This window comes from Planococcus donghaensis MPA1U2 (assembly GCF_000189395.1).
GTDB classification, from domain to species: domain Bacteria; phylum Bacillota; class Bacilli; order Bacillales_A; family Planococcaceae; genus Planococcus; species Planococcus donghaensis_B.
In genome coordinates, this window is sequence record NZ_AEPB01000065.1 from 1 (window position 1) to 51,750 (window position 51,750).

The following is a 51,750-nucleotide window of genomic DNA, read 5'->3' on the forward strand; positions in this document are numbered from 1 at the left end:
GTTTGAGGAAATTAATAAAAAAGAACAATGCAGACTGGTGGTTTCGAAACCACGATTGCTACACGGAATTGTTATAATAGAGTCAATTAATCAATGTGAGGATGAAAGTTTATGACGCAACGCCGTCCGATTGTAGATGCTTTAATTCAATTTCAAAAAAAACAGCCGATTTCTTTTCATGTACCCGGACATAAGCATGGAATTTTGTCGGGGTTACCAAAAGAGATACACCCTGCTCTGTCATATGATTTAACGGAATTAACAGGACTAGATGACCTTCATTATCCAGAAGGTGCGATTCAAGAAGCCCAGCTTTTATTAGCAGAGGCTTATGGGGCCAAAGAGAGTTTTTTACTAGTCAATGGTTCAACTGTAGGGAATTTGGCGATGATTCATGCAGCATGTAAAGAAGGCGATGTGGTGATTGTTCAACGCAATTCTCATAAGTCGATTTTTCATGCATTAGAGCTTGCCCACGTACGTCCTGTATATGTCGCGCCCGAGTGGGACGAATACTCCATGACAGCTGCTGCAGTGTCTTTAAAAGCAATTAAAGAGGCAATTGATACATATCCTGAGGCAAAGGCGGTCGTGCTCACCTACCCGAATTATTATGGGGTTGTTTCAGATGAACTTTCTGAAATTATTTCCTTATGCCACGAAAAAAATATTGCGGTTTTGGTAGATGAAGCACACGGTGCTCATTTTCAAGCGGGTGCTCCGTTTCCAATTTCAGCACTCGAGTTGGGGGCAGACGTTGTTGTGCAATCAGCCCATAAAACCTTGCCAGCTATGACTATGGGGTCATTTTTACATAGAGGCAGCAATCGTGTAAGTGGGAAAAGGATTCAAAAGTATTTGCGAATGTTTCAATCGAGCAGTCCATCGTATTTGATTTTAGCTTCTTTAGATGATGCACGGGCTTATCTTCAAAGTTATTCGCCACCGGATATTCGGTCATTTAATGAAAAGCGTGAGCGTTTTCTAAGTAGTTTACGGATGATTCCGCAGTTACTCGTAGTTGAATCAGATGATCCGTTAAAAATTATGTTACGCGTTGCTCACCATAGTGGTTACCAGCTAAAAGAAAAACTAGAGCAAGTTGGTGTTGAAGTAGAATTAGCAGATTCTTTTCAAGTATTGCTGATTTTGCCTTTATTAAAACAGCGGCATGCGTATCCATTTGCGGAAATTCGTAGTCGTTTAAAAGAAGCGGTAGCTATGCTTGAAAGAGAAGATAGGAAAGAAACAACATTAAAAGTTAAAAAGATAGATGATGTGACAGTGCCAGAGTTATCTTTTGAAGAAATTGATTTATCCGACCAAGAATGGGTGTCTTACACACAAATTATCGGTCGCATTGCTGCGGGGATGTTGACACCTTATCCACCGGGTATTCCATTAATTGTGGCGGGTGAAAAATGGACCACGTTTAAAGTAGAAGAATTGATGAATTATCTTGCTTCAGATGCACAAATTCAAGGTGAACATCGTTTAGCTTCTAAGCAATTGCCCGTTCTTATGCAAGACGTTCAAGTAGTAAGCCAAGGATAAAAGGGTATACTAAAGCATCAACTAGGATGAGGAGGGTTTTCATGGAGCAAGAAAAGTATGCAATCATTGATATTGGTTCGAATACCATTCGACTTGTTATTTATACACGGGACAAAAGTGGGCGCTTTACTGAAAGCGAGAACGTAAAAGCAGTGGCTCGACTTCGAAGTTATTTAAATGAAGAAAATGTTCTAGAACAAGAAGGTGTCGATATATTAGTGAAGACCTTGAAAAGCTTTCAGGAAGTGACTCGCCATCATCAATTAAAATCAATTAAATGTGTTGCTACTGCTGCAGTACGCCAAGCAGAAAATCAAGCAGCTATTTTATCAACTGTAGAGAATGAAACCGATTTTTCTATCCGTATTTTATCCGAATATGAAGAAGCGCATTATGGATATCTAGCAGTAGTCAATTCAACCCCGTTTACCAGCGGTATCACCGTGGATATAGGGGGAGGGAGTACTGAAATTACGTATTTTAAAGATCGCCAGCTCCTTTACTTTTATAGTTTTCCATTTGGGGTGTTGTCTTTAAAAGAACAGTTTATCCAAGAGGAGACGCCAAAAAAAGGAGAAATCCGTGAATTACGGAGCTTCTTAAAAGAACAATTTGATCAGCTAGAATGGTTAGGGGATAAACGCTTGCCGTTAATTGGTATCGGAGGTAGTGCGCGAAATATGGCTCAAGTTCATCAAGAGCATATTGACTATCCTTTTTCCGGTGTGCATCAATATATGATGAATAAAGATGATGTAGAAGAAGTTTACGATTTGTTGAATTCTCAAGATTTTTCAGAGCTTCAACGATTAGAAGGTTTATCAAAAGACCGAGCGGATATCATTATCCCCGCAGTTGAAGTGTTTCGTTATTTAATGGAACTGATTGATACAAAGCAATTTGCGCTCAGTCGAAAAGGTTTACGAGACGGAGTTTTTTATGAAGAGATGACAAAAAGCTTTGATTTGACTGTGTTTCCTAATGTTATAGAAGAAAGTTTTCATGAGTTAGCGATTGATTATGATATTAATTTAACTCATGCATTTCATGTTACAAATAGTGCGTTGCTCATTTCAAAAGCTTTAGAAGCCGTTGATTTGTTATCTTTAGAAGAACAAGATTATAAACGTTTAAAGCTGAGTAGCGCTCTTTATAATTTAGGGAGTTACATCGATTCGGAGTCTAGTCATCAACATACGTTTTATTTATTGAGCAACCGAACGATAGATGGGTTGCTGCATAAAGAACGTGTCATTATTGCATTGATGGGTTCGTTTAAAAACAAAGGAGTCTTTAAACGTAATGTTGCACTTTATGAAAAGTGGTTTACGAAAGATGAGCTAGCAAAATACACCTTGCTCGGAGCAATCATAAAAATGGCTTATAGTTTAAATGCAACAAAGCGAGATATAGTCGAAAAGATTGAGCTCGAGCAACATGAAGAGGTGTTGGTTTTCTCTGTTCAATGCCGCGAAGACTGGAAGCCTGAGCAATACCAAGTGGAAAAACAGAAAAAACATTTGGAAAAACAACTGAAACAAACGGTAGAGTTTCGGTTTTATAAATAATCAATCGCTAACGACAGAGTAAAAGGTGGTGTGGGCAGTGGACTCAGGGAAAAAGAAGAACGTGGAACTCAGAAATCCGGCTTATTATAATAACCGCGAATTGAGCTGGCTCGCTTTTAATGAACGTGTTTTGCAAGAAGCACTTGATAAAAAAAACCCTTTACTGGAACGATTAAAGTTCTTGGCGATTTTCAGTTCGAATTTAGACGAATTTTTTATGGTACGTGTAGCTGGGCTCCAGGATCAAGTAAAAGTTGGATTTACTAAACCTGAAAACAAAGCAGGAATGACCCCAAAGCAACAATTAAATGAAATCGCGATGAAAACCCATCAGCTGGTGGATATACAGTACGAAACATTGCGAAATACGTTGTTGCCAAAAATCCAAAAAGAACATGTAGAATTTGTGAAAATGAAAGATTTGGATGATAAACAGATAAAAGTACTGGAAGAGTATTTTGAAGACTATATTTTTCCGGTACTGACGCCTATGGCTATTGATGCATATCGAACTTTTCCAATGTTGCTCAATAAAAGTATCAACTTAGCCGTGAAATTGGAAGCGGAAAAAAAACAAGACGAAGAAGTGCAGAAAATCGCTATTGTTCAAGTACCTGCTGTGTTGGAACGATTTGTCCGAATTGAGCCAGAGAAAAATAATCATAAACTGGTGTTATTAGAAGATGTTATTGGCTTCTTTATTCATAAGCTATTTCATGGTTTTCAAGTTACTTCGGTTTCTGTATTCCGCATTACACGCAATGCTGACATGACCATTCACGAAGAAGGCGCCCGCGATTTGCTAAAAGAAATTGAAGAAGAGCTTCGCAAACGAAAATGGGGAGCTGCAGTCCGTTTGGAAATTCAACAGCCCGGATTTGATTTGGATATTTTGGATTATTTGACGGACGAACTGGAAGTTCATAAAAAAGATGTTTATGTAATTGAGGGGTTTTTGGATTTAACGGCATTTTTCAATTTTTATAAAAAAATGGCACCTGTATGGGAACACTTAGTGTTTGAAGGAAAGGTGTCTCAATTACCTGCAGGTATGGAGACAGGCAAGCAAATCTTTCAAAAAGTCAGTGAGCAAGATGTCTTTTTGCATCATCCATATGAATCGTTCGAGCCTGTTGTCCAATTTATATCAGAAGCTGCAGATGATCGCGATGTACTCGCGATAAAGCAAACCTTATACCGCGTGAGTGGAGATTCTCCCGTTATTAAAGCATTGAAAAGAGCAGCAGAAAACGGTAAGCAAGTAACGGTACTCGTGGAGTTAAAAGCTCGCTTTGATGAAGAAAACAATGTTCACTGGGCAAAAGAGTTAGAGAAAGCAGGCTGCCATGTTATTTATGGTATGACGCATTTGAAAACTCATAGTAAAATTACGCTTGTTGTCCGTAAAAAAGAAGATAAAATCGAACGATTTGTTCATTTAGGCACCGGTAATTACAATGATCAAACCGCGAAAATTTATACCGATATGAGTTTATTTACATCAAAACGGCAATTTGGAATCGATGCCACTAATTTTTTTAATTACTTGAGTGGTTATACGGAAAAGCCTGAATTCCATTACTTATCGGTCGCGCCATTTATGCTTCGGATCGACATTATTGAATTGATCGATACCGAAATCCGTTATCAGAAAAAAAACGGCAATGGCCGGATTGTTGCAAAAATGAACTCTTTAACCGATAAGGTCATAATAATGAAATTGTACGAAGCTTCTAATGCAGGGGTAAAAGTAGAATTAATCGTTAGAGGGATTTGTTGTTTACGGCCGGGCATACCAGGAGTAAGTGAAAACATTCGAGTGCGAAGCATTGTTGGTAGTCTCTTAGAGCATAGCCGCGTCTATTTTTTCAATCAGAACGGCAAAGAAAAAGTGTTTTTATCATCCGCAGATATGATGACCCGGAATTTAAACAATCGGATTGAAATTTTATTTCCAATTATTGATGAAAAAATAAAAGACCAAGTCCAAACTATTTTGGAGTTAGGACTTATGGATAATGTTAAAGCTAGAGAACAAGATGCAGCTGGAGTTTATGATTATGTCCTCCGTAAAGATGAAGAGCCTGCTTTAGACAGTCAAATGGAATTGTTTCGTCGAGCTTACCGAGTGGCAGAAGATGAAGAGTAATGATAGCGCTGCAGGTTTGGAAGGCACTGTAAAACGAACACCGTTTCGTGTATAGTATAAAGAGTTTGAAACAGATTAATTTCATGAAATAAGGTGATCAGTAAAATGGGGTATTTAATCAATCTTGAAGGTGGAGAAGGATCCGGTAAATCGACGGTTCTGAAAATGCTGGCAGAGGCATTAACAGAAAAAGGGTTTTCGGTTGTTTGTACGAGAGAACCGGGTGGCATCGACATTGCCGAACAAATTCGTGAAGTCATTTTAAACCGGGAAAATACAGCAATGGATGCACGAACAGAAGCGTTGTTATATGCGGCTGCAAGAAGGCAGCATTTAGTAGAGAAGATTATTCCTGCACTTGAAACGGGCAGTATTGTTTTATGTGATCGCTATATTGATTCGAGTCTTGCGTATCAAGGGTATGCAAGAGGACTTGGGATGGAAGAGATTTTCGCCATCAATAAATTCGCTATCGATGAATACATGCCAGACTTAACTTTGTATTTTGATGTTAATCCTAAAGTCGGCTTAGCACGGATTGAAAAAGATGCAGGTCGCGAAGTAAACCGGTTAGATGTAGAATCGATGAAATTTCACTATAAAGTAAGAGAAGGGTATCTTTTGTTATTAAGTAAAAATCCGGAGCGAATTCGTTTAGTAAATGCAGAAAACGAACTTCCAATTGTTTTTACAGATGCATTGGAAACAGCTGTACGTTTTATAGAAGAGCGACAATCGGCAGTAGATCCCACGTAAGTCTTTTCGGAGTCCCTGTTTTTTGATTAAATGACTGGAAAGATATGCAGTGCTTACCTTTGTTCATGTTATACTTATATAGAAGAAAGATAAAAAGGAGTGGGTGCTGATGAAACTCGTAGTAGCAGTTGTACAGGACCAAGACAGTAACCGATTATCCAATGCGTTAACAAAAAATGATTTCCGGGCTACAAAGCTTGCCAGTACAGGAGGGTTTTTACGCTCAGGGAACACTACCTTCTTAATCGGTGTTGAAAATGATCTCATCCCGAAACTGATGGACTTGATTCGTGAAAATTGCCGTTCTCGTGAACAAATGGTCGCGCCAGTTTCACCAATGGGTGGCAACGCAGACTCATATATTCCTTATCCAGTGGAAGTTGAAGTAGGCGGAGCAACAATTTTTGTCTTGCCAATTGAACAATTCCATCACTTTTAATCAATAGGGACAAGTAAGTTTCCTGTGATGAGGGGCAATGTCTCGAGTAACATAAACAATACCCGTGCTCCAATCGGAACACGGGATTTTTTACAAAGTCTGAAGGTGAAGTTGATGCAAAAAACAACCGATGAATTTTTGGAGATGCAACCGGTAGTGATGAAGCGTCTGCAAGGAGCTTATGGAAAAGAGCGTCTAGCGCATGCTTACCTATTTGAAGGTCCTGCAGGATCTGGAAAAAAAGAGATTACTCATTTTTTTGTAAAGCTTCTTCTATGCGAATCACCTATTGAAAATGTTCCATGTGAAACATGTCGGAACTGTCAATTGTATAATTCTGGTAATCATACGAATGTTATATTCATCGAACCGGATGGTCAAAACATTAAAATCGACCAAATCCGTGAGTTGATTTTCAAGTTGAATAAAACGGGCTTGAATACAGGCCGTAAAATATACGTAATCGAGCAGGCAGACCGGATGAATAACTCTTCTGCTAATGCGTTGTTGAAATTTTTAGAAGAGCCAGAGTTTAATGTAACGGCTATCTTGTTAACAGAACGTCTAAATGCGATAATGAGCACAATCCGTTCTCGTTGCCAACTGGTGTCATTTCGCCCTTTATCCCGTCCAAAGTTAATGGAAAAGTTAATAGCGAATGGCATGACCGAATCCATGGCAGCAACCGTGAGTATGTTGACACAAAGTGAAGAAGAAGCCGTTGCATTAAGTCAGGATGAACAATTTTCACAAGCAAGAAAAACTGTTTTAAAACTAGTGGAAGTGGCTAGTAGCAATGTTCATGAAGCGCTTTTAATGCTTCAAGCCGAATGGTTACCGTTATTTAAAGAAAAAGAAGATGCCGAAAGAGGCCTAGACATGTTATTATTTGCATATCGGGACATCGCTTCGGTAAAAGCAGGTCTTGAGACTGCACGAACATATCCAGACATGGAAGAAACATGGAAGCAGATGGCTCTCCAACGCTCCTTTACGGTATTGTCCAAGCAGTTGCAGGCTATATTACAAGCCAAACAACAATTGCCGCGCAATATGAACCGGACGCTGTTGATGGAGCAGTTAATGCTGAATCTGCAGGAGGGGTAGCAATTGTATAATGTGATAGGTGTCCGCTTTAAAAAAGCGGGTAAAATATATTATTTCGATCCAGCTGAATTAGGAATCGAAAAAGACGATTACGTCATTGTGGAAACAGCAAGAGGCGTAGAGTATGGGAAAGTAGTCGTGCCAACAAAAACAGTTGGAGAAAACGATGTTGTTTTGCCTTTAAAACAAGTGGTGCGTATAGCAACTGAACGCGATCGCCAACAAGTAGAGGAAAACCGATTAGAAGCAAGTCGTGCTTTTGAAATGGGCACTGAAAAAATTGAAGAACATCAATTGGATATGAAGCTAGTTGATGTTGAATACACGTTTGATCGCAACAAAGTGATTTTTTACTTTACAGCAGAAGGTCGTGTGGATTTTCGGAACTTGGTCAAAGACTTGGCTTCCATTTTCCGTACACGCATCGAACTTCGCCAAATCGGTGTTCGCGATGAAGCAAAAATGCTCGGTGGCATAGGACCTTGTGGTCGTATGTTGTGCTGTTCAACGTTTTTAGGTGATTTTGAACCCGTATCCATTAAAATGGCGAAAGATCAAAATTTATCGTTAAATCCTTCAAAGATCTCAGGCTTATGTGGTCGATTAATGTGCTGCTTAAAATATGAGAACGATGAATATGAAACAGCGAAAAAAGAAATGCCTGATGTTGGCACACGGGTAACGACGCCAGATGGCGATGGTCGTGTTGTTGGCATGAACATTTTGGAGCGAGTGTTAAAAATTCGTTTATCTGAGCAAGAACAAACACTTGAATATACATTAGATGAAATAATGGGCCAAGGAACGAGAGCGTGAGGTGGTTTAAGTGAAGGAAAAAAACTTTTTAGATACAGTCATGGAATTTGAACAGCAACTCCAATCGATGCAAGAGCAATTCAGCGAGTTAAAAGCGGTTGTGGCTCGGACGATGGAGGAACATCATGCGTTGCAGCTGGAAAATCATCATTTACGTTCACGATTAGATGAATTTCATAAAGCGGTGCCAGAAGTGGCAGCAGTAGATCCAGTAAAATTAAAAAAAGCTGTTATGGATATTGGTGAAGGCTACGATAACTTAGCGCGCTTATATCATGAAGGTTATCATGTCTGCAACGTCCATTTCGGCAGTTCTCGAAAAGGCGATGATTGTCTGTTTTGTTTGTCATTCCTGAATAAACAAAACTAAAAAGTAAAGATGAAGTTTGATAAAGAGAAAGGCTTCCGACACTTCGTGTGGCGGCAGCCTTTTGTTATGCTAGGAGTTGAACAAATGTTAGTGGATGACGAAAGATTAGATTATTTATTAGCGGAAGATTTGCGGATTATTCAAAGTCCATCGGTGTTTTCGTTTTCTTTAGATGCAGTATTGCTAGCACGTTTTGCATATGTCCCTTTAAAAAGGGGGACGATTGTAGATTTATGTACAGGCAATGGAGCAATTCCGTTATTTCTAAGTGCACGAACAGAATCTCGCATTATTGGCGTAGAGCTGCAAGAAAGACTCGCCCACATGGCACGACGCAGCATAGCTTACAATGAACTCGAAAAACAAATTGAAATTATCGAAGGCGATGTTAAAGACATGCCAAAACAATTAGGGTTTGAAAAATACGATGTTGTAACGTGTAACCCTCCTTACTTCCCAGCACATGAGATGAGCGACAAAAACATTAGTGAACATATGGCGATTGCAAGACATGAATTGCATTTAACATTAGACGAAGCCGTACAAGCAGCAAGTCAATTGCTCAAACAAGGAGGCAAAGCGGCATTTGTCCATCGTGCAGGTCGATTGATTGATTTGATGGCGGCAATGCGTGCAAACCGCTTAGAACCTAAACGGATTCGTCTCGTTTATCCAAAAGCCGGAAAAGAAGCGAATACTTTATTGATCGAAGGCATTAAAGACGGCAAGCCGGATTTGAGAATATTGCCCCCGCTGGTTGTTTACGGAGAAGATGGGGAATATACAGAAGAAGTACGCGAGTTACTATATGGAGATAACTAATCATTATTTTTATGTATTGGAATGCGCCGACCGGTCTTATTATGCAGGATACACTAACGACCTTGAAAAGCGGCTAGCTGCACATAATGCAGGCAAAGGTGCAAAATACACTCGCGCTAGAGGCCCGTCGAAACTAATTTACCATGAATGCTTTGAGACAAAGCAAGAAGCCATGAAAGCGGAATACGCTTTTAAGCAATTAACCAAGCCACAAAAAATTCGTTATATTGCTGAAGAAAAGGAGAGCGGCAAATGAAATCTCAAAAAAGTTTTCAGCACAAAGAAGCAACTTTGTATTTAGTAGCAACACCTATTGGCAATTTAGAAGATATGACCATACGCGCGCTACGCATTTTAAAAGAAGTCGATTTGATTGCAGCCGAAGATACACGCAACACTAAAAACCTTTGCAATTATTTTGATATACAAACTAAATTAGTTAGCTATCATGAACACAACCAAGAAAGCGGCGGGTTTAAAATTTTGTCGTATTTGGAACAAGGCAAGTCAGTCGCATTAGTGAGTGACGCTGGCATGCCGTGTATTTCGGATCCTGGTGAAGATATTGTAAAGCGAGCTGTAGCAGAAGGCTTTCCTGTTGTCCCTATTCCGGGAGCTAACGCAGCACTTAGTGCGCTAATTGCATCTGGAATTTCACCACAACCTTTTTTATTTTATGGCTTTTTATCGCGTAATAAAAAGGAACGGTTAGCCGAACTCGAAATATTGGGCCAGAAACAAGAAACACTGATTTTTTATGAAGCGCCTCACCGATTAAAGGAAAGCTTAAAAAGCATACAAAAAGCGGTAGGCGATGATCGGGAAATTGTATTAGCACGCGAAGTAACAAAGAAATTCGAAGAATTTATAAGAGGAACAGTGGGGGAAGCTGTCGAATGGGCCGATGAAAACGAAATTCGTGGAGAATTTTGCATAGTGTTAGAAGGAAATGCGGACCCTGAACCGGTAGAAAACGTAAAGTGGTGGGAAACGCTATCCATTGAAGAGCATGTCGATCAATTGATAGAAACCAAAAACTTAACATCGAAAGAAGCGATTAAAGAAGCAGCGATTGAACGACAATTGCCGAAAAGAGAAGTGTATCAAGCTTATCATACGTAAGAAAAGCGTAAGTAGCCGTATAGATTCAATGGATAAAAGATAAGTAAGCATAAAAAAACCGGATGCGTGGGCACCCGGTTTTTTTAACTTATTTGTTTAAGTTGTTTTGAATTTCTTTTACTAACATTTCTGCGCCTTCAGAGCTTAAGATCAATTTACCGCCAACTAATTGCATGTTTTCGTCTGATACTTCGCCTGTCACTGCACATGTCATGTTTGGTAAGTATTTCTTCAAGATAATTTTATCGTCATCCACATAAATTTCCAATGCGTCTTTCTCAGCGATTCCTAAAGTACGGCGCAATTCGATTGGAATTACCACTCGTCCTAACTCATCTACTTTACGAACAATACCTGTTGATTTCATAATTATAGTCCTCCTCTAAGTTTATCAAATTTATTCGTCAAAATTCGACATTTTCCACTTCCTGTAATAAATCATACCAACTACTGTCAATTAGGTCAATAAAAAACTATCGAAAATATAATAAAATTTAAGATTTAGTGTTAATTTCGCCAGATTTACTGTACAAGATGTCATAAATTCGACAAAATGTCGAATGGAATTGTAACGGGATAGCTATAAGTAGCAAGCTATAATACCTATTTAAGTGATTGGTTGGAATTGAAAGATTGTACAAAATTGGGGACTTGGTTAAAATAAGGACTATACAAAAAAACTGGAGGAATTTTTCGTGACTGCTAACAACAAGACATTTTATATAACTACACCAATTTATTACCCAAGCGGAAAATTCCATATTGGAACGGCATATACAACAGTCGCTTCTGATGCAATGGCCCGCTATAAGCGCCTACGTGGATTTGATGTCCGGTTTTTAACTGGAATGGACGAGCATGGCCAGAAAATAGAGGAAAAAGCAAACGAGGCGGGCAAAGCGCCACAAGAGTTTGTGGATGAAATGGCTGCAGCTGCCAAACAAGTATGGTCGGTTATGGACATTACGTATGATGATTTTATCCGGACTACAGAAGAACGTCATAAAGAAGGAGTCGAGCGGATTTTTAAAACTTTCCTCGACAATGGTGATATTTATAAAGGGGAATACGAAGGTTGGTACTGTACTCCTTGTGAATCATTTTTCACCGAAAACCAATTAGAAAATGGCAATTGTCCAGACTGTGGGCGCCCGGTTCAAAAAGTCAAAGAAGAATCGTATTTCTTCAATATGAAAAAATACGCATCACGTCTTTTGGAATACTATGAAAATAATGTCGAATTTATTGAACCAGAATCACGTAAAAACGAAATGATTAATAATTTCATTAAACCTGGATTAGAAGATTTGTCGGTTTCACGAACTTCTTTTGACTGGGGCATTCCAGTTCCTGGAGATCCGAAGCACGTTATCTATGTGTGGGTGGATGCTTTGTCGAATTACATCACGTCTCTAGGTTACGGCTCAGAAGACGATAGTTTGTTTGATAAGTACTGGCCAGCGGATGTTCATGTAGTTGGTAAAGACATCGTCCGCTTCCATACAATCTATTGGCCGATTTTCTTGATGGCTTTGGATTTACCATTACCGAAAAAAGTCTTCGCTCATGGTTTTATTATGATGAAAGACGGTAAAATGTCGAAATCTAAAGGCAATGTCGTTTATCCAGAAATGCTGGTTGAGCGTTACGGTCTAGATGCAACTCGTTATTTCTTATTACGTGAATTACCATTTGGTTCAGACGGTGTTTTTTCACCGGAATCATTTATTGAGCGAACAAACTTTGATTTAGCAAACGATCTTGGGAATTTATTAAACCGTACAGTGTCTATGATCAATAAATACTGTGGTGGTGTCGTGCCACAAATTAATGACTTGCAAACAGAGTTTGATGCACCACTGCAGCAAGTAGCCGCACAAACGGTAAAAGCGCATGAACAGTACATGGAAAAAATGCAGTTTAGTATTGTATTAAGCGAAATTTGGACATTGATTTCTCGAACAAATAAATACATTGATGAAACGCAACCGTGGGTATTAGCAAAAGATGAAAATGCAAAAGAACAATTGAATTCTGTTATGGCTCATTTAGCAGAAAGTTTGCGAATGACAGCCGTTATGTTACAGCCGTTCTTGCCGAATGCACCTAAACAAATTATTGAACAACTTGGTTTAACAGAAGAATTTTTAGCGTGGGCTACCTTACAAGACTTCGCTAAAATTCCAGCTGGCACGCAAGTTGTGTCGAAAGGTACGCCAATTTTCCCTCGCCTTGAAGTAGAGCCGGAAGTGGCATATATTCGTGATCAAATGCGTGGATCTGTAGCGCCAGTCGCAGAAGAGCCAGAAGTGATGGAAGTTCCAGATGTACCGGAAATTGAAATTGAAGATTTTGCAAAAGTGGATTTGCGTGTAGCTACAGTTATAGATTGTGAAGCTGTACCAAAAACATCAAAGCTATTAAAACTTCAGTTAGACATGGGTTATGAAAAGCGTCAAGTGGTTTCGGGGATTGCTGAACATTACAAACCGGCTGACTTAGTTGGTAAAAAAGTGGTCGTTGTTGCAAACTTAAAACCAGTGAAATTGCGTGGAGAGTTATCTGAGGGAATGATTTTAGCTGGTGAAAAAGATGGCTATTTAACATTAGCATCGGTCGCAGAACAGCTTCCAAATGGCTCGAAAATAAAATAAAATATACTGGAAAAGAACTGTTTTGACCCACTTTCATTAGTGGGTCTTTTTTTGTTTTTCTAGTTTAAATTGCCCAATATTACAATGAAATAGGACGAAATGACGCGGAATTAACATGTTTTGTTACCTAATTGTAATGTTGCTGTGAAGAAAGATACAGGTAGAACCATTAGAATAAAGCTTAATGTGAGGAGAATGATTGATGTTTATCGATACCCATGTACATTTAAATGCAGATCAATACGATGAGGACTTAGTAGAAGTCATTGAGCGCGCACGAGAAAACCATGTGGAAAAAATGGTAGTCATCGGCTTCGACCGAAAAACGATCGAACGAGCCATAGAGTTGGCCGAAACCTACGAATTTATCTTCGCAGTAGTTGGTTGGCATCCAGTAGATGCCATCGACTGTACTGAAGAAGACCTGGCGTGGATTGAAGAGCTAGCTGCTCATCCTAAAGTAGTTGGAATCGGAGAAACCGGTTTGGATTATCATTGGGACAAATCGCCAAAAGAGGTACAACAAGAAATCTTCCGTAAGCAAATTCGGTTGGCTAAAAAAGTGAAACTGCCAATTATCATTCATAACCGGGAAGCAACAGCAGACGTATTAGAAATTCTTAAAGAAGAAAACGCACAAGAAGTAGGCGGCGTGATGCATTGCTTTAGTGGCAGTGTAGAGACAGCCCACCAAAGTATCGCAATGAACTTCATGATTTCACTTGGTGGACCAGTAACATTTAAAAATGCCAAAAAGCCAAAAGAAGTGGCCGAAGCGATCTCACTCGATCATTTAATGATTGAAACAGATGCTCCATATTTAGCACCGCATCCCTATCGCGGCAAACGAAATGAACCATCTTATGTTCCTTTAGTAGCGCAAGAAATTGCGCGGTTAAAAGACATTTCAATAGAGACTGTCGCAAAAGCAACTACTGAGAACGCCGAAAAGTTTTATAAATTTTCTCAAAAAAAGTGAAATTAAGAAATTCGTATTCGTTGACATGAAAAACACAGGCCCATATAATCACTCAAGTGAAAGAGGAGGAATTATTTTTGACAAATCAAGCAAATAGTACCAATTCGACAAAGTCATTTAAAGGTAAATCGTTGGCGGTAACAATCGCGACTGTCTTATTGTTCGCAGCGGTTTTAACTTTCGCTATATATGAAGGAACAAAAAATACAATAACAGTAACAGCAAATGGAGAACAGGAACAAGTAAGAACGCATGCAGAAACAGTAGGTGCCTTTTTAGAAGAACAAGACATCGAAACTGGAGAGCATGATTTTGTAAGCCATTCTGCAGATACACCGATTAATGAAGATATGACATTGGAATGGGATGCAGCAGAACAATATGCTGTAACCGTTGATGGGAAAGCGACTTCAGCTTGGACCACAAAAAACACAGTGTCAGACATTTTAGCAACAGCGAATATTGAGTTAACAAAATACGATAAAGTAACCCCAGCATTAGACGCACAAGTAGACGAAGACACAAAAATCTCAGTTGAAAAAGCATACGAAGTTACAATTCAAGACGGCGTGGAAGAAAAGAAAGTATGGTCTACTTCGACAACAGTCGCTAATTTCTTAAAAGAAAACAAAATCACATTAGGTAAACTAGATCGCGTTGAAAGCGAAATGGACGCATTGGTTTTACCAAATTCAGAAGTCAAAGTAGTTCGCGTTGAAAAAGTTACAGATGTAGTTGAGGATTCTGTAAAATACGCAGTCGAAACTAAAAAAGACGACACGCTTCTTAAAGGTAGCGAAAAAGTTGTTCAAAAAGGTCAAAATGGCTTAGTTGAAAAAACATATGAAATTGTAAAAGAAAATGGTAAAGAAGTAAAACGTGATCTTAAAAACGAAAAAGTTGTTAAAGAACCAACAAAACAAGTAACGGCAGTTGGCACAAAAACAGTTGTCGCTAGCGTTTCGCGTGGAGCTCAAAAAGAAACTGTTAAAACAGCTTCACCTGAAAAAGCACCAACAGCTACAGCGACTACAGTTAAAGCAACAACGACTCCTAAAGCAACACCAGTCAAAACTACAACAGTTAAAGAGACACCTGCAGCAGAACCAACTGGTGGAAAAGAATTTTATGTATCGGCAACAGCGTATACAGCAAGCTGCACAGGATGTTCAGGAATTACAGCTACGGGCATTAACTTAAAAGCAAACCCTGGCCTTAAAGTAATTGCGGTAGATCCAAATGTTATTCCATTAGGTTCTAAAGTATGGGTAGAGGGATACGGAAATGCGATTGCAGGCGATACAGGCGGAGCAATCAAAGGAAATAAAATTGATTTATTCATGGCAAACAGATCAGATGCTTTGTCATTTGGACGGAAACAAGTGAAAGTTAGAATTTTAAACTAATCTATTTTAATCCAACTGCAAGCTTTCCTGGGATATTTCCCGGGAAAGCTTTTTACATGTTAATCGATAAACAGGTAAAATAAACAAGAAGCTTGAAATGAGGAATTTGATAAATGAAAATAACTGAAATTATTGTGGTTGAAGGAAAAGACGATACAGTAGCCATTAAACGTGCAGTCAATGCGGATACCATTGAAACAAATGGATCAGCTATTACTGCAGAAACGCTTGCACGAATTGCTCACGCCCAGGAAAAACGAGGAGTCATTGTTTTTACTGATCCGGATTATCCTGGACGCCGTATCCGTGCTATTATTGAAGAACATGTGCCCCAGGCAAAACATGCATTTTTAGCAAAAGAAAAAACAATCGCTAAAAACGGCAAAGGCTTAGGAATTGAACATGCCCGTGATGAAGACATTCGTGAAGCGCTAGAAGCGGTTTATACGCCGTTACAGCAAGATCGTGCAATTGAGATTACAATGGAAGATTTAATCGATGCTGGCCTTGTTGCTCACCCACAAGCGAAACAGCGCCGTATTGCAATCGGCAACGATTTGCAAATCGGTTACACAAATGGGAAACAACTTCAGAAGCGACTCTACATGTTTGGTATTTCCAAAGACCAGTTTATTAAAGCGGTACAAGCGTTAACTCAGGAGGAAAATTAATGACTAAAGATATTGCAACACCCATCCGCACTCAACAAATCATGACGAAATACAATTTGAAAGTGAAGAAAAGCTTAGGACAAAACTTTTTAATCGACCCTAATATTTTGCGCAAAATTGTCGGACAAGCCAACTTAACAAAAAAATCTGCGGCAATCGAAATTGGCCCTGGAATTGGTGCGCTAACTGAGCATTTGGCAAGAGAAGCTGGAAAAGTGTTAGCTTTTGAAATCGATCAACGTTTATTGCCAGTATTAGCTGACACATTGTCACCATATGACAATATTTCCATTGTTCATTCCGATATTTTAAAAGCCGATGTCCAAGCAGCCATTGATAGCGAATTAGCAGGATACGATGATATTGTGGTCGTGGCCAACTTACCTTATTACGTAACGACTCCAATTATCTTAAAGTTATTACTAGAAAAGCTGCCGATTCGTGGCATGGTCGTTATGTTGCAAAAAGAGGTAGCTGAGCGCATTACAGCAAAACCTGGAACAAAAGCTTACGGGTCGCTATCAATTGCCATACAGTACTATACACAGGCTGAAATGGCGTTAACAGTTCCGAAGTCCGTATTTTTACCTCAACCAAACGTGGATTCTGCCGTTATTCGCATGACCAAACGAGAAGTGCCAGAAGTCGAAGTCATTAACGAAGACTTTTTCTTTAGTGTTACAAGAGGTTCGTTTGTTCAACGGAGAAAAACTATATTAAACAACCTTCAAGTTGCAATGCCTTCAGGAAAAGAGAAAAAAGAATTCATTTTAAAAGCGTTAGAAGAAGCAGAAATTGATCCGACAAGACGTGGTGAAACTTTAACCATTAAAGAATTCGGTTTATTATCGGATAAGTTATACGCATATTTCCAGTAATAACGGCATTCTGTTACAAAATCGGCACAACTTGTTTCGAGTTAAAGAAATTTCGAATAAATAAATATTGACAGCAACAGAGTGTCGCTGATAAAATTATAAATTTGCTTGACTATTCCATCAAATTATGGTAGAATTTTATCCATAGTGAGGTGTAGACAAAATGCCCAAAACTTTGGCGGATATTAAAAAGTCGTTAGACCTACATTTAGGAAAGCGATTGCTTTTGAAGGCAAACGGAGGTCGCAAGAAAACGGTCGAACGTGCCGGAATCCTGCGCGAAACATATCACTCCGTGTTCGTGATTGAGTTAGATCAAGAAGAGCATGCATTTGAACGCGTGTCTTACAGCTACGCAGACATCTTAACTGAAGCAGTAGAAATTACTGTGTACGAAGGAACCGAAGACGCACTTGTTGTGAAATAATCGAACTACATTTATAAGATACTCCAAAACTTGCTCCTGCTGATTTAAGCGGAATGCGAGTTTTTTTGTTTCTATCACCACTTTGCTTTCCATTAGCCCGCGGTATGTTAAAATAGTCTTCATCAGAATATAAAAGGAGGCAGTGGGATGCTCTACGTGAAAGCGCCTGCCAAGATTAACTTAACATTAGATGTTTTGCATAAACGTCCAGATAACTATCATGAAATCGAAATGATTATGACCACGGTGGATTTGTCGGATCGCATAGGATTGATGGGGACAGCAAAAGGCATACATATTCAGTCTGCAGATCGCTTCGTGCCAAATGATTCCCGCAACCTTGCTTATCAAGCCGCACAATTGATTAAAGACACTTTTAACATTAAGACCGGCGTTATCATTTCGCTAGATAAAAAAATTCCGGTTGCCGCAGGTTTAGCCGGAGGGAGTAGCGATGCTGCTGCTACATTAAAAGGATTAAATAAACTTTGGCAATTAAACTTGTCACTTGATGAACTAGCTGAGCTAGGGGCTAAAATCGGCTCGGATGTTTCTTTTTGCGTTTACGGGGGCACAGCTCTTGCAAAAGGGCGTGGAGAAATTATTCAACAATTGCCGACTCCACCGAATTGCTGGGTCATCTTAGCAAAACCAACTATTGGCGTCTCTACAGCTGATGTTTACGGTGCGTTCGATGTAACCACAGCTCAACATCCAAACACACAAGAAATGATTCAAGCACTCGAAGATGGCGATTACGATGCGATGTGCGCCAACCTTGGCAATGCTCTTGAAAGTGTTACCTTAAAATTGTATCCAGAAGTTGCGCATATTAAAGATCAGATGAAGAAATTTGGTGCGGACGCTGTATTAATGAGCGGAAGTGGGCCAACAGTTTTCGGGTTGGTTTACCAAGAAGCACGTATTCCACGTATATATAATGGCTTGCGTGGCTTTTGTTCGGAAGTTTATGCAGTACGGTTGATTGGCGAACGAGAGCCCCTTGCTTAAATACGGACATTTATGGTAAGTTTTCTATAAATCATTCGTGTTTAGGAGAGGGTAGTTTTGAAGTGGAAGCGCAGTGAACGGCTTGTTGATATGACACATTTTTTATTAGACCATCCACATAAATTGATTCCGCTGACTTATTTTTCGGAGTTGTATCAATCAGCTAAGTCATCAATTAGTGAAGATTTAGGAATTGTGAAAGAAACGTTTGAAGAAAAAGGAATCGGTTTGTTAATGACAGTACCAGGAGCAGCTGGTGGTGTTAAATATGTTCCAAAACTTCAAGCTGGTGAAATTAAAACCGTAATAGCGGATTTAATGGAAGAGTTAAGTCATTCGGATCGATTGTTGCCAGGTGGTTATTTGTATATGACTGATGTGCTTGGCAATCCCGAAATGATGAACCGGGTTGGTAAAGTATTTGCGACAGCATTTGCTAACGAGAAAATTGATGTCATTATGACAGTAGCAACAAAAGGTATCCCAATTGCACATGCTATTGCGCATCACTTGAATGTACCGGTCGTTATTGTTCGTCGTGATAGCAAAGTTACTGAAGGCTCTACCGTCAGCATCAACTATGTATCAGGGTCATCAAGACGAATCCAGACAATGGTGTTGTCAAAACGTAGCATGAAGAGTGGACAGCGCGTTTTGATTACAGATGACTTTATGAAAGTCGGCGGAACGATGAATGGCATGAAGAACTTACTTGAAGAGTTTGAGTGCACATTAGCGGGTGTCGCTGTTCTCGTCGAAGCCGAGCATTCGGATGAGCGTCTTGTTGAGAAGTATTTGTCTCTCGTCAAATTGCATGAAGTCAGTGAAAAAGAACGAACCATCGCTTTAGAAGAAGGAAATTACTTTGAAAACGGGGGAATTTAAATGAATTACGTAGCGACAGACAAAGCAGCAGCTGCAATTGGCCCATATTCACAAGGTGTAGTTTCAGGAGGGCTTTTGTATAGCTCGGGTCAAATTCCATTAACAGCAACCGGTGAATTGGTTGACGGTTCTATTGGCGATCAAACGCATCAAGTATTTTCAAACTTAAAAGCAGTACTTGCAGAAGCAGGCTCATCTTTAAATGATGTCATCAAAACTACTGTTTTTATTAAAGACATGAATGACTTTGCTGCTTTAAACGAGATTTATGCTAGTTACTTTGGAGACCATAAACCAGCGCGCTCGACAGTTGAAGTGGCACGGTTACCAAAAGATGTAAAAGTAGAAATCGAAGTTATTGCGAAAGCGAACAAGTGAAATTAGTTAAACTAAGTTAAAAAGCAGGCCAACTCATCATTTTATGAGTTGGCCTGCTTTTTTCATCTCTTATTCCTCTTATTTTCTTTATTGAGTAAATTTTCAAATAAGTTTTGTGATTTGTGAAGGAGAATGGTCCTTTATAGCGAATAACCATAATTAGGGTTTAAAACAGCAGCTGAGAGGAGGGGGAACAAGAGAATGGAAGTAACAGATGTGAGACTAAGACGTGTACAAACCGACGGTCGAATGAGAGCAATCGCCTCCATCACGCTGGATGACGAATTTGTGATTCACGATATTCGGGTAATTGATGGAAACGATGGCTTGTTTGTAGCGATGCCGAGCAAAAGAACACCAGATGGGGAATTTAGAGATATTGCTCATCCGATTAACTCAAGCGCACGCACGAAGCTACAGGAAGCGGTCTTAACTGCATATGAGCAAAGTGAAAACGAAGCGGTTTTGGAAAATGCCGGCGTTTAATGGAGCTGAAACAAGGAGCCTTCTATTGTAAAAATAGGCTCTTTTTTTATTTGCCTTTTTTGTCATGGGATTGTCATGCCTTGGAACCTTGAAAAATCAAGGTTTTTCCGCTATAGTCAATAAGGAAAAGCGAATTTTTGGTTGACATGGCGAGGTTAACACTGAACCGATCAATTGATAGAATAAATATAAGGATAGACCTGGTAAAAAGGGTTCTGATCAAAAGAGGAGTGGAGGGATAACAGATGGCAAATACATATGCAGTAATTTTAGCGGCCGGCCAAGGAACGCGCATGAAGTCGAAATTGTACAAAGTACTTCACCCAGTCTGCGGCATGCCAATGGTTGAACATGTCACAAGCAATGTTGAGCAACTTGGTGTTGAAAAAATCGTGACCGTCGTTGGCCACGGCGCAGAAAAAGTTCAGCAGCAATTGGGAGCAAAAAGTGAGTATGCTTTGCAAGCAGAACAGCTTGGAACAGCTCATGCGGTACAGCAAACAGCTTCCTTGATCGAAGGTTTAGCAGGTACAACATTAGTGGTTTGTGGTGATACGCCATTAATCCGTCCAGAAACGATGCAAGCTTTACTTGACCAACATACTGAAACAGGAGCAAAAGCAACAATTTTAACAGCAATTGCTGACAACCCAACAGGTTACGGCCGAATTCTTCGCAATAGCGAAGGCATTGTTGAAAAAATTGTTGAGCAAAAAGATGCTTCGTCAGAAGAACAACAAGTAAAAGAAATTAATACAGGAACTTATTGCTTTGACAACGAAGCGTTGTTTGAAGCGTTAAAATTAGTTTCTAATGATAATGTTCAAGGTGAGTATTACTTACCAGATGTTATTGAGATTCTACAAAAGCAAGGTGAGATCGTAGCCGCTTATGCAACAGACAGCTTTGATGAAACATTAGGAGTTAATGACCGTGTAGCATTAAGCCAAGCTGAGAACATTATGCGCAAACGAATTGCGGAAAAACATATGAGAGCGGGCGTATCAATTATTGATCCGGCAACTGCTTATATTAGTGCGCAAGCTGAAATCGGAGCAGATACCATCATTCATCCGAACGTAACGATTGCAGGCGATACAAAAATTGGGGAAGATTGTGTTATTTCGTCAAACAGCCAAATTGTGAATAGTGTGATTGGTGACCGTACAACAATTCGCAGTTCAGAAGTTTACGACAGCAGCATTGGTACGGACACAGCTGTTGGACCATTTGCACACGTTCGTCCGGAATCAGCTTTAGGCAACGATGTAAAAATCGGTAACTTTGTTGAAGTGAAAAAAGCCGAAATCGGAAACGATAGCAAAATTTCTCATTTAAGCTATATTGGCGATGCAACAGTTGGCACAGGTGTTAATATTGGGTGCGGGACCATTACTGTAAATTATGATGGCAAAAATAAATTCCAAACCGTTATTGAAGATGATACGTTCATCGGTTGTAATTCAAATCTGATTGCACCGGTTACTGTAGGCAAAGGATCATATGTTGCTGCAGGATCTACGATTTCCAAAAATGTACCTGAGGATTCATTGGCGATTGCTCGTTCGCGCCAGGAAAATAAAGAAGGCTATGCAAGTAAATTAAACAGGAAAAAATAGGAGGGTTCACACCTAATGGGCTATCAAAATGCAAACTCGAAATTGAAAATCTTTTCATTGAATTCGAACCAGGAGCTAGCGGAAGAAATTTCTGAACATGCAGGTATTCCACTTGGAAAAAGTTCAGTAACACATTTCAGCGATGGTGAAATCCAAATTAATATTGAAGAAAGTATTCGTGGCTACGATGTATTTATCGTGCAATCGACTTCTCAGCCGGTTAACGAAAACTTGATGGAACTATTAATTATGATTGACGCTGTTAAACGTGCTTCTGCTCGTACAGTCAACGTCGTAATGCCTTACTATGGTTATGCACGACAAGACCGTAAAGCCCGTTCACGTGAACCGATTACAGCGAAATTAGTAGCGAACTTATTGGAAACTGCAGGAGCAACTCGTGTCATCGTACTTGATTTGCATGCTCCTCAAATTCAAGGGTTCTTCGATATTTTGATTGACCACTTGGTAGCTGTACCATTGCTTTCTGATTATTTCCTGAATGAAAGTGGCGTTGACCTTGAAAATGTGATCATCGTTTCACCTGACCACGGCGGAGTTACTCGCGCACGTAAGATGGCGGATCGTTTGAAAGCACCAATCGCCATTATTGATAAACGTCGTCCAAAACCAAACGTTGCTGAAGTTATGAACATTGTTGGTAACGTAGAAGGCAAAACGGCGATTATTATTGATGACATTATTGATACAGCAGGAACGATTTCGATTGCTGCGAGTGCATTAATCGAAAGCGGTGCGAAAGAAGTCTTTGCATGCTGTACTCACCCAGTTCTATCGGGTCCAGCTGTACAACGTATCAATGATTCGGTTATCAAGGAATTGATCATCACCAATTCAATTGCATTGCCTGAAGAAAAGAAATCTCCTAAGATTAAGCAGTTATCTGTAGCTCGTTTATTGGCAGAGACAATTGTTCGTGTTCACGAGCAAAAATCTGTCAGCACTCTGTTTGATTGATCATTTGTAAGACCTTTCGATGCTCTATGTTTCATTAAGATGCGACACGGGTATGTACCAAGTATGTACTTATCGTGAACATGTACTTTAATATAACTGGAGGCTGAAATCAATGGTAAAAATGACCGCGCAAAAAAGAGAAAGCAGCAATAAGAATTCTGCATTAACGGAACTTCGTTCACAAGGCAATGTGCCAGGCGTAGTTTATGGCTTTAAAACAGAAACAACACCAGTAACGGTAACTGAGATCGATTTGATCAAAACGTTACGTGAATCTGGACGTAATGGCGTCATCAAATTAGAAATTGACGGTACGACTAAAAATGTTGTATTGAGCGATTATCAAATGGATGCGTTAAAAGGCAGCTTTAAGCACGTCGACTTTTTAGCTATCAATATGTCTGATGAGCTAGAAGTATCTGCAGCTGTTCACTTAACTGGTGAATCAGCAGGCGAAAAAGAGGGTGGCTTTATCACTCAGCCAAACCGTGAAGTAAATATCCGCGTGAAGCCATCTGATATTCCGGATGCACTAGAAGTAGACATCACGGACCTAGCGATTGGCGAAACGATTACGGTTGGCGATATTCGTGGAACGGTTTCTTATGAAATTCTTGACGAAGACGACTTTATCCTTGTTTCTGCAACTGCTCCTCGTACACAAGATGAAATGGACGAACTTGATGCAGGCACAGATGAAAATGCAGAACCAGAAGTGGTTGGCAGCGAAGATTCTGAAGAAGATAAAGAAGCATAAATACAAATGGAAAATAGGGACTGTCGAGAGACAGTCTCTATTTTTACGTTCTACGAAGAGCCGCATATGCTTTTTTTATAAACTAATTATGATAAAATAAAAAACAGCGATAAAGCAAAGGAAGATGGACATGAAACTGATTATCGGTCTGGGCAATCCGGGCAAGACATATGAAGATACGCGGCATAATATTGGCTTTAAAGTAATTGACTACTTGGCAAGTCAATGGGATGCGCCATTAACGCAATCTAAATTTAAAGGCATGTATTCCGTAAGTCACCGGCCAGAAGGCAAAGTGATACTGTTAAAGCCATTAACATACATGAATTTATCTGGTGAAAGCGTTGCGGCCTTAATGGATTACTATAATATTGAGTTAAAAGATATAATCGTTATTTACGATGACTTGGATTTACCAACAGGGCAGTTAAGATTACGCCAAAAAGGCAGTGCGGGTGGTCATAATGGCATTAAGTCGTTAATTCAGCATTTAGGGAATCAGGAATTCAACCGTTTACGCATAGGGATTAGTCGTCCGCCAGCAGGTATGAAAGTACCGGATTACGTATTGCAGCGATTTTCGACAGAAGAAATTCCAGAAATGACCGCAGCGATTAAAAAAAGTGCGGCTGCTTGTGAAACCTGGCTGTCTAAACCTTATATAGAAGTTATGAATGAATTTAATGGAATTTAACCGCTTTGACGCATTTGGCGTTCAGAGCTTTTTTCTGTTTTGTGTATTTTGTTGAGAGGAGGAAGTTGGATGAACCACATTTTACAGATATTTTCGGAGGATACACAGACACAACGATTTATAGAGGACTTAAAACAAGGAAATGATCACCAATTGATCTCTGGTTTATCTGGCAGCGCACGCCCAATTTTTTATCAAACCATCTGGTCGGAACTAGAAGAGCCTTTATTAATTGTGACACCTAACTTATTGCACGCTCAACGTATATATGATGACTTGGTGCGTTTGATGGGAGAAAAACAAGTCCATCTTTATCCCGCAGAAGAATTAATCGCAGCCGAAGTGTCTTTTTCTGGTCCTGAATTGAGGGCTCACCGCATTGATACGTTAGATCATATGAAAAGTGTTGGGAAAGGCATCTACATCACACCTGTTGCAGGAATGCGTAAGTTATTACCGACAAAAGAACAATGGGATTATGCTACTTTACGAATTGCGGAAGGTGAAGAACTCGATACAGACGAATGGCTATTAAAATTGGTGGCAATGGGGTACTCTCGTACACCAATGGTAACTACGCCGGGAGAATTTGCGCTTCGTGGGGGCATTTTGGATATTTATCCACTGAATTTTGAACACCCAGTACGCATTGAGTTGTTCGATACAGAAGTAGATTCCCTGCGTCTATTTTCAGCAGAAGATCAACGTTCGCTTGAAAAAGTCCAGTCGCTTTGTATTTTACCAGCCAATGAATTGGTATTATCAGCCGATCAACGCATTCTGCTAGCAGAAAAGCTGGAAGCACAACTTGCTTCTAGTTTGAAAAAAATAAAAGCTGACGATACGAAAGCGTTAATGATGCAACACATCCAACATGACATTGACTTATTGAAACAAGGAGAAACTCCAGAGCAATTGGCGAAATATGCTTCTTTAATCGATACGCAATCCGCATTTTTAGGTGATTATTTCCCGGGGAATGGATTGGTCTTTTTTGATGAGCTCGGACGGATTCAAGAAATGACAGATACATTAGAACGTGAGGAAGGCGATTGGATTGTTTCGCTACTTGAAGAAGGAAAGTTTGTTCACGATGTTTCGTTAACGTATACGTTCCGGGAAATGATGTCGAAACTAGAACAAAAAGTAACCTTTTTATCTTTATTTGTTCGGACGTTCCCGATGGTATCCATCAAAAAATCATTGGCTTTTTCATGCAAGCCAATGCAGTCGTTCCATGGACAAATGCATTTGCTAAAAGCAGAGATGGAGCGATGGACATTAGGAAAGTCGCAAATCTTCATCGTCGCAGGGGGAGAAGAACGCTTAGAAAAAGTACGTTCCGTATTAGCGGACTACGATATGGAAGCTGTAATTGCTACCTCTGCTACTGAAATTCAAGGCGGTCAAATTTATTTGGTTGATGGGGAATTGTCAACGGGTTTTGAAATGCCGTTGCAACGACTGACTGTTATTACAGACTCCGAATTGTTTAAGCAGCAACCGAAAAAGAAAACACGCGCACAAAAACTAACGAATGCAGAGCGCATCAAAAGCTACTCGGAGATTAAGCCAGGTGATTACATTGTTCACATCCACCACGGAATTGGTCGCTTTGTAGGGATCGAAACGCTTGAAAGTGGAGGCGTGCATAAAGATTACTTGCACATCGTTTACAAAGCTGATGATAAATTATTTGTGCCAGTCGATAAAATCGATTTAATTCAAAAATACATCGCTTCTGAAGAAAAAGAACCAAAACTGCATAAAATGGGTGGCGCAGAGTGGAAGAAAACGCGCACAAAAGTGTCGGCTGCCGTTCAAGATATTGCTGATGACTTGATCAAGCTGTATGCAGAACGTGAAGCGTTGAGAGGCTTTGCTTTTTCCGAAGAGCAAGACATGCAACGTCAATTTGAAGCTGAGTTTCCGTACGAAGAAACAACCGATCAATTGCGTTCTATCAATGAAGTAAAACGTGACATGGAAAATGAACGACCGATGGACCGTCTCATCTGTGGAGATGTGGGCTATGGGAAAACAGAAGTGGCCATTCGTGCAGCATTTAAAGCAGTGCTCGATGGCAAGCAAGTAGCGTTTCTTGTGCCAACCACAATTTTGGCACAGCAACATTTTGAAACGATGAGCGAACGGTTTAAAGAGTATCCGATTACAGTTGGATTAATGAGTCGCTTCCGTTCGAAAAAACAGCAAACAGAAACTGTTAAAGGTTTGAAAAATGGATCAGTGGATATTGTGGTGGGAACACATCGCATCCTATCAAAAGACATGCACTATAAAGACTTAGGCTTATTAATCATTGATGAAGAGCAACGTTTTGGTGTGACGCATAAAGAAAAAATTAAACAAATGAAAACCAATGTCGATGTTTTAACGCTTACCGCAACGCCAATTCCGCGAACGCTCCATATGTCGATGATTGGTGTACGCGATTTGTCAGTAATTGAAACACCACCAGCCAACCGCTTTCCTGTGCAAAGTTATGTGATGGAACATAATGGGGCACTCGTGCGCGAAGCAATTGAACGCGAAATGGCACGTGGTGGCCAAGTGTTTTATTTGTATAACCGTGTAGATGATATGACACGGAAAGTAGAAGAAATTCAACAATTGGTACCGGAAGCACGCGTTGGGTATGCGCACGGACAAATGAGTGAAACAGAACTCGAATCGGTCATTTTGAGTTTTCTAGATGGTGATTACGATGTTTTAGTGACAACGACAATTATCGAAACCGGCATTGATATTCCAAATGTTAATACATTGATTGTGTACAATGCCGATCGAATGGGCTTATCGCAGCTCTATCAATTGCGTGGGCGCGTTGGACGTTCGAGTCGGGTGGCGTATGCATACTTTATGTATCAGCGTGATAAAGTGTTAACCGATGTTGCAGAAAAACGGTTGATGGCCATTAAAGAATTTACGGAGCTTGGTTCAGGGTTTAAAATCGCTATGCGTGATTTAACGATTCGCGGAGCAGGGAATTTGCTCGGTTCACAACAACACGGCTTTATTGATTCAGTTGGTTTTGATTTGTATTCGCAAATGCTGCAAGAAGCAATTGATGAGCGTCAAACAGGCGTTAAAAAAGAAGTAGTGCCGGAAATTGAAATTTCACTCGATGTAGATGCTTATATTCCAGATACTTATATAAGTGACGGCTATCAAAAGATTCAAATGTACAAACGGGTCAAAGGCATCGAAACAGAAGAAGAAATGCGTGAGTTGCAAGACGAATTGATCGATCGTTTCGGGGATATGCCAACTGAAACGGATAGCTTATTGCGCATTGCACGTATGAAAGTGTGGGCGCGCGAAGTCGGGGTAGAATCGATTAAGCAAAATGGCAAAATTGTTTCAGTTCGTTTAAGTGAAAAAGGTACTTCTAGCATCAATGGAGGAAAAGTCGTCGAAGAATCTGCCACATACGGTCGCGCAGTTGGATTTAGTATGTCTGGCCAGCAATTGGTTATGACCATTGATGAAAATAAAACCAAAAAACAACACCCATTTGATGTTCTTGAAGGCATGATGAAACTATTGCCGGAATCGCTACGTGAAGAAAAAGCGGTTTTATAAATGGAGAGAGTAGATTTTGATGGAGTTATTCTATAAATTAGCACCGCTCTTCTAGCTGAATAGTAGTAATAGTAGTAAAGAAATCACTCAGCGCCGGCGCGTACAAGGGCTAGGCGAAGCGATAGGACGGGTGCTTTTCCCGGCTTATTGCGAGAGCCATGCCCAAAGCGCCCGAAGCGATTTATAGAAAAGCAACATAACGTTAATGTCAGAAAGAGAAGAGTGAAACCTTTGAACAGTGAAGGCACAATGAAATCATTTATGAAAGGGGCGGTCTTGCTTACTATCGCAGGGTTTATCGTGAAATTGCTCAGTGCCATTTACCGAGTGCCTTTTCAAAACCTTGTCGGAGACCAAGGCTTTTATATTTACCAGCAAGTGTATCCGTTTGTCGCCATTTTCGGCATATGGACTTCTTACGGCTTTGCCGTGGCAATCTCTAAACTATTAGCAGATAACCATCAGTCGGCGCACCGAGCCATTTTACGCATTGCATTTAGTTATGTAGCTACCATTTCCATTGCCGTATTTACGTTATTGTTTTTTGGCGCAGAACTGCTTGCCGGCTGGATGGGTGATGCGAAATTAGATAGTTTGCTCAAAGTAGGTGCGTTTGCCGTTTTATTAATGGCACCACTCGCCATGTTAAAAGGCTATTTTCAATCGAGCAATAATATGGCACCCGTTGCCTATGCGCAAGTTATCGAACAAGGTTTACGTGTCGCGGTTATATTAATTGGTACATGGATTGTGATTTCGCAAGGATTTTCTTTGTATGTCGCAGGTCAAATGGCGATGCTTGGTGCTGTTGCAGGTGGTTTTGGAGCCGTTTTTTTATTATTGCTGTATTTCCGTCGTCATTTTGGTTTTTTAAACCAGCACTCTACAGTCCGAACTTGGCCTGTGCTTAAAGAAATGACCGCCATCAGTTTAAGTGTCAGCATGAGTTCATTAATTTTGGTGCTTTTTCAATTAGTAGATTCGTTTACGGTATTTCGATTGTTAGAAGAAAGTGGTCTAGCTCGATTGACAGCGATGGAACTAAAAGGAGTATACGATCGCGGTCAGCCATTGGTACAGTTCGGTATTTTAATCGCTACTTCACTCACCTTGGCGATTGTGCCGTTAGTCGCGCGAACTTCTCGGAACACGAGCGGGCGATCAGCCGACATGTATGCTCGTTTAGCTTTTCGAGTATCGTTTTTGTTTGCGTTCGCTGCTGCAGTTGGACTCACTTTCGTTATGCCTTATGTCAATGAAACCTTATTTCAAACGCGCGAACAGTCATGGACCTTAATCATTTTTAGCTGGCAAATTGTTTGGATGTCTTTATTACTCATCATGACAGCGATGCTTCACGGACTTGGGAAGGTAAGGGTACCGGCTGTATTATTAATATCAGGCTTAGTAGTGAAAGTCATTTGCAACTTACTGTTAGTACCTGCTTGGGGAATAGCGGGAGCGGCTGTAGCTGGAAATATCGGCTTAGCGTTAATTGTTTTTTGTTTACTTTTGTATTTTAAAAAAGTGTGGCCATTGCAATTTGCACCTGTTTCTTATTATAGCTGGCTTGTCGGAGCTGGGATGGCCATGTCTGCCGTAGTGTTAGGGTGGTCACTTTTGGCGGATAGCTTTTTATTTGCCGGTTTATCAAGCCGTGTTAGCGCAGCACTTACTACGATGACGGCCATTCCACTGGGTGCTTTCGTCTTTATGGCCATTGTTGGTAAAAGTCGAATCATTACGGAAAAAGAATGGTACATCATTCCACTTGGTCGTAAGTTGGCTAAGTTACAATTAGCAATAAACTCAAAGAAAAAAGGTGAAAAGCAATGAATACGATTCACATAATCGGACTTGGAGCCGGAGATTTAGATCAATTGCCACTTGGCGTGTATAAAAAACTAAAAGCCGCAACAAATTTATATGTGCGGACTGAGGACCATCCAGTATTAACAGAACTAGCAGAAGAAGGCGTAGTGTTTACAAGTTTTGACGAGGTGTACGAAAAGCACGATAGCTTTAGCCCGGTATATGCAGAAATTGCCGAAACTTTAATAGGGCTATCCGATAAACAATCGGTTATTTACGCAGTTCCGGGTCACCCGTTAGTAGCAGAACAAACGGTGCAAAACTTGATCGAGGCCGAAAAACAAGGACGCTGCCAGTTATCGATCGAAGGCGGGCATAGCTTTTTGGATTCTTTGTTCGGAGCACTTCGCATCGATCCGATTGAAGGCTTTCAATTAATGGACGGCACGGAAATGACCAGTGATCAAGTAAACATGACGCAGCATTTATTAATTGCGCAAGTATACGATAGCTTTAGCGCGTCTGAAGTCAAGTTAACGCTTATGGAAAAATACCCAGACGACTATCCGGTGACAATCGTAACGGCAGCGGGATCAGCAGACGAAGTATTACGTACCGTACCTCTTCATGAATTAGACCGTTCGACAGAAGTGAATAACTTAACAACGGTTTACGTACCACCAGCAGCAGAACAAACCGAACGTTTAAAAGAATGGCAAACATTCCGAAGCATTATTGCGAAGCTAAGAAGCCCTGAAGGTTGCCCGTGGGATCGTGAGCAGACGCATGAATCATTGAGTCCACATTTGATTGAAGAAGCACACGAGTTGTTGCAAGCAATTCAAGAAGAAGACGATGAAGCAATTGTCGATGAACTCGGCGATGTGTTGTTGCAAGTGTTTTTGCATGCTCAAATTGGACAAGACAATGGCTATTTCCAAATAGAAGATGTACTGGAAGCCATCAGTGCGAAAATGATTCGTCGCCATCCTCACGTTTTTGGTAACGGGTCGGCTGAAGATTCCGAGCAAGTGATCGCCAATTGGCAGGAAATTAAAGCGCAGGAAAAACCGGCACAAGATTCGTTATTAGAAGGACAAGAGCGTTTTAGTTCTTCATTGACGACATCGTTTAATTATCAAAAAAAAGCAGCAAAAGTAGGCTTTACATGGCCGGATGCTGCATCTGCTTGGGATAAATTCCATGAAGAACTGCAGGAGTTCCAACAAGAAATAGCGAATGGTTCCAAAGCTCGCCAATTAGACGAATTGGGCGATTTGCTGTTTACGTTAGTGAACCTTGCCCGATTCTTTGATTTGTCGCCTGAAGAAGCGATGATGCAAGCGAACCGTAAATTTCAAAGTCGTTTCCGTTATGTCGAAAAGCAAGTAAAAAAAGGAAGCGGTAATTTTAGTGATTATTCACTAGAGCAGCTCGATGCATTTTGGAACCAAGCCAAATTATTGGCAAGAAAGGAAGACTAACATGAGATTAGATAAGTTTTTAAAAGTATCCCGCTTGATCAAGCGTCGTACATTAGCGAAGCAAGTAGCAGACCAAGGACGTATTACGGTAAATGGCAACAAAGCAAAAGCAAGCTCGGTTATTAAAGAAAATGATGAGCTGCAAATTCGTTTCGGGCAAAAAATCGTTACGGTCCGCGTTGATATGCTAAAAGAAGTCGCGAAAAAAGAAGATACAGTGAACATGTACACAATTTTGAACGAAGAAAAGCTAGAAAAAGTAGAACCTGAATTTATTGATGACGAAGCGTAAAAACCTGCCTTATGTAAGTTTTTTCAGTGTGTAAAATAAATTGATACTCTTCTATGTTTCGTGAAAGTCTGATACTTTTACGATTAAAAAAAGTGAATCATCTACGCATTTGGAGAAGCGTTCGCTCGACTCCTGTGGGAATAGTGGGTTTGAGAGACCCCGCAGAGAGCGTCAGCGAGCGAGGAGGCTCGATGCCCACCCCACGGAAAGCGAGCGATAAGCTTCGGAAAATGTGGTTATAAAATACTTTTTCTAGAATATAAAAAACCTGCCGTGTGCAGGTTTTTTTAGATTATAATGGCAATAAGTAAGATCTGATAAAGGGGTTTACTGAGAGGAATTGATGAGATTGCCGAAAAAGTCGTTAAACAAGAAGATTGGATTAGCATTTGCGACAATGTTATTGGCTTTAACGCTAGTGCCGGAGCCCGGTCACGCTGCAAATTCTTTTAAAGACGTAACTAGCTTTAAAGAAGAAGTCGATTTTCTATCAGGATTAGGGATTATCAAAGGGTTTCCGGATGGTAGTTTTAAGCCAGCAGCTGCGATTACCCGGCTAGACGCTGTGCGTATGATTTTGCGTGAATTAGATGATAAAGATACTGTGGGCACAGATCCTGGGTTTACAGACTTAACCCCTGATACACCGGGATATGATGAAGTAGCCAAAGCGGTGAAACTTGGTTTTATTGCAGGAAAAGAAACAAAAGAAGGCGTAAAATATTTTGATCCCAAAGGTCAACTAACACGTGCAGAAATGGCTAAGATTTTAACGTTAGCTTATCAATTAAAAGTCGATCAAAATATCGCTTTTACCGATGTTAGTTCTTCTTTTTGGGCTAATGCTTATATTAGTCGTTTGGCAACAGCAGGTGTGACAAATGGATATCCTGGTGGAACATTCAAACCCAATGAATCTTTGCAACGTCAGCATTTCGCAGCATTTATGGCGCGTCTTTTAGCTCCTGAAAAATTCCCGCTTGCGGCAAAAAAAGCGGAGTCACCTGTGACTTACGTAACGACTGATCAATTAAACATGCGTTTAAAACCAAATGCGAGTAGTTCTCTTGTGGGCTCTATCCCTAAAGGGGGAAAAGTTGAATACATTAGCAAAGAAGGCACTTGGTATAAAGTGAAATATGGCAGCAAGACGGGGTGGGTCAATTCAGCTTACTTAAGCGATCAAGCAGCTAGCCCCCAAATTGCTTATCCAGCACCGTCTACAAAGACGCCGGGAACTTATGCATCGGGCGTGTTAATCGTCAACAAAAAATACGGCCTGCCATCTAGCTATAACCCAGGTGTTAACAAACTGGCGCAAAAAGCAGTAGATGCGATGGTTGTTGCGGCGAAAAAGCAAGGCGTTCAGTTGACGGCTTTTAGTACGTTTCGGTCGTATAATCGTCAAAAAGAACTTTATAATAATTACGTCCGCAAGCATGGCACAGCAGAAGCCAATCGCTTTAGCGCAAAACCGGGTTATAGTGAACATCAAACGGGCTTAGCGTTCGACTTGGGTGGTAGCAATCAATCACAGTGGCTGAAAGAATCGTTTGCTGCCACAAAAGAAGGGAAATGGCTTGCGGCGAACGCTCATCAGTACGGATTTATTCTACGGTACCCTAAAGGCAAAGAAAAAATTACCGGATATATGTATGAACCTTGGCATTACCGTTATATAGGATCTGAATTGGCCCCGAAAGTGAAAAACAGCGGCAAGACTTTAGAAGAATACGTGAATGTTACTGGCAAATAAACAGCAAAAGCCTTAGGAATCAAAAATTCCTAAGGCTTTTTGGTGTTTATTTATCACCCATCAATGCAACAAGTACTGCTTTTTGAGCATGTAAACGATTTTCCGATTGCTGGAAAATAACCGATTGTGGTCCTTCTAAAATAGCGGTAGTCACTTCTTCCTCGCGATGAGCAGGCAGACAATGCATAAAGATAAAGTCAGGATTGGCATACTTAATGAGTTCTTCGTTTACTTGAAACCCTTGGAAATGTTCTAAGCGTTCAATGGTTTCTTGTTCTTGTCCCATGCTCGCCCAAACATCTGTATAAACAGCGTCACTACCTGTAACCGCTTTTTCTGGGCTATCTGTAATTTCGATTGTTGAGCCGGTATAATGTGCGATCTCTTTTGCTAAAGCAACCATTGCTGGTGTAGGTGCATAAGCAGCAGGGGAAGCAATGCTAATATCCATCCCAACTTTTGCGGCGCCAATCATTAACGAGTTGGCCATATTATTGCCGTCTCCGATATAGGCCATTTTCTTACCTTTTAAGGTGCCGAAGTGCTCAAGCATCGTCATTAAATCAGCCATGACTTGGCATGGGTGATAATCGTCGGTTAAGCCATTGATTACCGGAATGGAACTGAAGTCCGCTAGTTCTTGAACGGTCGATTGGTGATATGTACGAATCATCAACCCGTCCAAATAACCGGATAAAACGCGCCCTGTATCAGCAATGGTTTCACCGCGCCCAAGTTGCGTATCTTGCGAGCTTAAGAACATGGCGTGGCCTCCAAGCTGAAGCATCCCAGCTTCAAATGAAACGCGCGTACGGGTAGAGGATTTTTCGAAAATCATACCGAGTACTTTTCCTTTTAACAGTGGTAAATTCTTGTTTTCTGGTTTTTTTAATTCAATAGCCAGATTTAGCAAATCCATCAGTTCTGTCGTGCTGTAATCTTTTAGCGATAAAAAATCTTCTTGAACAATTGATGGGGCAAATGGGATCGCCATTGTCATTTTGCAAGCACTCCTTTCAGGAATAGGGTAGATGTTAAGCTGCCGTTAAACGCAGCCATTGTTTCAGGGCGTGTCCACACATGAAGACGGTGGATGGCGGCCTGTTTAGCATGGGTACTGTCCGGGTCAGGAGAAAAATCGATATACGCTTTTTTATTTTCAGTTTGTAACCAATCATCAAAAGACAAAGAGCTTTCTGTAAGGACCTCTTGTCCAAGTGTTTTCCATAACGCGCTGTCGACTTGATCGATCGAGGACGTTGCGACAAATAACGTGCCGTCTTCAGCCAAGTTAGCCAGTTGAACAGAAGCACCGCTGAGCGCTTTCGCTAACGCTATATCGAAATCTGAACTAGATCCAATCACTTCACCTGTAGACATCATTTCGGGTGATAGAACAGGAGACAAGCCAGGCAGTTTAATATGTGAGAAAACAGGTGCTTTCACCGTATATTCAGGTTGTCCGTTGAAACTCTCTTCAATACCCAGTTCTTCGAACGGTATGCCTAGCAACAAAGCAGTAGCATGTTGAACTAGTGGCACATCCGTTATTTTTGAGCTGATAGGAGCAGTACGTGATGCTCGTGGGTTAATCTCCATCACGAATAATTGGTTGTTTTCATACACAAACTGGATATTAAATAAGCCAGTATAGTCCATGTTTGTGGCGATGTGTTTCGCGGTTTCTGTCAGTTCTTGCAAAGCGTCCGCTGACAATGAAACCGGTGGTGTAACGGAGATGCTGTCCCCAGAATGAACACCGGTTCCTTCGACGTGTTCAAAAATCGCTGATACCCAAACATTGTCGCCGTCGGTTAAAATATCCGCTTCAACTTCTTTTCCAGTAACAAAATGATCGACCAATACAGGGAATGTCATAGTTGTTTGTTGCAACCAGTCCGTTAATTCTTGCTCATTTGCTAACACAATCATGCCGCGCCCACCAATAACGTAAGAGGGGCGTAATAACACCGGGAATCTGAGTGAGCGAGCTGCCGGGATAACCTCAGCAGCATTCTGCGCTGTTTTACCCGGTATGGTCGGTAAGCCGATCGATTCCAAAAATGCATAAAAACGATCTCGGTCTTCCATTTGGTCTAGTAAATCCACTGTCGAGCCGAGAACGGTAATCCCTGCGCTTTCTAAAGCTGCCGCTACATTCAGTGAAGTTTGCCCGCCAAATTGGAGAATCACTTGATTGATGCCTTCAAAGTCCAGTACGTTCAAAATATCTTCAGGTGTAATCGGCTCAAAATACAATGCATCTGCTACTTCGTAATCTGTGCTCACAGTTTCTGGATTGTTATTGATCATAATCGCTTCGTACCCGAGTTTTTGAGCAGCCATTACACTGTGCACGCAGCAATAGTCAAACTCAATGCCTTGACCAATGCGAATGGGACCTGATCCAATCACTGCAACTTTCTTCTTATGATGAGGACGGCTAACATCTGAAGCGCCATGCCAGCTCGAATAAAAATAATTGGTATTTGACGAAAACTCAGCAGCGCACGTATCGATCATGCGATAAGCAGGAGTTACTTGCCAAAGTCTGCGTTGTCCCCAAACTTCAGAACACGAAACGTTCCATAAATCAGCTAGTTGTTGATCGCTAAAACCTAAAGTCTTGGCTTGTAGCAAGCGAGCGTGTGTCATATCGTTCCAATTGGTTTGTTGAAGCTTCTGCCATTCGTCAACGATGTTGTTCATCACCCATAAGAAGTAAGGGGTAATGCCTGTGAGGCCATGTAAAAAATCAATCGTTTTGCCACGAACTAATAATTCAAAAAGGACAAACAGGCGACGATCATCAGCCTCGATAGCCAACTCGCATAAGTGTTCTATTGAAAACTTGCTAAGAGCAGGTGAGAGAAAGCCGTCAATTGGTAACTCCAATGAACGAATGGCTTTTTGCAATGCTGCTTCCATGCTGCGTTCAATTGCCATCACTTCACCAGTAGCTTTCATTTGTGTGCCGAGCTTTCGGTCGATTTGTGGGAATTGATCAAACGGCCATCGCGGAATTTTTACCGCTACATAATCGAGTGCCGGTTCAAAACTAGCAAATGTTGTCCCTGTCACTGGGTTTTTTAATTCAGCTAATTGGTAACCCAGTGCCAACTTCGCTGCAATTTTAGCAATCGGATACCCGGTTGCTTTTGAAGCCAGAGCGGAGGAACGACTGACACGCGGGTTAACTTCGATTAAATAATAAGCGGAAGTTTCAGGATGCAGCGCAAACTGTACATTGCATGCGCCAATAATGCCAAGCGCTTTAATAATATGAATCGAAGAACTACGCAACATATGGAAATCTTTATCGTTTAATGTTTGACTAGGGGCTACGACAATCGAGTCGCCTGTATGCACTCCGACGGGATCAAAGTTTTCCATATTGCAAATCGTGATACACGTTCCGTCTGCGTCACGCATAACTTCATATTCGATTTCTTTATAGCCAGCAATACTAATTTCGACTAAACATTGCTTGATAGGACTGGCACTCAATCCTTGTTTTACTAAGTCGATATAAGTCTTTTCATCTTGAGCAATCCCGCCGCCAAAGCCACCAAGCGTATAAGCTGGACGCACGATGAGTGGATAGCCCGCAGAATCTGCAAATTCCAAAGCTCCTTCAATCGAATAAATAATGTCACTATCCGGAACCGGCTCACCTAGTTGGTTCATCAAAGAGCGGAATTGTTCGCGGTCTTCCGCTTGTTTAATGGCTTTCATGTCGGTACCCAGTAACGTAACACCATATTTCGTTAAAATACTCGAATCAGATAAAGCCATTGCTAAGTTTAAGGCAGTTTGTCCACCAACTGTTGCAAGCAAGCCATCCGGTCGTTCTTTTTCGATAATAGCAGTGACACTATCTAACGTTAGCGGCTCGAAGTAGACTTTATCGGAAATAGACTGATCGGTCATAATCGTTGCAGGATTATTGTTGATTAAGATGACTTCCACGCCTTCTTCTTTTAATGCGACACAAGCTTGGGTGCCCGAATAATCGAATTCAGCGGCTTGACCAATGACAATGGCGCCAGAGCCAATGACCAATACTTTTTTTATGTGTTCGTGCTTAGGCATGGACTTTCACTCCTTCTGGTTGCTTGGCGACATTTAGAAATTGTTTGAATAAGTCAAGGTGGTCAGTTGGACCCGGTGCTGCTTCGGGGTGGAATTGGACCGTAGTCACGGGTAATGAGTCGTGAACAAGTCCTTCGATACTGCCGTCGTTGACATTTTTATAAAGAACCGAAAAAGGTGTAAGTATAAGGCTGTCGCTTTCAACAACATAGCTATGATTTTGCGAACTCATGCTGACGCGCTTTGTTTGTACGTTCATCACAGGGTGATTGGCTCCACGGTGACCATAGGCAAGCTTCGTTGTTTTCGCACCAAATGCGGAAGCCAGTACTTGGTGGCCAAGGCAAATGCCGAAACTCGGATAGCGCTCTGCCCAGTCGCGGTATGTCGGAAATAGCTGTTGAAGAGAGGCAGGGTCTCCGGGACCATTTGAAAATAACAGGCCATCAAGCCCGAGACGATCCAGCTGTTCTGTTGGCGTCGCATAAGGAACAATCGTAACTTTACAATCCAGCTGCAGCAATTGTTTTAAAATAGAGGATTTATAATGAAAATCGATTAACCCAATATGTGTCGTACCGTTTCCGATTGTTTGAAGCTCTTGTGTTGTTTGAGTAGCAGGAAAAAAATGCGTTTGCACTGGCTCCCAAGCTAGTTCTGGAAAAGAAGTGTGGATTAATTGTGATTGCATTGTGCCGGAATCACGAATGTTTTGGATCACAGAACGCGTATCAACACCACTTAAAATCGGAATGCTGTGATTGGCAGCAAACTCAGCGAGTGTAATTGCTCCATTACCAAGCGGTCCCTCATATAAGTTTGCGACAATAATACCAGCCGCTTGAATCAGATCAGACTGTGCATAAAGCGACTGGATGCCGTATTGTCCAATAAGAGGATAAGAAAAAACAATGATTTGTCCTTTATACGATGGATCTGTTAAAACTTCTTCATAGCCAGTCATGCCTGTGAAAAAGACAATTTCTCCTTGAATTGCAGAAGCTTTACCATGCCAATTGCCATTAAATGCTTTGCCATTTGATAGTGTTACTGTACCTGACATTCTGTCACCCCTATTTTATTCATTGTTAATGCATATTTATAAAATTCGTTTTTCGTTTATTGTTGAAAAACCTTTGAATTTTGAGTGAAAAGATAATGATAAGTATTATATGTCTGTATAAAAATTAAGTCAACTGTATTTTTATGATAAAATAAAAATTAGGCGTAAGTCCTTATCGAAGAAAGAAGTGATAAAAGGGAAAATTATTGAAAACGCTTATGTTTTTAAAGCTTTTCATGTATAATAATGACAAAGTTAGTATGAAGGGAGAGCGGGTCATGAGTTTGAAGAGAGATAACAAAGCTGAGAAGCGCGAAGTCACCTCAATTCGCAATGACTATGTCCGTTCGGTTGAAATCGAAGAAAAACGCAAATCTGCTCATAAAGTTCGATTAATGAGAAGATTGGCAGTATTTGGGTTTGTGGTTTTAATGGCGACTATTTGGATTGGGTCAACGATTTATGCACAAACACAAACCATTTCTGAAAAAGCGCAACTTCGTGAAGATGCATTGCTAGAACTTGAACAAGTTGAAAAGCAGCAAAATCAGCTAGAAGAACAAATCTTGCTATTGAATGACGAAGAATATTTGGCTAAATTAGCACGTAAAGATTATTTCTTATCAGAAGAAGGAGAAATCATTTTTACTACCCCACATGACGAAAAAAAAGATGAAGAAAAGCTATCAGAAAAAGAGTAGTCAGTTGACACTCTTTTTTTGATGGTTATAATAAAAAGTGGGACAAGTCCCGCAAAATGACAGCATGACCCAATATTGCTTTGGAGTCATCTTAAATTTTAAGGAGGAGCATTTTTTTTATGTCGATTGAAGTAGGCAGCAAGTTAGAAGGTAAAGTCACAGGTATTACAAACTTTGGAGCATTTGTTCAGCTTCCAACTGGTGCAACAGGCCTCGTGCATATAAGTGAAGTAGCCGACAACTATGTAAAAGATATTAACGATCATCTTAAAGTTGGCGAAATGGTAGAAGTGAAAGTCATGAATGTAGAAGCAGACGGAAAGATTGGGCTTTCGATTCGTAAAGCGAAGCCACAACCAGCTGGCGGCACAGAACGACCACAACGACCACGCCCGAGTAACAATCGTTCATTTGACCGCGCTCCAAAAGAGAACTTTGAAACAAAAATGGCGAAGTTCTTGAAAGACAGCGAAGAAAATATGACGACCTTAAAGCGCGCGACTGAATCAAAACGTGGCGGCAGAGGGGCAAAAAGAGGCTAACTTGCTAGCTGTTTTAATAGTATAGGGAAATGCTTCAATACAGCTTGAAATTTATGCGAAAACGCTTCTCAGTTTGAGAAGCGTTTTTTTTTTTGATATTATTTTTGAAATAAAAAAAGCAGCGCCCTAGAAGGACACTGCTTTTTGGAACTATGATGGCGGCAGAGGGGATCGAACCCCCGACCTCACGGGTATGAACCGTACGCTCTAGCCAGCTGAGCTACGCCGCCTTGTTTAAACGAACATTTAATAGCATACTATTGATAGATGCACCTGTCAATTACAATTTTAAAATATTTTTTTAGATAAATTTCAAAGGCAGAGATAAGCGGGTGAGGTGAAGATAGTGAAGGGTTTTCAAGCGGTACTCATGCAACACATGAACAAGCATCAATTGCTACAAACTGGAGATAAAGTACTTGTCGGGTGTTCAGGCGGAATTGACTCGATGGTCTTACTTTATTTTTTGAATTCAATAAAGGCAGACCTAGGCATTTCGGTTGCGGCTGTTCATGTAGATCATATGTTAAGAGGAGAAGAATCCGATAAAGATCGCTTGTTTACTGAAAAAATAGCGAAACAATGGGGCATTGAATGCTTTAGTCGAGCAATTCCTATTCCAGCGATTTTAGAAAAAAGGGGCGGCAACAAGCAACAAGTATGCCGTACTGAACGCTATAATTATTTTCTCGAAGTTATGAAACAAACCGGTGCTACTAAGTTTGCGACCGCCCATCACGCGGACGATCAACTTGAAACCATCTTGATGTCAGGAGTCAGAGGCAGTTTACAGGATGGCTCATTTGGCATGTTAGCAAGCCGTCCGTTTGGAAACGGTCAGTTGATCCGTCCGCTGTTGGCAGTGGTAAAAGAGCAAATTAGCGCATATGCGAAATCGCTAAACATTCCATATCGAGAAGATTCGAGCAACGCTGAAGCGGCCTATACACGAAATCGTTTGCGGCAAAACGTTTTGCCGCTTTTAAAAGAAGAAAATAGCAAGGTTTCTCAAAATTTTGTAGAACTTGCTGAAGATATGCAACAAGATCAACAGTTTTTACAAGAATTAGCCCAACAGAAATTGCAGCAACTGATTAGAATAGAGAGTGGAAAAGTTTTTTTATCTGCCAAAAGTTTCAGAGTTGAAGCGCATGCTTTACAAAAAAGAATGGTTCTACTACTATTAAACTATCTATATAATCCGAAGCAAGTTCCGTTAACGAGACAGTTGGTCGAACAAATGCAGGAAATGATGCAAAGTTCATCGGGCACTGTTTTTTTACATTTGCCGCAACATTATATAGCGATTCGCCAATACGACACGGTTTTGCTCGGTCGCCAATCGCAAGAAGCAGTGGCTGAACTGACTACCATCAACATTACCGCTGACTGGACGCCTATTTTTGATGGTCGCCGGTTTAAAGTGATTCCAACAGTTCCACAAGAACAAATTGAGGATTCCACAACTTGGTATTTTCAAGCACCGGAAACCGCCAGTTTCTTTTTGCGAAACAGAAAACCGGGTGACCGGATTCTACTTACAGGGATGAACCATCCAAAGAAACTGTCGCGTTTAATGATTGATGAAAAAATTCCTGTGCCTATGAGAGAAAGTTGGCCTGTCATCACAACTGACAAAAACGAACTTTTATTAGTGCCAGGCTTACGACCATCCGCCCTCGTTAGCCGTCAAAAGCGCGATGGAGACAATTGGGTACTAATTGAACAACTTTTATAAAATGAAAACAAGGAATACTAGGAGGTCCACCATGTTACAGAATGACATTAAAGAAATATTGATTAGTGAAGAACAATTGCAAGACAAAGCACGTGAACTAGGAGCGACGTTAACAGAGGATTATAAAGGCAAATATCCACTAGCTATCGGCGTTTTAAAAGGCGCAATGCCGTTCATGGGCGATCTGATGAAACGCATTGATGGTTTTATCGAAATGGACTTCATGGATGTTTCAAGTTACGGCAACGCAACTGTTTCTTCTGGAGAAGTTAAAATTGTCAAAGATTTGAATGCGAGTGTCGAAGGGCGCGATCTACTAATCATTGAAGACATTATTGATAGTGGGATGACACTTAGCTATTTAGTGGACCTATTCAAATACCGCAAAGCAAACTCTATCAAAATTGTTACTTTGTTGGATAAACCAACAGGGCGCAAAGTAGATTTGAAAGCTGATTATGTTGGCTTTGAAGTACCGGATGCATTTGTTGTTGGATATGGCTTGGATTACGCAGAAAAATACCGGAACTTACCGTATATCGGAATTCTGAAGCCTGCCATTTACAGCGAAGAAGCAGAATAGACAACGATCGTTCACAGTCTATCGATTAAACAGCGAGAATAAGGCCTTTTCGTTGTATGCTGAAATGTTCCTATGGTAGTATTTAGTATAGTTTTAGGGAAACTTTATGAGGGGGCGCGGGATGAATCGGATATTTCGATACACCATATTTTATTTACTGATTTTCCTAGTTATTATCGGGATTCTGGGTACCTTTAACAATAGTAACCAGCCAACTGAAAATATAGGATATAACGAATTTTTAACAGCATTGGAAAGTGGAGAGATTGAGGAAGTTACAATCCAACCAGATGCAATGGTTTATGAAGTTACAGGGAAAATGACTGGATATGACGAAGGTCAGTCTTTTGTAACAAATATTCCGTTAGAGAACGAAGCATTAACTGCAGAAATTGATGCAGTTGCAAAAGCACAAGATGGTGTCGAGATTGAATATTTGAAAGCTCCACAAACAAGTGGTTGGGTTTCATTTTTCACAGGTATCATTCCATTTATCATCATTTTCATCCTTTTCTTCTTCTTACTTAATCAATCACAAGGCGGCGGAGGCGGCCGTGTGATGAACTTCGGTAAAAGTAAAGCGAAGTTATATGATGATCAAAAACAAAAAGTTCGCTTTAACGATGTAGCTGGAGCAGATGAAGAGAAACAAGAACTTGTTGAAGTTGTTGATTTCTTGAAAGATCCGCGCAGATTTGCAGACATTGGCGCCCGTATTCCAAAAGGTATTTTGCTTGTTGGACCTCCGGGTACTGGTAAAACTTTACTAGCTCGTGCTGTTGCTGGAGAAGCAGGTGTTCCTTTCTTCTCTATTAGTGGTTCGGACTTTGTAGAGATGTTTGTTGGTGTCGGGGCTTCTCGAGTTCGTGATTTGTTTGAAAACGCGAAGAAAAATGCACCTTGTATCATTTTTATCGATGAAATCGACGCAGTCGGACGCCAACGTGGCGCTGGTCTCGGTGGTGGACATGATGAGCGTGAGCAAACACTAAATCAACTATTGGTTGAAATGGATGGCTTTGGTGCTAACGAAGGCGTTATTATTATTGCCGCAACTAACCGTCCGGATATTCTGGATCCGGCTTTACTTCGTCCAGGGCGCTTTGACCGTCAGATTACTGTAGGTCGTCCGGATGTTAAAGGCCGCGAAGAAGTTCTTAAAGTTCATGCGCGCAATAAACCGCTTGACGAAAATGTTGATTTAAAAGCAATCGCTCAGCGTACACCTGGATTCTCAGGTGCTGATTTAGAGAACTTATTGAACGAAGCAGCACTTGTTGCGGCTCGTCGCAATAAACTTAAAATCGATATGTCTGATCTTGATGAAGCATCTGACCGCGTTATCGCAGGTCCTGCTAAGAAAAACCGTGTCATCTCGAAAAAAGAACGCAATATCGTGGCTTTCCACGAAGCAGGTCATACGGTTATCGGGTTAACGCTTGACGATGCTGAAACAGTTCATAAAGTAACCATCGTTCCTCGCGGACAAGCTGGCGGCTATGCAGTCATGCTACCAAAAGAAGATCGTTACTTTATGACAAAACCGGAATTGCTTGATAAGATTTCTGGTTTGCTAGGCGGACGTGTAGCAGAAGATATCATGTTCGGCGAAGTATCAACTGGCGCTCATAACGATTTCCAACGTGCAACGGCAATTGCTCGTAGCATGGTAACGGAATACGGCATGAGTGACAAAATCGGACCTGTTCAATTCGGTACAGCCCAAGGCGGTAACGTATTCTTAGGACGTGACTTTAATTCTGAACAAAATTATTCAGATGCCATTGCCTTTGAAATTGATCAGGAAATGCAACGTATTATTAAAGAGCAATATATTCGCACGAAAGAAATTCTGACTGAGAAGAAAGAACTTCTTGAATTAATCGCGACGACATTGCTTGAAGTGGAAACATTAGATGCAGCGCAAATTCTGCATTTGAAAGACCACGGTACGCTTCCTGAACGCGATTACGAAACATTAAACGGTGATTTCGGAGACGAAAGCAAACCGGATTTGAAAAAAGATGGCGATACTTCAGAAGCGATAGGTGCACCAGCTGATCCTTCAGCGGGAGACTTGCCTTCAGAAGACGGACAAACGGGCTCTGTAGGAGATTCGATTGACGAAAAACGCAAATAATAAAAGTAACGAGCTGGTTGCCCATTCCCTTTCTATAGGGAAGGCAATCAGCTTTTTGCTTTCTATAAATTGTGGTATGATGTGTTGGAAATTCGTCGATAAGTGAGGCTAAATCATGATTTTAGTAATGGATGCGGGAAATACAAGTATTGTCCTAGGTGTATACGATCAGGACCAATTATTACACTATTGGCGTATGGAAACCCTTCGTCACAAAACGGAAGATGAATATGGCGTGCAGATTAAAGCATTTCTCCAAGATGTGGGTTTAAGTTTTTCTTCGGTTACGGGTATTATTATGTCGTCCGTTGTCCCGCCTATCATCTCTACTTTAGAGCGGATGTGCCAAAAGTATTTTCAAGTAAAACCGTTGATTGTCGGACCTGGTGTTAAAACGGGATTAAACATTAAGTATGATAATCCGCGTGAAGTCGGAACTGACCGAATCGTAAATGCAGTCGCGGCAATCTATGAATACGGGGGACCGTTGATTATTGTTGATTTTGGCACTGCCAATACTTTCTGTTATATTAATGAAAAGCAACAATACATGGGAGGCGCTATTGCTCCTGGTATTAATATTTCGACAGAAGCGCTGTATGCACGTGCTGCTAAGCTTCCACGAATTGAAATCGCGACACCCGAGCACGTAGTGGGCAAAAATACGATTTCTGCCATGCAAGCGGGTATTGTGTACGGCTATGTTGGCCAAGTAGAAGGAATTGTTTCGCGCATGAAAAAAGACAGTAAAGAAAAACCGACAGTTATTGCGACTGGCGGTATGGCTTCTTTGATTGCTGGTGAAACAACGATTATTGATTATGTAGATCCTTTTTTAACATTAAAAGGATTGTATTTAATTTACAAACGCAACCAAGCGTAAAGAAAGGAACGATAGATGTGTCAGATTATTTAGTTCGCGGCCTCGGTTTTAATGGGAGTGTCCGTGCATTTGCAGTAGATAGCACGAAAACAGTAGGAGAAGCACAACGGCGCCATATGATGTGGCCAACCGCTTCAGCCGCATTAGGAAGAGCAATGACCGGTGGTGTGATGCTCGGCGCCATGTTAAAAGGCGATGATAAAGTAACGATTAAATTTGAAGGTGGCGGACCTATTGGTGCATTACTAGTAGATAGCAATGCTAAAGGTGGCGTTCGTGGCTATGTTTCGAACCCACAAACTCATTTTGATTTAAACGAACAAGGTAAATTAGATGTTAGCCGTGCGGTGGGTACTGGTGGCATGATGTCTGTTGTGAAAGATTTAGGTATGCGCGATAATTTCACGGGTCAAACGCCGATCGTTTCAGGTGAAATTGCGGAAGACTTTACTTATTATTTTGCTACTTCAGAACAAGTGCCTTCATCAGTTGGTCTAGGTGTCTTGGTAGATACAGACAACTCAATATTGGCGGCAGGTGGATTTATCATTCAATTGATGCCAAATACAGACGATGAAACCATCACGAAAATCGAAGAACGTCTTTCAGGCATTGAACCAGTTTCTCATATGATTCAGCGTGGATTGTCGCCGGAAGAAATTCTCGAAGCAGTTCTTGGAGAAGAGAACGTCCAAATTCTTGATAAAATGCCGGTGAATTTTGAATGCAATTGTTCTAAAGGCCGTTTCGCGACAGCTATTCTTGGACTTGGAGTAAAAGAAATTCAAGACATGATCGATGAAGATGGAATGGCGGAAGCGCAATGCCATTTCTGCTTGGAAACGTATCATTATTCTAAAGAGGAACTCGAGACGTTTATCAATGAGCTCCAATTATAATAATCGGCGACCTGTGCCGCCGGCAGGTACGGTCAAGCCTAAACGACATTTAAAAACAAAACCGGTGCTAATGGTTATCGGGGTATTATTGCTGTTTAATATTTTGTGGTTTATTGCTTGGTTAATTCCGAACGATACGGGCAAAGCGGAAAAAGTCGCTTCTGTCAGTGGGGAAGCAATCACACGAGAAGAGTGGTTAGCTTCTATGGAAGAGCAGCATGGTCGTGAAGCATTACTCGAGTTAGTCAATGAAAAAGTAATGGCCACTGCGGCTCAAGATTATGGCATTGAAGTTAGTGATAAAGAAATTGATTTGGAGTTAGCGCTAGTGCGTTCTTCGCGAGATGGTACGGAAGCCGCGCTATATACAGTGGACGATGCACGTCAACGTGAAAAAATAAAAGCCCAATTAATTTTAGAAAAAGTGCTAACGAAAGACGTTGTTATTGAAAAAGAAGAGATTAAAGCGTTTTATGACGATAACGAGTCGCTTTATGATGTGAAAGATTCGTATCGTACGCGCATTATCGTATTAAATTCATCAGCCGAAGCAGAAGAGACGATCAAAGAACTTGAAAAAGGCTCTTCATTCGAAGCGACTGCTCGTGAACGATCAATTGACAGCGCAACAGGTAACCTTGGCGGAGATATTGGGTATATTTCCAATGGCGAACCTGGCGTAGATGCTAATGTTGCGAAAGCTGTTTCAAAAGTAGAAGTTGGTGGATGGTCTTCGCCACTCCCATTGGAAACCGGCAAAACGGCCATTATTTCCGTTACAGAAAAAGTGAATGGTCAAACATTTTCTTATGAAGATGTAGAAGGGCATATCAACCGCGAGCTAGCACTAGAACAATTGCCACAAGCGGTAACCCCTGAAGCATTTTGGCAAGAATTTGATGCTGAATGGTTTTACGGAGAATAACTGTTCTTAGACGTTTCATTACGAAACGTCTATTTTTTATGAATTCATGCAATTTGACAAAAGACCTGTCATATTGATAACATTAGCTTCATTAAAGTCGACAAAATTACTAGGGATTAGGAGTGTTGGAAAATGGCGCGTGTAGGAAATTCGATTACTGATTTGATTGGACAAACACCTATTGTAAAGTTGAATCGGTTAACAGGTCCTGAAGATGCAGACGTTTACTTGAAATTAGAATACTTCAACCCAGGCAGCAGTGTAAAAGATAGAATTGCGCTTGCAATGATTGAAGCGGCCGAAAAGTCCGGAGATTTAAAAGAAGGCGACACAATTATCGAACCAACAAGTGGTAATACAGGAATCGGTTTAGCGATGATCGCAGCTGCAAAAGGCTATAAATCTGTTTTGGTTATGCCCGAAACAATGAGCATGGAGCGTCGTAATTTGTTGCGTGCTTATGGCGCTGAATTGATTTTAACGCCAGGTCCAGACGGCATGAATGGTCCGAATGGTGCGATTAAAACGGCTGAGAAAAATGCAGCTGAAAACGGTTGGTTTATGCCGCAACAATTTAATAACGAAGCAAACCCTGAAGTTCACCGATTAACGACAGGTCCAGAAATCGTTGAAACAATGGGCGATCAACTAGATGCATTTGTTTCAGGAATTGGTACTGGTGGAACGATCACAGGTGCTGGCCACGTATTAAAAGAAAAGTATCCAGAAATTCGCATTGTTGCAGTAGAGCCTGCTGATTCAGCTGTCTTATCAGGTTGTAAGCCAGGACCTCACAAAATTCAAGGGATCGGGGCTGGCTTTGTTCCGGCTGTCCTCGATACCAAAGTATACGATGAGATTATTCAAGTAACGAACGATCAATCATACGATACGGCGCGACAAGCAGCTCGCGAAGAAGGTATTCTTGGAGGCGTATCTTCAGGGGCGGCCATTTACGCTGCACTTCAAGTTGCGAAACGTTTAGGTAAAGGTAAAAAAGTGTTAGCTATCATTCCATCTAATGGGGAACGCTACTTAAGCACACCGCTTTACCAATTTGATGAATCGAACTAAACGGTTGAAAAGAGCGGACATAGCGTTCGCTCTTTTTCTATGGAAACAAACCATTCAAATAAGGTAAGATGAAGGCGCGCTTAATGATACATATTCGAATGTTGGACGGTGAATTTTGTGGAAATCAATGTTAAAGATAAAACGCTTGTTATGGGCATATTAAATGTTACGCCAGATTCTTTTTCTGACGGTGGAAAGTATAGTGGAGTGGAGCAAGCGCTAACGCATGCTAAGCAAATGATCGCGGATGGTGTGGACATTATCGACGTAGGTGGTGAATCGACGCGACCAGGTCATGTGCAAATTTCAGATGAAGAAGAAATCGGACGAATTATTCCTGTAATCAAGGAGTTGCGTCAAAATTTTGATGTAATAATTTCAGTGGATACCTATAAATCACGTGTAGCAGAAGCTGCAATTGCAGCAGGTGCCCATATTATTAACGATATTTGGGGAGCTAAATACGATTCGGAGATTGCGAATGTCGCGGCAAAATGGAGCGTGCCAATCATCTTGATGCATAATCGCAACGATACGGCTTATTCAAATTTTCAAGAGGATTTATTGGAGGACCTTACTGAAAGTATTGGAATCGCGCTTTCTGCTGGAGTGCCAAAAGAAAATATCTGGCTCGATCCTGGAGTTGGATTTGTTAAATCGGTAGAGCAAAACTTGCAAGCAATCCAGTCGATTGGACGAATAGCAGAGTTGGGTTACCCGGTGCTCCTTGGTACCTCTAGAAAGTCATTCATTGGCAAGATTTTAAATACTACTGTAGAAGAGCGGTTAGAAGGATCGCTCGCGACGGTTTGCTACGGGATTAACCAAGGTTGCAATATCGTGCGCGTTCACGATGTGAAGGAAACAGTTCGCACGGTCCGGATGATGGACGCGTTAACGGGCAAACACCCATATAAGGAGGAGAAGTAATGGATTTTATTCATGTAAATGATATGGAGTTTTATGGCTATCATGGGGTATTTCCTGAAGAAACGAAATTGGGTCAGCGATTTCGTTTGACGGTTTCGTTAGCTGTAGATTTGCAGCAAGCTGGAGAAACTGACGCGCTAGAGCATACAGTACATTACGGGGAAGTTTACGAAGCGTGTCGTTCAATTGTCGAGGGAGAGCCGAAGAAATTAGTGGAAGCTGTAGCAGAAAGTGTAGCTAGTCGAATCTTATCCGACTTTCCTTTAGTGAAAGGCGTCCGCGTCCAGCTAATCAAACCAGATCCACCGATTCCTGGTCATTATAAATCGGTAGCGATTGAATTGACGCGAGGGAAGTTTGCATGAACCAAATTTATTTATCACTCGGTTCTAATATGGGCGATCGTTTTGAGATGTTGCGGCAAGCAGTATCGCAACTTTCAAAATCTCCTTCCATTACCGTTACGCGCATTTCTTCTCTCTACGAAACAGATCCTGTAGGATTTACAGAGCAGGAACCTTTTCTAAATATGGTCGTTCAGCTCGAAACGGAATTAGATGCATTCAAGTTGTTGGATGTGTGCCAGGAGATTGAACAAAATTTAAATCGCAAGCGCCTTGTTAGATGGGGACCGAGAACGATAGACCTTGATATTTTATTGTATAACCGTGATAACATAGAAAGTGATAGGCTTATTGTTCCGCATCCACGCATGGAGGAACGTGCATTCGTTATGGTGCCATTGCTTGAACTAACAGCAGAATTTAAAATAGTGAACAGCTTTGAAGCAGATGGCGTTCGTTTGTGGAAATCATATAAGGGTGTTGAAACATTTTTGCAAGACAAGCAACTAGGGTCATAAGAGAAATTCAATCTTTACTAATTAGTGGAACTTCAAGCTGTCACAAATTCGTGGCAGCTTTTTTATGTAGTATGGTAAGAAATTGTGTACAATAGAGAAATACATGAATGAGATTTAGTGTTAAACAGATAAAGGAGTGTAGGGCATGTCAGAAGAATTAAACGATCAATTAGTAGTAAGGCGTCAAAAAATGCAGAATTTCCGAGATAACGGAATGGATCCATTTGGGGGCCGTTTCGAGCGGACTCACTTATCTCAAGAAATAATTGAGCAATATGGAGAGTTCTCTAAAGAAGAGCTTGAAGAAGCATCGCATGAAGTAGTAATTGCTGGACGAGTTATGACTAAGCGTGGAAAAGGGAAAGCCGGTTTTGCGCATATTCAAGATTTAAAAGGTCAAATTCAAATTTACGTTCGTAAAGACGCTATTGGTGACGAAGCTTACGAGTTTTACAACACAGTTGACCTAGGAGATATTTTAGGGATTAAAGGAACTGTTTTTAAAACGAATGTCGGGGAATTATCGATTAAAGCAAAAGAAGTAGAATTCCTTACAAAAGCATTACGCCCATTACCGGAAAAATTCCATGGCTTAAAAGATGTAGAGCAACGTTACCGTCAGCGTTATTTAGATTTGCTAACAAGTGAAGAAAGCAAAGAGACCTTTATTCTGCGTAGTCGCATTATCCAATCTATGCGTCGTTACTTAGATAATGAGGGATTCTTGGAAGTTGAAACTCCAATGCTTCATTCAATTGCTGGAGGAGCGGCTGCAAAACCGTTTATTACACACCACAATGCGTTAGATATGGAATTGTATATCCGTATTGCGATTGAGCTTCATTTAAAACGATTAATTGTAGGTGGATTAGAAAAAGTATATGAAATTGGGCGTGTCTTCCGTAACGAAGGAATCTCAACTCGTCATAACCCTGAATTCACGATGTTAGAATTATATGAAGCTTACGCAGATTATAACGACATCATGGCACTTACAGAAAACTTAGTCGCTCATATTGCACAAGAAGTTCTGGGAACTACTACAGTACAATATGGAGAAGACCAAATTGACTTGGCTGTAGGCTGGAAGCGACTGCATATGGCTGATGCTGTTAAAGAATATACAGGCGTAGACTTCTGGAAGCATATAACTAAAGAAGAAGCTCAAGCTTTAGCGAAAGAACACGGTATTGAAATTAAATCTACGATGGAAGTCGGTCATATCTTAAATGAGTTCTTTGAGCAAAAAGTAGAAGAACAATTAGTTCAACCAACTTTTATTTATGGACATCCAGTTGAAATTTCACCGTTAGCTAAGAAGAACCCAGAAGATGAACGTTTTACGGATCGCTTTGAATTATTTATAGTACGTCGTGAACATGCTAATGCATTTACAGAGTTGAACGATCCAATTGATCAACGTCAGCGCTTTGAAGCTCAATTGGTTGAAAAAGCTGAAGGTAACGATGAAGCTCATGAAATGGACGAAGATTTCATTGAAGCTCTAGAATATGGATTGCCACCAACAGGTGGATTAGGAATTGGGATCGATCGGTTAATTATGCTGCTAACAAATTCTTCATCTATTAGAGATGTTTTATTGTTCCCGCAAATGCGTCCGAAAGAATAGAGAAGTTAAGAGGGATGCCGATTTAAAGGTCTTAAGCCTTTAAATCGGTCTTTTTTTAAAAAACACTTGTATCAAATTTTGAATGGTGCTATACTATTTCTTGTCGCGTTTTTCATAATAAAAGATGCGAAAAAGAAAAAAGAAAAAAGTTATTGACTTCTCAAAAAGAAGTTGGTAATATTGAAAAGTCGCCGTGACATTAAGCGATAAATAAC

The 51,750-nt window shown here is 40.8% G+C and carries 47 protein-coding genes and 1 tRNA gene; 43 read left to right on the top strand and 5 right to left on the bottom strand.

What is annotated here, in order from left to right:
• Nucleotides 1–111: 111 nt before the first annotated feature.
• The 11 genes from GPDM_RS16020 to rsmI all read left to right on the top strand — a co-directional run bounded on the left by GPDM_RS16020 (nucleotide 112) and on the right by rsmI (nucleotide 10,703).
• The gene (locus tag GPDM_RS16020; RefSeq protein ID WP_008433081.1) at nucleotides 112–1,554 is read left to right on the top strand and encodes an aminotransferase class I/II-fold pyridoxal phosphate-dependent enzyme; all 1,443 of its coding nucleotides are present in this window, start codon (nucleotides 112–114) and stop codon (nucleotides 1,552–1,554) included.
• Between the two features lie 41 nt (nucleotides 1,555–1,595).
• A complete protein-coding gene (gene ppx, locus GPDM_RS16025) occupies nucleotides 1,596–3,122 on the top strand; it encodes an exopolyphosphatase (protein WP_008433082.1) in 1,527 nt (508 codons plus the stop codon).
• Nucleotides 3,123–3,159: 37 nt separating this feature from the next.
• Nucleotides 3,160–5,271 carry an RNA degradosome polyphosphate kinase gene (locus tag GPDM_RS16030; RefSeq protein WP_008433083.1) on the top strand — a complete coding sequence of 704 codons (2,112 nt, stop codon included), beginning with the start codon at nucleotides 3,160–3,162 and terminating at the stop codon, nucleotides 5,269–5,271.
• A gap of 105 nt (nucleotides 5,272–5,376) precedes the next feature.
• A complete protein-coding gene (tmk, locus tag GPDM_RS16035; RefSeq protein WP_008433084.1) occupies nucleotides 5,377–6,027 on the top strand; it encodes a dTMP kinase in 651 nt (216 codons plus the stop codon).
• 109 nt (nucleotides 6,028–6,136) lie between these two features.
• A complete protein-coding gene (locus GPDM_RS16040; protein WP_008433085.1) occupies nucleotides 6,137–6,466 on the top strand; it encodes a cyclic-di-AMP receptor in 330 nt (109 codons plus the stop codon).
• 114 nt (nucleotides 6,467–6,580) lie between these two features.
• Entirely contained in the window at nucleotides 6,581–7,573 is a 993-nt protein-coding gene (gene holB / locus GPDM_RS16045) for a DNA polymerase III subunit delta' (protein WP_008433087.1), read from the top strand.
• 3 nt (nucleotides 7,574–7,576) lie between these two features.
• A complete protein-coding gene (locus tag GPDM_RS16050; protein ID WP_008433088.1) occupies nucleotides 7,577–8,389 on the top strand; it encodes a PSP1 domain-containing protein in 813 nt (270 codons plus the stop codon).
• 10 nt (nucleotides 8,390–8,399) lie between these two features.
• Complete coding sequence (yabA, locus tag GPDM_RS16055; protein WP_008433090.1) at nucleotides 8,400–8,759, top strand: DNA replication initiation control protein YabA; 360 nt, start codon at nucleotides 8,400–8,402, stop codon at nucleotides 8,757–8,759.
• 84 nt (nucleotides 8,760–8,843) lie between these two features.
• Entirely contained in the window at nucleotides 8,844–9,581 is a 738-nt protein-coding gene (locus tag GPDM_RS16060; protein ID WP_008433092.1) for a tRNA1(Val) (adenine(37)-N6)-methyltransferase, read from the top strand.
• A complete protein-coding gene (locus GPDM_RS16065; protein ID WP_008433093.1) occupies nucleotides 9,568–9,837 on the top strand; it encodes a GIY-YIG nuclease family protein in 270 nt (89 codons plus the stop codon). Before GPDM_RS16060 ends, GPDM_RS16065 begins: the two co-directional genes overlap by 14 nt.
• On the top strand, nucleotides 9,834–10,703 hold the full coding sequence (rsmI, locus tag GPDM_RS16070; RefSeq protein WP_008433095.1) for a 16S rRNA (cytidine(1402)-2'-O)-methyltransferase: 870 nt from the start codon (nucleotides 9,834–9,836) through the stop codon (nucleotides 10,701–10,703). The genes GPDM_RS16065 and rsmI overlap by 4 nt, the downstream gene beginning before the upstream one ends.
• 88 nt (nucleotides 10,704–10,791) lie before the next feature.
• Here the strand turns inward: rsmI and GPDM_RS16075 are convergent, their stop codons facing one another.
• Nucleotides 10,792–11,070, bottom strand: a complete 279-nt coding sequence (locus GPDM_RS16075; protein WP_008433098.1) for an AbrB/MazE/SpoVT family DNA-binding domain-containing protein — start codon at nucleotides 11,068–11,070, stop codon at nucleotides 10,792–10,794.
• Nucleotides 11,071–11,398: 328 nt separating this feature from the next.
• On the opposite strand from GPDM_RS16075, the gene metG reads away from it, so the two are divergent.
• From metG to GPDM_RS16170, 19 genes are all read left to right on the top strand, one after another.
• Complete coding sequence (gene metG / locus GPDM_RS16080; protein WP_008433099.1) at nucleotides 11,399–13,357, top strand: methionine--tRNA ligase; 1,959 nt, start codon at nucleotides 11,399–11,401, stop codon at nucleotides 13,355–13,357.
• 202 nt (nucleotides 13,358–13,559) lie between these two features.
• Nucleotides 13,560–14,336: a TatD family hydrolase gene (locus GPDM_RS16085; protein WP_008433100.1), complete on the top strand. Its 777-nt coding sequence runs from the start codon at nucleotides 13,560–13,562 to the stop codon at nucleotides 14,334–14,336.
• A gap of 77 nt (nucleotides 14,337–14,413) precedes the next feature.
• Entirely contained in the window at nucleotides 14,414–15,742 is a 1,329-nt protein-coding gene (locus GPDM_RS16950; protein WP_008433101.1) for a G5 and 3D domain-containing protein, read from the top strand.
• A gap of 113 nt (nucleotides 15,743–15,855) precedes the next feature.
• The gene (rnmV, locus tag GPDM_RS16095) at nucleotides 15,856–16,413 is read left to right on the top strand and encodes a ribonuclease M5 (protein ID WP_008433102.1); all 558 of its coding nucleotides are present in this window, start codon (nucleotides 15,856–15,858) and stop codon (nucleotides 16,411–16,413) included.
• A complete protein-coding gene (rsmA, locus tag GPDM_RS16100) occupies nucleotides 16,413–17,291 on the top strand; it encodes a 16S rRNA (adenine(1518)-N(6)/adenine(1519)-N(6))-dimethyltransferase RsmA (protein ID WP_008433103.1) in 879 nt (292 codons plus the stop codon). The genes rnmV and rsmA overlap by 1 nt, the downstream gene beginning before the upstream one ends.
• Nucleotides 17,292–17,454: 163 nt before the next feature.
• Complete coding sequence (veg, locus tag GPDM_RS16105) at nucleotides 17,455–17,718, top strand: biofilm formation stimulator Veg (RefSeq protein ID WP_006830753.1); 264 nt, start codon at nucleotides 17,455–17,457, stop codon at nucleotides 17,716–17,718.
• A gap of 147 nt (nucleotides 17,719–17,865) precedes the next feature.
• On the top strand, nucleotides 17,866–18,729 hold the full coding sequence (gene ispE / locus GPDM_RS16110; RefSeq protein ID WP_008433106.1) for a 4-(cytidine 5'-diphospho)-2-C-methyl-D-erythritol kinase: 864 nt from the start codon (nucleotides 17,866–17,868) through the stop codon (nucleotides 18,727–18,729).
• Nucleotides 18,730–18,786: 57 nt separating this feature from the next.
• Nucleotides 18,787–19,614, top strand: coding sequence for a pur operon repressor (purR, locus tag GPDM_RS16115; protein WP_008433108.1), 828 nt, complete (start codon nucleotides 18,787–18,789; stop codon nucleotides 19,612–19,614).
• Entirely contained in the window at nucleotides 19,615–19,992 is a 378-nt protein-coding gene (locus GPDM_RS16120; protein WP_008433110.1) for a RidA family protein, read from the top strand.
• Nucleotides 19,993–20,193: 201 nt separating this feature from the next.
• Nucleotides 20,194–20,478: a septation regulator SpoVG gene (gene spoVG / locus GPDM_RS16125; protein WP_008433111.1), complete on the top strand. Its 285-nt coding sequence runs from the start codon at nucleotides 20,194–20,196 to the stop codon at nucleotides 20,476–20,478.
• 245 nt (nucleotides 20,479–20,723) lie between these two features.
• On the top strand, nucleotides 20,724–22,097 hold the full coding sequence (gene glmU, locus GPDM_RS16130; protein WP_008433112.1) for a bifunctional UDP-N-acetylglucosamine diphosphorylase/glucosamine-1-phosphate N-acetyltransferase GlmU: 1,374 nt from the start codon (nucleotides 20,724–20,726) through the stop codon (nucleotides 22,095–22,097).
• Nucleotides 22,098–22,112: 15 nt separating this feature from the next.
• The gene (locus GPDM_RS16135) at nucleotides 22,113–23,075 is read left to right on the top strand and encodes a ribose-phosphate diphosphokinase (RefSeq protein ID WP_008433114.1); all 963 of its coding nucleotides are present in this window, start codon (nucleotides 22,113–22,115) and stop codon (nucleotides 23,073–23,075) included.
• A 112-nt stretch (nucleotides 23,076–23,187) separates the two neighbouring features.
• Nucleotides 23,188–23,832 (top strand): 50S ribosomal protein L25/general stress protein Ctc, encoded by a 645-nt coding sequence (locus GPDM_RS16140; RefSeq protein WP_008433116.1) that lies wholly within the window; start codon nucleotides 23,188–23,190, stop codon nucleotides 23,830–23,832.
• 130 nt (nucleotides 23,833–23,962) lie between these two features.
• Nucleotides 23,963–24,526 carry an aminoacyl-tRNA hydrolase gene (gene pth / locus GPDM_RS16145; RefSeq protein WP_008433117.1) on the top strand — a complete coding sequence of 188 codons (564 nt, stop codon included), beginning with the start codon at nucleotides 23,963–23,965 and terminating at the stop codon, nucleotides 24,524–24,526.
• Between the two features lie 69 nt (nucleotides 24,527–24,595).
• Nucleotides 24,596–28,129 (top strand): transcription-repair coupling factor, encoded by a 3,534-nt coding sequence (gene mfd / locus GPDM_RS16150; RefSeq protein WP_008433120.1) that lies wholly within the window; start codon nucleotides 24,596–24,598, stop codon nucleotides 28,127–28,129.
• A gap of 231 nt (nucleotides 28,130–28,360) precedes the next feature.
• The gene (locus GPDM_RS16155; protein WP_008433121.1) at nucleotides 28,361–29,965 is read left to right on the top strand and encodes a putative polysaccharide biosynthesis protein; all 1,605 of its coding nucleotides are present in this window, start codon (nucleotides 28,361–28,363) and stop codon (nucleotides 29,963–29,965) included.
• Complete coding sequence (gene yabN, locus GPDM_RS16160) at nucleotides 29,962–31,425, top strand: bifunctional methyltransferase/pyrophosphohydrolase YabN (RefSeq protein ID WP_008433124.1); 1,464 nt, start codon at nucleotides 29,962–29,964, stop codon at nucleotides 31,423–31,425. Before GPDM_RS16155 ends, yabN begins: the two co-directional genes overlap by 4 nt.
• Before the next feature lies 1 nt (nucleotide 31,426).
• Nucleotides 31,427–31,717: an RNA-binding S4 domain-containing protein gene (locus GPDM_RS16165; RefSeq protein ID WP_008433125.1), complete on the top strand. Its 291-nt coding sequence runs from the start codon at nucleotides 31,427–31,429 to the stop codon at nucleotides 31,715–31,717.
• A 343-nt stretch (nucleotides 31,718–32,060) separates the two neighbouring features.
• Nucleotides 32,061–33,473 carry a D-alanyl-D-alanine carboxypeptidase family protein gene (locus GPDM_RS16170; RefSeq protein ID WP_008433126.1) on the top strand — a complete coding sequence of 471 codons (1,413 nt, stop codon included), beginning with the start codon at nucleotides 32,061–32,063 and terminating at the stop codon, nucleotides 33,471–33,473.
• Nucleotides 33,474–33,519: 46 nt separating this feature from the next.
• Here the strand turns inward: GPDM_RS16170 and argF are convergent, their stop codons facing one another.
• Genes argF through GPDM_RS16185 form a run of 3 tightly spaced genes read right to left on the bottom strand, consistent with a single transcriptional unit; the run spans nucleotide 33,520 to nucleotide 38,628 of the window.
• The gene (gene argF / locus GPDM_RS16175; RefSeq protein ID WP_008433129.1) at nucleotides 33,520–34,473 is read right to left on the bottom strand and encodes an ornithine carbamoyltransferase; all 954 of its coding nucleotides are present in this window, start codon (nucleotides 34,471–34,473) and stop codon (nucleotides 33,520–33,522) included.
• A complete protein-coding gene (locus GPDM_RS16180) occupies nucleotides 34,470–37,565 on the bottom strand; it encodes a carbamoyl phosphate synthase large subunit (protein WP_008433130.1) in 3,096 nt (1,031 codons plus the stop codon). Before GPDM_RS16180 ends, argF begins: the two co-directional genes overlap by 4 nt.
• Nucleotides 37,558–38,628 carry a carbamoyl phosphate synthase small subunit gene (locus tag GPDM_RS16185; RefSeq protein WP_008433132.1) on the bottom strand — a complete coding sequence of 357 codons (1,071 nt, stop codon included), beginning with the start codon at nucleotides 38,626–38,628 and terminating at the stop codon, nucleotides 37,558–37,560. Before GPDM_RS16185 ends, GPDM_RS16180 begins: the two co-directional genes overlap by 8 nt.
• A gap of 278 nt (nucleotides 38,629–38,906) precedes the next feature.
• Between GPDM_RS16185 and GPDM_RS16190 the strand changes: the two genes are divergently transcribed.
• A complete protein-coding gene (locus GPDM_RS16190) occupies nucleotides 38,907–39,329 on the top strand; it encodes an FtsB family cell division protein (RefSeq protein ID WP_008433133.1) in 423 nt (140 codons plus the stop codon).
• Nucleotides 39,330–39,448: 119 nt separating this feature from the next.
• Entirely contained in the window at nucleotides 39,449–39,871 is a 423-nt protein-coding gene (locus GPDM_RS16195) for a S1 domain-containing RNA-binding protein (protein WP_008433134.1), read from the top strand.
• Between the two features lie 156 nt (nucleotides 39,872–40,027).
• Here the strand turns inward: GPDM_RS16195 and GPDM_RS16200 are convergent.
• A tRNA-Met gene (locus GPDM_RS16200) sits at nucleotides 40,028–40,101 on the bottom strand.
• Nucleotides 40,102–40,217: 116 nt separating this feature from the next.
• Here GPDM_RS16200 and tilS point away from each other — a divergent pair.
• The 11 genes from tilS (at nucleotide 40,218) to lysS (ending at nucleotide 51,535) form a co-directional block, all read left to right on the top strand.
• Nucleotides 40,218–41,609, top strand: coding sequence for a tRNA lysidine(34) synthetase TilS (gene tilS / locus GPDM_RS16205; protein WP_008433136.1), 1,392 nt, complete (start codon nucleotides 40,218–40,220; stop codon nucleotides 41,607–41,609).
• A 31-nt stretch (nucleotides 41,610–41,640) separates the two neighbouring features.
• Nucleotides 41,641–42,192 (top strand): hypoxanthine phosphoribosyltransferase, encoded by a 552-nt coding sequence (gene hpt / locus GPDM_RS16210; protein ID WP_008433138.1) that lies wholly within the window; start codon nucleotides 41,641–41,643, stop codon nucleotides 42,190–42,192.
• Between the two features lie 121 nt (nucleotides 42,193–42,313).
• Nucleotides 42,314–44,332, top strand: coding sequence for an ATP-dependent zinc metalloprotease FtsH (ftsH, locus tag GPDM_RS16215; protein ID WP_008433140.1), 2,019 nt, complete (start codon nucleotides 42,314–42,316; stop codon nucleotides 44,330–44,332).
• Between the two features lie 115 nt (nucleotides 44,333–44,447).
• A complete protein-coding gene (locus GPDM_RS16220) occupies nucleotides 44,448–45,215 on the top strand; it encodes a type III pantothenate kinase (RefSeq protein WP_008433141.1) in 768 nt (255 codons plus the stop codon).
• 17 nt (nucleotides 45,216–45,232) lie between these two features.
• The gene (gene hslO / locus GPDM_RS16225; RefSeq protein ID WP_008433143.1) at nucleotides 45,233–46,114 is read left to right on the top strand and encodes an Hsp33 family molecular chaperone HslO; all 882 of its coding nucleotides are present in this window, start codon (nucleotides 45,233–45,235) and stop codon (nucleotides 46,112–46,114) included.
• A complete protein-coding gene (locus GPDM_RS16230) occupies nucleotides 46,098–47,039 on the top strand; it encodes a peptidyl-prolyl cis-trans isomerase (protein WP_008433144.1) in 942 nt (313 codons plus the stop codon). Before hslO ends, GPDM_RS16230 begins: the two co-directional genes overlap by 17 nt.
• A 132-nt stretch (nucleotides 47,040–47,171) precedes the next feature.
• Nucleotides 47,172–48,113, top strand: a complete 942-nt coding sequence (gene cysK / locus GPDM_RS16235) for a cysteine synthase A (protein WP_008433146.1) — start codon at nucleotides 47,172–47,174, stop codon at nucleotides 48,111–48,113.
• Between the two features lie 117 nt (nucleotides 48,114–48,230).
• Entirely contained in the window at nucleotides 48,231–49,043 is an 813-nt protein-coding gene (gene folP, locus GPDM_RS16240) for a dihydropteroate synthase (protein ID WP_008433148.1), read from the top strand.
• Complete coding sequence (gene folB, locus GPDM_RS16245) at nucleotides 49,043–49,408, top strand: dihydroneopterin aldolase (RefSeq protein WP_008433150.1); 366 nt, start codon at nucleotides 49,043–49,045, stop codon at nucleotides 49,406–49,408. The genes folP and folB overlap by 1 nt, the downstream gene beginning before the upstream one ends.
• A complete protein-coding gene (gene folK, locus GPDM_RS16250; RefSeq protein ID WP_008433152.1) occupies nucleotides 49,405–49,905 on the top strand; it encodes a 2-amino-4-hydroxy-6-hydroxymethyldihydropteridine diphosphokinase in 501 nt (166 codons plus the stop codon). The genes folB and folK overlap by 4 nt, the downstream gene beginning before the upstream one ends.
• A gap of 145 nt (nucleotides 49,906–50,050) precedes the next feature.
• Nucleotides 50,051–51,535, top strand: a complete 1,485-nt coding sequence (gene lysS, locus GPDM_RS16255; protein WP_008433154.1) for a lysine--tRNA ligase — start codon at nucleotides 50,051–50,053, stop codon at nucleotides 51,533–51,535.
• Nucleotides 51,536–51,750: the final 215 nt, after the last annotated feature.

Bases quoted from the DNA above. Each gene is read 5' to 3' on its own strand.
- folK (WP_008433152.1), top strand. From the start codon at position 49,405: ATGAACCAAATTTATTTATCACTCGGTTCTAATATGGGCGATCGTTTT.
- cysK (WP_008433146.1), top strand. From the start codon at position 47,172: ATGGCGCGTGTAGGAAATTCGATTACTGATTTGATTGGACAAACACCT.
- GPDM_RS16085 (WP_008433100.1), top strand. From the start codon at position 13,560: ATGTTTATCGATACCCATGTACATTTAAATGCAGATCAATACGATGAG.
- GPDM_RS16140 (WP_008433116.1), top strand. From the start codon at position 23,188: ATGGTAAAAATGACCGCGCAAAAAAGAGAAAGCAGCAATAAGAATTCT.
- GPDM_RS16165 (WP_008433125.1), top strand. From the start codon at position 31,427: ATGAGATTAGATAAGTTTTTAAAAGTATCCCGCTTGATCAAGCGTCGT.
- spoVG (WP_008433111.1), top strand. From the start codon at position 20,194: ATGGAAGTAACAGATGTGAGACTAAGACGTGTACAAACCGACGGTCGA.
- GPDM_RS16195 (WP_008433134.1), top strand. From the start codon at position 39,449: ATGTCGATTGAAGTAGGCAGCAAGTTAGAAGGTAAAGTCACAGGTATT.
- rsmI (WP_008433095.1), top strand. From the start codon at position 9,834: ATGAAATCTCAAAAAAGTTTTCAGCACAAAGAAGCAACTTTGTATTTA.
- GPDM_RS16060 (WP_008433092.1), top strand. From the start codon at position 8,844: ATGTTAGTGGATGACGAAAGATTAGATTATTTATTAGCGGAAGATTTG.
- GPDM_RS16185 (WP_008433132.1), bottom strand. From the start codon at position 38,628: ATGTCAGGTACAGTAACACTATCAAATGGCAAAGCATTTAATGGCAAT.
- GPDM_RS16170 (WP_008433126.1), top strand. From the start codon at position 32,061: ATGAGATTGCCGAAAAAGTCGTTAAACAAGAAGATTGGATTAGCATTT.
- lysS (WP_008433154.1), top strand. From the start codon at position 50,051: ATGTCAGAAGAATTAAACGATCAATTAGTAGTAAGGCGTCAAAAAATG.
- GPDM_RS16220 (WP_008433141.1), top strand. From the start codon at position 44,448: ATGATTTTAGTAATGGATGCGGGAAATACAAGTATTGTCCTAGGTGTA.
- GPDM_RS16180 (WP_008433130.1), bottom strand. From the start codon at position 37,565: ATGCCTAAGCACGAACACATAAAAAAAGTATTGGTCATTGGCTCTGGC.
- GPDM_RS16120 (WP_008433110.1), top strand. From the start codon at position 19,615: ATGAATTACGTAGCGACAGACAAAGCAGCAGCTGCAATTGGCCCATAT.
- holB (WP_008433087.1), top strand. From the start codon at position 6,581: ATGCAAAAAACAACCGATGAATTTTTGGAGATGCAACCGGTAGTGATG.
- GPDM_RS16075 (WP_008433098.1), bottom strand. From the start codon at position 11,070: ATGAAATCAACAGGTATTGTTCGTAAAGTAGATGAGTTAGGACGAGTG.
- hpt (WP_008433138.1), top strand. From the start codon at position 41,641: ATGTTACAGAATGACATTAAAGAAATATTGATTAGTGAAGAACAATTG.
- yabN (WP_008433124.1), top strand. From the start codon at position 29,962: ATGAATACGATTCACATAATCGGACTTGGAGCCGGAGATTTAGATCAA.
- ispE (WP_008433106.1), top strand. From the start codon at position 17,866: ATGCTCTACGTGAAAGCGCCTGCCAAGATTAACTTAACATTAGATGTT.
- GPDM_RS16190 (WP_008433133.1), top strand. From the start codon at position 38,907: ATGAGTTTGAAGAGAGATAACAAAGCTGAGAAGCGCGAAGTCACCTCA.
- folB (WP_008433150.1), top strand. From the start codon at position 49,043: ATGGATTTTATTCATGTAAATGATATGGAGTTTTATGGCTATCATGGG.
- GPDM_RS16065 (WP_008433093.1), top strand. From the start codon at position 9,568: ATGGAGATAACTAATCATTATTTTTATGTATTGGAATGCGCCGACCGG.
- veg (WP_006830753.1), top strand. From the start codon at position 17,455: ATGCCCAAAACTTTGGCGGATATTAAAAAGTCGTTAGACCTACATTTA.
- pth (WP_008433117.1), top strand. From the start codon at position 23,963: ATGAAACTGATTATCGGTCTGGGCAATCCGGGCAAGACATATGAAGAT.
- tmk (WP_008433084.1), top strand. From the start codon at position 5,377: ATGGGGTATTTAATCAATCTTGAAGGTGGAGAAGGATCCGGTAAATCG.
- ftsH (WP_008433140.1), top strand. From the start codon at position 42,314: ATGAATCGGATATTTCGATACACCATATTTTATTTACTGATTTTCCTA.
- GPDM_RS16230 (WP_008433144.1), top strand. From the start codon at position 46,098: ATGAGCTCCAATTATAATAATCGGCGACCTGTGCCGCCGGCAGGTACG.
- argF (WP_008433129.1), bottom strand. From the start codon at position 34,473: ATGACAATGGCGATCCCATTTGCCCCATCAATTGTTCAAGAAGATTTT.
- GPDM_RS16040 (WP_008433085.1), top strand. From the start codon at position 6,137: ATGAAACTCGTAGTAGCAGTTGTACAGGACCAAGACAGTAACCGATTA.
- mfd (WP_008433120.1), top strand. From the start codon at position 24,596: ATGAACCACATTTTACAGATATTTTCGGAGGATACACAGACACAACGA.
- ppx (WP_008433082.1), top strand. From the start codon at position 1,596: ATGGAGCAAGAAAAGTATGCAATCATTGATATTGGTTCGAATACCATT.
- GPDM_RS16020 (WP_008433081.1), top strand. From the start codon at position 112: ATGACGCAACGCCGTCCGATTGTAGATGCTTTAATTCAATTTCAAAAA.
- rsmA (WP_008433103.1), top strand. From the start codon at position 16,413: ATGACTAAAGATATTGCAACACCCATCCGCACTCAACAAATCATGACG.
- glmU (WP_008433112.1), top strand. From the start codon at position 20,724: ATGGCAAATACATATGCAGTAATTTTAGCGGCCGGCCAAGGAACGCGC.
- rnmV (WP_008433102.1), top strand. From the start codon at position 15,856: ATGAAAATAACTGAAATTATTGTGGTTGAAGGAAAAGACGATACAGTA.
- GPDM_RS16135 (WP_008433114.1), top strand. From the start codon at position 22,113: ATGGGCTATCAAAATGCAAACTCGAAATTGAAAATCTTTTCATTGAAT.